Raw genomic sequence first — 57,671 nt, forward strand, 5'->3', positions numbered from 1 at the left:
GATTTAAAGTAAGTTTACCATATTAAAACATTTATTTACCACCCAATTTATGTATATTTGTATAGTAGATATTTTGTTTAAATTTATTCTACTTGGCATATATTTAGTCTTCTAACACCCTAACTAAACAAAATTATGAGAGAGAAAATACTCCAAAAGGTACTGTCAGTTATATTTTTTATTGCGATACTAATCGGATGTCAGAAAGATTATTTCGACCCGGGATATTTTGAAAAAAATTACATCATTCAAAATATTCCGAAAAACTTCGATTGGTCGAACATTTCAACCCTGGATGTGACAGTCATCCCGTATGACACTCATAATAACAAATATTTCTATACTATTGAAATATTTGATGAGAACCCTATATTCGAAAAAGAGAAGGCAGTCCTGTTGGCTAAAGGAGTCTGCAGTCAGAGTCTGACATTCCAAACAAGCGTCGTTTTACCTAAAGGTACACCCGCGATATATGTTCGTCAAACTTCCCCGGAAGGTCAACAAACCGTACAAGAATACACCGTGGAAGGGAATAAACTGACCTGTAACTTCAATCCCACGGCAAACACGAGCGTTTTGGCTAAAATCATGGCCAAAACCAATACTGTTGAAAGTTATAGCATAGAACAAACCGATTTTCCGACCCCGGCCCAGGCTATAGAGATCAACAGTTCATCTCCTCCTCGTTGCACGCTTGAATACGGTAAAAATTACGTGATCAGGGGAAATTATACCGGAGAAATCATATACTCCTGGGGGAACGTCTCCTTATACGTGGAAGGGACATGGCGAAACACCTCTTCCGCACCGATCAAATTAGAAAAAGACGATAACCTGATCATCCAAAACGGGGGAGAGATTATCTTTGATCAACCGGTAAATATCCAGGCGACCAGGGATGAAACAAACATAGTTGTTGCCCCCAACGGGAAATTCAACCCCACGCAAAAAGAGGTAAACCTCACCCTCAGTAACAAATCGAAATTCATCGTACAAGGGGAAGTCAATTTAAACAATCTGGTCTTTGAAAACGGGGCAGAGTTATATAATATCGGAGAGATTTCCGTAACGAATTTTACCGTTAAAAATAACCAAACGATGGTCACAAACGACGGAAAACTCGTTGCCGGCGAAGTGAATCTTATCGGTTCCCTATTTACCAACAACGGACCGTTAAATACCGATAATTTCATAACGGAAGGCAGTACCTTTATCAACAACAGCAAATTTACAGCCAAGATTATAGACTTCAAGAGAGGGGCATACACAAACAATTGTATGACGCTATACGAAGACTTTACGCTAACAGGAACGACATTGTCACTTGCATCAAATACGCTTGTCAGTGGGACATCCATGACCGTCAAAGGGACAAATATTCAAATGGAGGGACACTCTATTCTGTCCATATCCGACAAAATGTCTTTCACAAACGCTTCGAGCACCATCAGCGGTACCGGCAGCGAAGAGTTCGCTTTACTCCGGGTTAAAGAAATTGACGCAAAAAGTTGGAAAATAGTAACCTTCCGCGGAAATCTCGAAATCGAATGTTCCAGTTCTCCGGGAGCTAATTATCACGTACTCCAAGAGCCCGCCCATTGGGTCGCCGAAGGAGAGTCGACCATCAACATTCCGAGCTCGGAATGTACCGATGGAAACATAACGGACCCCGGAAATCCGGAAGATCCGAATTTCCCGATCGAAGGAGACAGCACGCTGATGTATACCTGGATCACGGAAGATATGTTTCCCGATTTGGGAGATTATGACATGAACGACTTAGTGGTCGATTTTGGTGCCATACCGGCTATCAACTCCAATAATATGGCAGAAAGCCTCACCTTAAAAATAGTGATTCGTGCCGTAGGATCTACCCGCACCATCGGAGCGGCCCTGCAATTGGATCAGGTAACCCCCGGAGAAATCCAAAGCGTAACTTACAGTACCAATAATCTGTTCGAAAGGAAAATGTTTTCGGTCAATGCCAAAGGCTTGGAAAATGATCAGACACAGGCTGTCATTCCTTTATTTGAAAATGCCCATAGAATTATGGGAGTATACAACACCGCCATCATGATAAACACGTTTGCCCTCGGCTCCGTAGTTCCGGGAAAAGGCGAACGGAAAGATATACAGAAATTTGAAGTCAAGATACAGTTTAGCCGGCCCGTTGCACTAAATAAAATCAACATGAACCAACTCAACCTTTTTGTGATTAGCGGAAATAAATTTACTCCCCGGAGAACCGAGATCCATCTACCCGGATTCAAACATACGGCTTTGAGTAACATCAGTCGTCCTATCGAAGAGAGTACGAACGGGTTGATGTGGGGTCTGTTGGTACCACGCTCTTTCCGTTATCCGGCCGAAGCGATTTCCATATTAAAAGCCTATCCGGATTTCGAAAAATGGGTAACATCTGGAGGTACAAATTATCTGGAATGGTATAAATCACCCAGCACAAATGACGCGTACATTTACAGATAACGGTAGAAAAACGACTCCTATGAAAATGCTTTTTTTAATTTTTCATGGTTTTGCCGAATACAACGGCATCAGTAAAAAAATATTTTATCAAAAAGACGCCTTGCAGGCCTGCGGATGGGATGTCCGGTTTTGTTATCTGGATACGGATACGGAGGGGAACCATATCCGATGGGCTGAAAAAATAATAATAGATAATTATGGAAAAGGATGGATAGCTAAAATAAAGAAACGAACGGCGTACAACCATCTGTACCGATATATACTGGATAATGATATTCGTTTTGTTTACATACGATACGATCATAACGCCAATCCGTTTCTAATTCATTTTCTAAAAAGATTACATCAAAAAGGAATCAGAACCGTCATGGAGATTCCCACCTATCCCTATGATCAGGAGTACAACGGTTTGGCTCTAAAAGAAAAACTGATGCTGTACACGGATAAGTGTTTCCGGAAATCCATGGCCAAACAACTTTTTCGGATAGTAACTTTCTCCGGCTATACCTCCATTTGGAATGTTCCTACAATCAATATCTCCAATGGAATTGATTTTAGCCGGATAAAATTAAAAACACAAAGCGACCATAATCCCAGAGAGTTCCACTTGACGGGAGTGGCCGACATGCATCGTTGGCACGGTTATGACCGTATCGTGACCGGGATGATTGAATATTACAAGCAACCTCATGACACGGAAGTATATCTTCATCTGGTCGGAGGAGGAATGCCGGATATCTTAAACGAACTCCGTCAAATGGTGACCGACCATCATTTGGAAGAAAAAATATTTTTCCATGGCCCCGTGTTCGGAGAAGAATTAGATAAGATATTCGAACAAACAGACATGGGAGTTGCCAGTCTGGCCAGGCATCGTAGCCAAATTTCTAAAATCAAAACTTTAAAAAACAGAGAATACGCAGCCCGGGGAATTCCATTCATCTACTCCGAAACAGATGAAGACTTCGATCATATGCCCTATATTATGAAAGCCTCAGCCGACGATTCGCCTGTCGACATCCAGTCTCTTGTCGACTTCTGGCAAATACACCGCTTTACCCCGGCAGAAATTCGAAACTCCATAGAACCTGCTCTTTCGTGGACACAACAAATGCAAAAAATAACCGATATCGTAACCTCAAAGTGAAACTGAACCATGAGTCTTAAAATAGCTTACTGTATCCCGTCTCTTTATTACCCGAGCGGTATGGAACGGGTCCTTACTTTAAAGGCAAATTACTTTACAGAAGTCTTCAATTACGAAATTTATATCATTATTACCGACGGGAAAGAAAAGACTCCCTACTATTCACTTTCTCCGAAAGTAAAAATAGTTCAATTGGATATAAACTTTGATCACCTTTACGGCCAACCTCTCCGCAAACGAATTATAGAATACCGGAAAAAACAACAACTATACAAAAAACGGCTGAAAGAAGCTCTTTGTAATATTCGTCCGGATATCACCATATCCATGTTACGGAGGGAGATTAATTTTATCAACTCCATACCGGACGGAAGCATAAAGTTGGGTGAGATCCATTTCAATCGTTCCAATTACCGGGATTTCAGTAATGAAAAGTTACCCCACTGGTTACAAAAAATGGTAGCCAGATTCTGGATGAATCAACTGCTGCGCCAATTGAAAAGATTAAAGAAATTTATCGTTCTTAGTCATGAAGACAAAGGATATTGGAAAGAATTAAATAACGTCGAGGTAATTCATAATCCTCTTTCCTTTTTTCCTGATAAAACCTCTTCTTTAGACCAAAAACAAATTATCGCCGTCGGAAGATATGTTCCGCAAAAAGGATTTGATCGCCTGATTGATGCCTGGCAATACGTGGTCCCTAAGCATCCGGATTGGACATTAAAAATATACGGCGACGGGATGCGTGCCCAATTAGAGGCTCAAATACATCAATTGCAATTGGATAAATCATGTATTTTGGAACACTCCGTCACTAACATCATTGATAAATACTGCGAAAGCTCTATCTTTGTTTTAAGTTCTCGTTTTGAAGGATTCGGTATGGTTATTATCGAGGCTATGGCTTGTGGTGTCCCCCCTGTTTCGTTTACCTGTCCCTGTGGCCCCAGGGATATTATTCAGGACGGACAAGACGGTCTCCTCGTAGAAGATGGTAATATAAAACAGTTAGCCGAAAAAATTTGTTATTTAATCGAAGAGGAAGAGGAAAGAAAAAGAATGGGAAAGGCGGCCCGTATTCACGTGGAAAGATTCAAGATCGAACACATTGCCGAGCAATGGAAAAATCTTTTCGAACAAATACTTCCTCAAAAAATATAAACTAAAATCAGAAACTATGTCTTGGTATTCAAAATATCTATCCGTTTACAATAAAACCTTCGATGAAATTCCCCCCCAAACGCTACAAGAAATAAGGGAAAAATTACAGCAAATCAATCAATCGGAACAACCGTTAGTCTCCGTCGTTGTCATTGCTCATAACGAAGAAAAACATCTGGCAGCCTGCCTCTGGTCTCTTAGTGATTCCCGTTGCCGCTATCCCATGGAAATCATAGGGGTGGACAACAGTTCTACTGATCGTACGGCGGATATTTACAAGGCTTCCGGTATTCCTTATTACAACGAGTCACAAAAAAGTTGCGGCTATGCCCGCCGATGCGGTTTGGAACAAGTCCGAGGTAAATATTATATCTGTATCGATTCCGACACCATGTACCCACCCCGCTACGTGGAGACTCTTGTACAAAAATTGGAACAACCGGGGGTTGTTGCCGTATCCTCTCTCTGGAGTTATATTCCCGATAAAGACCATCCGTGGTTGGGCCTAAAAATATACGAATTCATGAGAGACACTCATCTCTTTCTGCAATCTTTCAAAAGACCGGAATTGAGCGTACGGGGATTGGTGTTCGCCTACAACGTCGAGTACGGGAAAAAAGTCGGTTATCGCGTCGACATCATCCGGGGAGAAGACGGATCCATGGCTCTGGGATTGAAAAAATACGGAAAAATCGCTTTTGTCCGAAAAAGAAAAGCACGAGCTGTAACAGGATACGGAACAGTTAGTGCGGACGGATCTTTTTTCAACAGCTTTAAGATACGAATCATCAAATACCTGAAAGGTATGAAAAGTTATTTTACGTCCAGAACAGATTACAAGGACGAAGATTCAAACCTTATCAAATAAAAATTATGGCAGCACTTCGATTCATGCTTTCATTGCTAATGATTCCAATTACGTTACTTATCGCATTAAGTAGCATCATGGGAGTATTGGCCGTTTATGTTCATCCGGCAACATTCTGGGGCATTGCCGTTCTCGGCTTACTACTTCCTGCCACATTAACCATGAACCTTTTACTTTGTATTTATTGGGCAGTCAAAAAAAAGAGATGGATGTTCGTTCCTATCGTAACAATCCTATTAAGCATCCCCTATCTCTTATCCATATTTCAATTTTCACCTTTTTCCAACTCCGAAAACGATAAAATTCGTATCGCAACCTACAATATTTTAAATTTTAAGAATTTAGAATCCAATCATACCTCTATTCCAGATATCGTAAATTTTGCGGAATCGAATGATGTGGATATTCTCTGCTTGCAAGAATACGGTGAATCCAATCAAGAAAATGCGATCTCTCCGACTTCTCGCTTTTTAACCTTACCTCATTCGGCCAAAAGTTGGTCACGGCAAACCCATACTTCAAATTACGGAATTGCCATACTGAGTCGTTATCCTATCCTCTCCTCCCAAAATATAAATTTTGATTCCCCGACAAACAACGCCATGTGGGCCGATATAAAGATCGGACAAGATACGATTCGTGTTTTCAACGTGCATATGCAAACGACCAATTTCAGCCAGAAAGAGCAACAATTACGTCAACAACTCTTGGAGAATAATCCGACAGGTGGGAAAAAAGCGGCAAAGGAAATCATTTGGGCATTAAAAAATAATTTCAAGATACGGGCTCAACAAGCAGAACAATTACGATCCATCATCGATACTACCCGGTTTCCGGTTATCGTATGCGGAGACTTTAACGATCCCCCTACTTCTTATGTTTATCATAAAATAAAAGGGGATCTGAAAGACAGCTTTATAACAAGCGGAAACGGATACGGATACACCTATCGTAATCTTTGCAAATTATTCAGAATAGATTACGTATTGTATTCACCAGAAATTCAAGGTACATCCTATCGCTCGCCTTCCCTGCCTTGGAGCGATCATAATCCTGTTGTTACGGGAATCGAATTACCAAAATAGTATTATCTTTGCTTAACTACAATTACTCGGATATGGAAAATGATTTACCTCATACGGACCCCCTGAAACAAAAGACTTCTTCAGAGAAAGAGGAGGCTTCTTCTCCGGAAGAAACGGAGGAGATCATTCAGGCCATGGATTCGTCCAATGAAGAGATATATTCACTCCGAACAGACGGATCACTTTATTATGCAAACCATCAAACTAAAATAAGTTACAATTTACATAAACCGATCTCAACTTATTTCATTTGGGATTTTCATTCGGAAATAACTCAAAAGAATTGGCCTGATAAATTAAAATTTTTCCGGGAGAACTCAACGGGATGCAGGTATATTTCCCGGCACAAATACCCGGACGGAAGCAGTAGACCGGTAGAGATATTCTCCAGGATAATAAAGTATCAGGGAGAAGAAAAAATATGGGTATTTTGCAGGGATATCTCTTCAACGATACAACACGAGAATAAGATTAAAGAATTAAACAGCCTGTTTAACTCCGTTTTAAATAATATTCCGGTCTATCTCTTTGTTAAGGATACTAAAGACCTCCGTTATCTATATTGGAATAAAGCTTTCGAAATACATTCACATATACCAACCGACCGTGTTATCGGTAAAACCGATTTTGAAATATTCCCCAATATAAAGGATGCCGAGCACTTTAGAAACGATGACCTTCGCTTATTAAGTACGGGCAAGGATATCGAGTTTATCGAAACTTACCAAAATACTTCAGGAGAACTACGAACCGTAAAAACCCTAAAAACTTTAATCCGGGACGATGGAGGAGAACCTATTTTTTTAGTGGGGATATCATGGGATATCACGGATATGAAAAATTCGGAACAAGAGCTCATCAAAGCCCGGCTAAAAGCAGAACAATCGGATAAATTAAAATCGACTTTTCTGGCAAACATGAGTCACGAGATCAGGACTCCGCTCAACGCCATCATCGGATTTTCCCGGTTAATTTGTGATATCCCGGACCAGGAAGAGAAACATAACTATATGGATATTGTAGAAAACAATTCGGAACTACTTATCCAACTCATCAACGACATCCTCGATTTATCTAAAATCGAAGCCGGCACCCTGGAGTTTAACGACAAACCAACTAATATCCGGGAATTATGCCAAAAGATTTTACAAATGTACCAAAATCGTACGGCAAAAAACGTGACGTTGTTATTAGACATTCCTACGGATTTAATCATACGGATCGACGGTAACCGACTGGCACAAGTCTTATCCAACTTAATCACAAACGCTATAAAATTTACTTCTAATGGACACATCCGTTTCGGATATCACTTGTTAGGAGAAAAAATAGAATTTTACGTGATAGACACGGGATACGGTATTCCGCGTGAAAGATTAAACGACATTTTCAGTCGTTTTACCAAACTCAACTCTTTTTCTCAAGGTACGGGGCTTGGTCTTGCGATCTGTAAAATGATCGTCCAAAAAATGGGAGGAGATATTTCCGTTGAATCGGAATTAAATAAAGGTACCACATTCAGGTTTACAATTCCTTATCATTCTGCTCAAATAGAGAGTGTAGAAGAACCTGTAAATCGAATCAACGTAAAAGAAGAGATGGATACACAACACACGATTCTAATCGCAGAAGACGTAGAAAGTAACTTTTTGCTTTTAAAAGTCCTAATAGGTAAAAATTATAAATTACTCCACGCCTGGAATGGTATTGAAGCAATTAAATTATTCAATGAAGAGAAACCGGATCTTATCCTGATGGATATTAAAATGCCTGAAATGGATGGATTGGAAGCTACCCGTATTATTCGGGAAAAATCCAGGGATATTCCCATCATTGCGTTGACAGCCTTCGCTTTTGACGATGACCGTACCCGGGCACTGGAAGCCGGATGTAACGACTTTTTAACCAAACCGATTTCCTCGGCTCTTTTAAAAGAAACCCTTGAAAAATATTTAAAATAAGATGCTCGGAATAGACTATTTTTTTTGGATAGCCGCCATTATTGTTCTCTATACCTATATAGGCTATGGCATCCTTCTCTATTTACTCGTTAGAATAAAAGAAAAGATACATCCTGCTCAATCGTTATGTCTTCAAGAACCAGCTCCGACGACAACACTCTTGATCGCTGCCTATAACGAGGAAGATATTGTGGATCTGAAAATGGAAAATTGTAATCAGCTCAATTATCCGAAAGATAAACTAAAAATCGTGTGGGTCACGGATGGAAGTAATGACAACACGAATCTAAAATTAGCTCAATATCCGGAGATCACAGTTTTGCATGATCCTGAAAGAAAAGGAAAAACAGCTGCTCTTAACCGGGGAATGCAATATATACATACCCCTTTTACTATATTTACGGACGCCAATACCATGTTAAATAAAGAAGCGATCCGGGAAATTCTCACTCCGTTCTCCGATCCCCTCGTGGGATGTGTCGCCGGAGAAAAGCGAATTGCCGTTGAAGATAAAGATAACGCCGCAGCGGGAGGAGAAGGTTTTTATTGGCGCTACGAATCCAAATTAAAATCGTGGGATTCTCGTTTGTATTCAGCAGTAGGAGCCGCAGGTGAACTTTTTGCTATCCGTACCTCCCTTTTCAAAACGATGCCCGAAGATACGTTATTAGACGATTTCGTTCTATCCATGAAAATTGCTTCCCAAGGTTATAAAATCGCTTACCGAGACTCGGCTTATGCCATAGAATCCGCTTCTGCCGATATAGGGAACGAACAAAAAAGGAAAGTACGTATTGCCGCAGGAGGCCTGCAAGCCATATGGAGATTACTTCCATTACTGAATATCTTCCGTTATGGTATATTAAGTTTTCAATACATCTCCCACCGGGTACTAAGATGGTCGATTACACCCATTCTCCTCTTTCTCCTGTTTCCTTTAAATATCCTACTCGTCAGCCTGAGACCGGAATCGACATGCTATACAATACTCCTCCTCCTTCAAACCCTATTCTATCTCATGGCAATCGGAGGAAGTATTTTGCAACGAAGGCATATTAAAGTAAAGGTATTATTCATCCCTTATTACTTCGTATTCATGAACTTGAATGTCATAAAAGCCTTCTTTTATTTACAGAAACACAAGGGAAAAGGGGCTTGGGAAAAGGCCAAGAGAAAACAAACAGCCTAAGAAAAATCTTAGGCTGCTATATTACATTTTCCGGAAATAATCAATCGTTCGTAATAACCCCTCACGCAACGGAATAACCGGTTTCCAATCCAATACTTTTTCAGCCAAAGCAATATCCGGCTTTCTTTGCTTCGGATCATCCGAAGGCAAAGGCCTGAACACTATTTTCGATTTAGACCCGGTGAGTTCCAGAATCTGATGGGCCAATTCCAAAATAGTGAATTCATTCGGATTACCTATATTTACAGGTCCTGTAAAATCATCATCCGTTTGCATGGTACGAATCATACCTTCGACCAAATCGTCCACATATTGAAAACTACGGGTTTGCGAACCGTCACCATATATTTCTATATCCTTTCCATGCAGAGCGTTAACGATAAAGTTAGATACTACACGACCATCGTTTATCGACATACGAGGCCCATAAGTATTAAAAATACGTACAATTTTTATCCGAATCATCAATTGACGATGGTAATCCATAAACAAGGTCTCCGCACATCGTTTACCCTCATCGTAACAGGAACGAACCCCGATAGGATTCACATTTCCCCAATAGTTTTCGGGTTGCGGGTGTACGATAGGATCCCCGTACACCTCACTCGTAGAAGCCTGCAAAACTTTGGCATTGGACTGTTTTGCCATCCCCAACACATTAGCAGCTCCTATCACGGATGTCTTCAATGTTTTTATCGGATCATATTGATAATGAATGGGAGAAGCCGGACAAGCTAAATTGTAGATCTCATCTGCATCTTTTATAATATACGGAAATACAATATCGTGATTTACCAACTCAAAACGAGGATGATCTAATAAATGGGCAATATTTTCTCTTGCACCGGTAAAAAAATTATCCAAACAAGTAATTTGTGCTCCCGTTTCCAATAAACGGTCGCATAGATGGGAACCCAAAAAACCTGCTCCCCCGGTTATCAATATTTTTTTCATTTTTTAAAATTTAGGAATTATAAATTTTCATTTACACCCCAACAACCTCTTATAGCCCCTATCTATACATCTTCTCCGCTTGTGCTTTTATAGTATCACTCGTAATATAATCATCAAAATCCATACGTTTATCGATAATACCGTTAGGTGTTAGCTCGATAATCCGGTTACAAACCGTTTGAATAAACTCATGATCGTGTGAGTTCATCAATACAATGCCTTTAAACGCGACTAAAGTATTATTAAATGCCTGAATAGATTCCAAATCCAAATGGTTGGCAGGAGAATCCAATACCAATACGTTTGCATTTGTCAACATCATACGGGCTATCATACAACGCATTTTCTCCCCTCCCGATAACACTTTCACCCGTTTATATATATCTTCCCCGGAAAAAAGCATCTTTCCCAAGAAACCGCGTAAAAAAGTCTCACTTGTATCGGTTGAATATTGTCCTAACCATTCCACCAACGTCATATCAGTTTGAAAAAAGGCCGAATTATCCAACGGCAAATAGGCACTGGTAATCGTTACGCCCCAACTATATGATCCCGTATCAGGCTTATCATTTCCAGTAATAACTTCTAATAAAGCCGTCATTGCCCGGGGATCTTTCGACCAAAATACGATCTTATCCCCCTTCTCCACGGTAAACTCTACATTCTGGAATAACCACTTCCCCTCTACTTGCTTACTAAGTCCCCGTACATCCAAAATCCGATCTCCCACCTCCCGTTCCGGGGTAAAAATAATACCCGGGTATTTCCGGGAAGAGGGAAGAATTTCCTCCACGTTTAACTTTTCCAACATCTTCTTTCGGCTTGTCGTTTGCTTCGATTTAGCCACATTAGCGCTAAATCGCTGAATGAACTCCATTAACTCCTTCTTCTTCTCCTCCGCCTTCTTATTTTTAGCCTGAGCCTGACGTAAAGCCAACTGACTCGACTCGTACCAAAAACTATAGTTACCAGCAAATAACTGTACTTTACCGAAATCAATATCTACCGTATGAGTACTTATCGCATCCAAGAAATGTCGGTCATGCGATACAACCAATACGGTATTCTCGTAGTTTGACAAATAATTTTCCAACCACATCACAGTCTCTATATCCAAATCATTCGTCGGCTCGTCCAACAACAAATTATCCGGCTTACCGAACAACGCCTGAGCTAATAATACCCGAACTTTTTGCTTACCACTTAAATCTTTCATTAACGAATAATGCCACTCTTCCTCAATTCCCAGTCCACTTAATAAAGATGCCGCATCACTTTCCGCATTCCAACCGTCCATTTCGGCAAATCTCTCCTCCAGTTCAGCCGCCCTGACACCATCCTCATCCGAAAAATCAGGTTTTGCGTATAATGCATCCTTCTCTTTCATCACATTCCATAAATTCAGATATCCCTGCATTACCGTATCCAACACCGTACACTCATTATAAGCTTGATGGTCCTGTTTCAATACCGACAAGCGCTCCCCCGGCCCAAACATCACACTTCCCCGCGTCGGCTCCAAATCCCCGCTTAACATCCGCAATAAGGTAGATTTTCCAGCACCGTTCGCCCCAATCACACCGTAACAATTTCCCGGAGTAAATTTTAAATTTACATCCCGAAACAAAACCCGTTTTCCAAACTGAATCTCTAAATTTGAAACTGTAATCATTCTATTGTATCTTCTTTTTATTGATAATCAACACTTTTAGCTCCAAAAAAGCGCCTGCAAAGATACGTTTTATTTCCAAATCTCCCAAATAAAGATTTAATACAACACTTTATATCGTTTTTAATCTTAAAAACGTTTCAATTATCCGAAAAGTAATCCCTCCTTCTTCTCCGGCAAATATCTTTTTCTACCCGAATATTACTCTTTAAATCCCTTTCTCATACACCGAATCAAAGCTTCCTTCCATTCCGGAATCTCTATTTCAAATTCCTGTTTAATCTTTGTTGTATCCAATACCGAATAGGTCGGACGCTTTGCCTTTGCCGGATATTGATCCGTAGTAATGGGGTTCACCCGACAACTCTCTCCTGATAAAGAAACGATCTCTCTTGCAAATTCATACCAGGAACAAATCCCCTCATTCGTGTAATGATAGATACCTTCGTGTTCGGGTAATTCATCACTCTCCAGCATCTTTATTATAGCATCCGCCAGATCTCCGGCGTAAGTCGGAGTTCCCCATTGATCATTCACCACATTTATCTCCTCTTTTTCTTTAGCAAGACGACAGATTGTCTTGGCAAAATTATGTCCGAATTCCGAATACAACCAAGCTGTACGAATAATAATATACATACAACCGGAACGTTTGATAGCCTGTTCTCCTTCCAGTTTTGTCCGGCCATAAACGGTTTGCGGATTCGTCGCCTCTTTTTCCGTATAAGGATGATCATGAACCCCGTCAAAAACATAATCCGTAGAGATATGTATCAATAGACAATCTAATTTTACAGCAGCCTTAGCCAGATTGGCGACGGCATCCCGATTGATTAAAGTCGCCTTTTCCTCCTCTTCCTCGGCCCGATCCACCGCCGTATAAGCAGCACAATTAATGATCGTATCGATTTCATGCACCTCTATGAATGAACATATTGCTTTAAAATCCGTTATATCCAACTCCTCCACATCCGTGTAAAACACGTCATCTAACAATGAAAATTTTCTTTCCTGAAATTCCGATCCTAACTGTCCGTTAGCCCCTGTTATCAATATATTGGCCATACTCTAAATACTAAACATGAACTTTATCAAACTTTTCAAATTCCGAATTTTTGCTGATGTATTCCGGTATAATCATTTTCATTTTACAAATCATTTCCGGAATATTTACAGCCGACGACAACTCACAAATATCTTTCAATTTTTCTTTTACCTCATCGTAGTCATACTCCCTAACTTTAGCAATACGAATCTTATCGTGCACCGTTGGGCTTGTATTTTCTTTATTACTCAACAACTCCTCGTACAACTTTTCCCCGGGACGTAGACCGGTATACACGATTTTTATCTCTTTGTCCGGAACAAATCCGGACAATTCGATCATACGCCGGGCCATATCTGCAATCTTCACCGGTTTCCCCATCTCAAATATAAAAATCTCACCGCCATCCCCCATAGTTCCCGCCTCTAATACCAGTCGGCAAGCTTCCGGTATAGTCATAAAATAACGAATAATATCCGGATGGGTTACCGTTACCGGCCCTCCATTTCTAATTTGCTCTCTAAACCGGGGAATTACCGATCCGTTAGATCCCAAAACATTACCGAATCGGGTCGTAATAAATCGGGTTTGTCCCGGATATTTTCCATCCCGGATAGCCACACTTAGGCTCTGGACATAAATTTCCGCTAATCGCTTCGAGGCTCCCATCACATTCGTCGGATTCACAGCCTTATCCGTAGAGATCATTACAAATTGCTCTACGCCATATTTTACGGAATAATCCGCCATATTGCAAGTCCCGCATACATTTACCAACACGGCTTCACAGGGATTCAACTCCATCAAAGGCACATGCTTGTATGCCGCCGCATGAAAAACCACCTGAGGACGGTACTGACGAAAGACAAAATCCACCCGTTCCGGAGAACGAACATCCCCGATAACCGGAACAAAAGATACCTCAGGGTAACGATCTATGAATTCTAACTGTATATTATGCATGGGTGTTTCAGCCGAATCGAAAAGGATTAACTGTTTAATCTTAAAACGTGTCAATTGCCTGCAAAGCTCGCTTCCGATAGAACCTGCAGCCCCGGTAACCATCACGACTTTACCTTCCAACTTAGCCGAAATCTCCCGCATACTGATTCGAATCTCATCGCGCCCCAACAAATCTTCCAAACGAATCGCCTTCACACGGGGACGAGGCAGATTCCCATCGTATATCTCTTCAACTCCAGGAAGTATAAGCATTTCCAAATGCTTTTTTTGACAAAAACGTACCAACCGGTCCTGTTCATCCTGAGCCGTCCAGTAATCCGGAAAAACTATGCCTTTTACCTGCAAACGCCTTATCAAACGATTAAACGAATCTTCTCCCTTTACGGAGTAAACGGAGACTCCGGATAATCTATAATGCTTGTATTGTTTACCTATCGTCAAATATCCCACGACCCGATAATTGGGCAAGAAATTATTAGATAACGTAATATTTAACGAAGCACTTTTACTATCCATTCCATATATTAAAACACGCTCAATCTGCCCGACCGAATGAGTCTTTAAAAATTCGTATACATTAATAAATACGACTCTCAAAGAAACCAATACAACAGCACTAAAATTCAAATCAATAATTCCTCCCAGCAACAAACGATTTATCGAAACTTCCGGAACAATCCAATGAATGGTAAAATACAACAATACTACCTTTAAAATGATGGCAACCCCGATACGCCACGTTTCTTGCAGCGTCGTATGCCGTACAACTCCCCGATAAGCATGCAAACACAGAAAAGCCAACAAACTATATACTGCAGACCACGCTATCAATCCTCCCACATACTCTTTCTTAATCGGTGAAAGTGTCACATACATAATAATAAAGTAAACAAATAAAGTTACGCCAACGGATAAAATCAAATCTATGGCCAATACTATCCATCTACTTAAATATTTTGAATGTACAATTTTAGACGCCAAGCTTCTCAGCCCGAACAATTCATTCATGATTCACTTTAATTTAACCAATGCAACCTATAATCCTGAAGGAATCATATTCCCTTTACATCCTTAAAACAAGGACGATTCCTGTCCTTTTCAGATAAAATAATAACCTCCGCGGGTAATCTCCAGTCAATCCGTAAATCGGGATCATCATAACGGATTCCTGCCTCATACTCCGGAGCATAAAAGTCATCACATTTATACTGAAAAATAACCTCTTCACTTAAAACGACAAAACCATGTGCAAACCCTTTCGGGATAAATAATTGCCGTTTATTCTCTCCGCTTAACTCTATTGCCAAATGTTTTCCATACGTGGAAGATCCGATACGTATATCAACAACAACATCCAAAATCATTCCGCTCACCACACGAACCAATTTTGATTGCGTGTAGGGAGGCAATTGGTAATGCAACCCTCTCAATACTCCATATACAGAGCGAGACTCATTATCCTGTACAAACACCACTTTTCCCACTTGTCGTTCAAATTCCCGCTGAGAAAAACTCTCGAAGAAATAACCCCGTTCATCTCCAAAAACCTGAGGTTCTATGATCACAACACCCTCTATATCCGTTTTTATTACTTTCATCCGATAGGTTATTATACAATAATACGCTAAATAGCAGAGCCGTACATCTTTTCGTAATAGGATTGATAATCGCCACTCGTTACATCATCCAACCACTCCTGATTCTCTAAATACCATCTTACCGTCTTCTCTATCCCTTCTTCAAATTGTAAAGAAGGTTCCCATCCTAATTCTTTATGCAATTTCGTCGAATCGATGGCATACCGCAAATCATGTCCCGCCCGGTCGGTCACGTAAGTGATCAACTTATCGGAAGTTCCTTCCTTCCGGCCCAACAAACGATCCGTTACCCGGATCATCACTTTTATCAAATCGATATTTTTCCATTCGTTGAAACCTCCGATATTGTATGTATCTCCAACTCTTCCTTCGTGGAATATCAAATCTATCGCCCTCGCGTGATCCACCACGTATAACCAATCCCGCACGTTTTCTCCCTTGCCGTATACCGGAAGTGGCTTATCATGACGTATATTATTGATAAACAATGGGATCAACTTCTCTGGAAACTGATAAGGACCATAATTGTTAGAACAATTGGAAATTTTTATCGGCATACCGTAAGTATCGTGAAAAGCCCTCACGAAATGATCCGAAGAAGCTTTAGAAGCAGAATAAGGAGAATGGGGATCGTATTTTGTCGTCTCCACAAAAAAACTTCCGTCGTTTTTCAACGCTCCGTATACCTCATCGGTTGAAACATGATAGAATAACTTATTTTCGAACTCTCCATCCCATGCCAACTTAGCTGCCTGTAACAGGCTCAATGTTCCCATCACGTTGGTTTGAGCAAACGAAAAAGGATCTTTAATAGAACGATCCACATGGCTCTCTGCCGCCAAATGGATCACGCCGTCAATATGATATTGACGAAAGACCTCCTGTATCTTATTAAAATCACAAATATCCGCTCTCACGAATACATAGTTAGGGCAATGTTCAATATCCTTCAAATTGGCCAAATTCCCCGCGTATGTCAACTTATCCAAATTCACAATCCGATAATCAGGATACTTGTTCACCATCCATCTAACCAAATGCGAACCGATAAATCCGGCTCCTCCGGTAATCAATATATTTTTCATCTTATTTCAAATTAAAATATTCTAAGCTAAAAATTTATCGAGGAACAGACGACAGGATGAATTTCCTCGTATTCCCTGACAAACCCTACTGTTCTGCCACACTAAATTATTTCAACAACTTCAAAAGATATTGTCCGTATTGATTTTTAATCATCGGTTGTGCTAACTTCTCTAATTGCTCAGCCGTTATCCACCCTTTCCGGTAAGCAATCTCCTCCAAACAAGCAATTTTTAATCCTTGTCGTTTCTCTATTACTTCCACAAAAGTAGAGGCCTCGGCCAAAGAGTCATGTGTTCCCGTATCCAACCAGGCAAATCCACGTCCCAATAATTGTACTTTTAACTCCTCTTCCTTTAAAAACTCCTGATTTACCGTGGTAATCTCCAACTCTCCCCTGGCAGAAGGCTTTATCCTTTTGGCAATTTCAACAACCTTACTCGGGTAAAAATAGAGACCGACAACCGCATAATTAGATTTAGGTTCTTTCGGTTTCTCCTCTATACTCAAAACATTCCCTTGTGAATCAAATTCAGCAACGCCATAACGCTCCGGATCGCTCACCCAATAACCGAACACCGTCGCTTTTCCTTCCCCCTCCGCCATCTTCACGGCCTCAGACAAGCTACTCGTGAAAGATTGACCATAAAAGATATTATCCCCCAGTACCAAACAAACAGACTCTTTCCCGACGAACTCCTCTCCAATAAGAAACGCCTGAGCCAATCCATCCGGAGACGGCTGTTCTGCATAAGAGAAACAAACACCGTAATCCGACCCGTCTCCCAACAAACGCCTGAACCCAGGCAGATCCTGCGGTGTTGAAATAATTAAAATATCCCGGATTCCTGCCAACATTAGTACGGATATCGGATAATATACCATCGGTTTATCATAGATGGGCAACAATTGCTTGGATACCCCCTTCGTGATTGGATATAAACGAGTACCCGAACCTCCTGCTAATACAATACCTTTCATTCAATACGACTATTTACTTTATGAATCGTACAAACATACAACTTTTTAACTTCAAATCTTAACTTTTAAAACAGAAATCCTTTATTAATTCACAAATTACTATTTCCAACAAATGAAAAGGTATATCGTTTACTTTCTGCAAAAATCACATTTCCATTATATTTTCCTTTTCCAAAGGCGTATAAGGTCCGTCTTTTACCTCAAAAATAACACTACCTCTTTCCAATACCTCCAACGTATGCCATTGTCCGACCGGAATATGAATCCCATGAACTCCCGCTAACGGATTCAGCAACACACTCTCTGTTAATTCTCCCCTTTCATTGTAAAACAGGACCTTTATCTTCCCTCGAAGCAATATATAGGTTTCTGCCGTCGTCGTATGACGATGCACGGGCAAGACTGTCCCCGGCTCCAATGCATTCAACAAACGTTGAGCTTTTGCATCTAATGTTTTATGAAAATTATAATTCATTCGCAATCTCGGACTCTCTTCTGCCTGCCGGGATACTTCATTCAATAAATTCGTATCAATCAAATCCATATATTCCATCTGATTCGTTAAATTAAAAATTAAAAATTTATCTCTCCGTTTCCTGCCAGGCCTGAAATAAAACCTCAACCGGATGCAAGGCAACCCGTCCCGTCCCATCCTTAATCTGTTGACGGCAACTGGTCCCCGGAGCTGAAATACAAACCTCTTCATCCACACTCCTTATCGCCGGAAACAGAATCTGCTCCCCGATTTTCATGGACAGTTCGTAATGTTTTTTCTCGTATCCGAAAGCCCCGGCCATACCGCAACATCCGGAAGGAATCACCTCTACCTCGTAATTCACAGGCAAAGATAACATTATCTTAGAGGGTTCGACCGACGCCAGTGATTTTTGATGGCAATGTCCGTGTAACATAATTTTCAAAGGTTTATTGGTAAATTGCTCCGGCCGGATATTGCCTTTCCGTATCTCCCGCACGATAAATTCATCATACAACAGGCAATTTTTCCCTAAGGAAGAAGCCTCTTCTCTCCAATCATCCCCGACCAAATCGGGATATTCATCCCGAAAAGAGAGAATACAGGAAGGCTCTATTCCCACCAACGGACTCTCTTCCGTCACAATATCTTTTAATAAACCTACATTTTTACGGGCCATTTTCTTTGCCTCCTTCAACATCCCCTTGGACATGGCCGTTCTCCCGCTCTCCACATGTTCGGGGATCACTACCTCGTATCCTAATCCTCCCAGTAACTCGATCATCTGTATACCGACCTTCACATCCATGTAATTGGTAAACTCATCGGCGAACAAGTACACTTTTCCTCGAGTCTTATTCTTGTTACAAGGCATATGGCGGGTCGTCCAATGCCGTAACGTTGTTTTATACAATCTCGGGATACTTCTTTTGGGAGCAAATTGCAAAAGCCTTTTCAACAAACCACCCGTCAAACGATTAGAGACAAACCAGTTATAAAGAGGAGGCAACCACATTCCACAACGTTGTATCCGCCCCAGGTTTGCAATGAGGAAAGCCTTCACCGGAACTCCGCACGTATCGTAATGATGTTGTAGAAATTCTGCCTTGTAACGGGCCATATCCACGTTCGAAGGACACTCCGATTTACACGCCTTACAAGCTACACAGTTATCCAATACTTCCAATACCTCCGGTTGATCGAATACCCGCTCGGTTTTCGGACGGGTTAATAACTCCCGAAGTACGTTCGCCCGGGCCCGCGTCGTATCTTTTTCGTCTCCCGTTGCCCGGAAACTCGGACACATCGTTCCCCCGAACACCATCGCCTTCCGGCAATCCCCGGAACCATTGCATTGCTCGATAGCACATATCCATCCTTTTTGCCGGGAAAAATCAAAATAGGTTTTCAAATCATCACCTCCGGAATAATCCTCTTTTATCCTCAAACCTTTATCCATCGGGGGAGTATCCACAATCTTTCCCCGGTTAAATATCCCCATCGGATCCCAACAACGCTTTACCTCCCGCATCATTTCATACACCTCTTGCCCGAATAATACGGGAATAAACTCTCCTCGCAACCGACCGTCTCCATGTTCCCCGCTCAATGCGCCCTTATGCTTTTTTACCAATAATGCCGTCTCCTCTGCCACCTGCCGAAACAACCTTCGATCCTTCTCTTTTTTCAAATCCAAAACAGGACGTAAATGCAACTCCCCGGTTGCTATATGAGCATGGTAGACACAACTCAATCCCATGCGTTCCAACATCGCTTTAAAATCCTTCATATAAGCCGGCAAACGTTCCGGGGCCACAGCCGTATCTTCAATCACCGAAACCGGCTTCGCACTCCCCGGCATTCCCGACAACAACCCCAACCCGGCTTTTCGTAGATCCCAGACCCGTCTGATATCCGTCCCGTATAACCGAGGATAGTGATAACCGAACCCGTGCTTCTTAAAATCCTCTTCTATTGTATCAGCCAACCAGTCAACCTCTTCACGGGAAGAACAAGCCAACTCCACGATCAAAATAGCAGCCGGGTCTCCCTGAATAAAAAAACGATTCCTATTTTGTGCGATATTCCCTTTACTCAATTCCAGGATGGTCCGATCCATCAACTCGACAGCCATCGGCTTATGTTTCAAAGCCACTAAATTACCCTCGAATGCCTCTTCCAGCGTGGAGCAATGAATACAGATCACAGCCTTCTCTTTCGGAGGCAACACCACCAAACGCAATTTCACCTCCGTGATAAAAGCTAACGTACCCTCGGAACCGGCTATCAACTTACAAAGATTAAAGGAGTCATCGTATTGTTTATCAATATAATCCGAATACAACAACTGATCCAGAGCATATCCTGAATTTCTCCGACGCAAGGCCGGGTCCGGATAATGTTCCAGAATCTCCGTTTTATGTTCCCGCAACAACTTCACTACCTGTCGGTATATTTCCCCCTCCAGCGTATTCAATTCCAATTTTCCTTCCACCTCTCCAACCGTCAATCCCTTTAAAACAGCCTCTGTTCCGTCTCCCAACACGACTTTAGCCTCCAACAAATGATCCCTCACACTACCGTATACCAACGAATGTAACCCGCAGGAGTTATTTCCGACCATTCCCCCCATGCAACACCGGTTGGAAGTCGAAGTCTCCGGTCCGAAAAACAGTCCGTACGGCTTCGTGTAATTATGCAAGGCATCCAACACCACGCCCGGTTCCACTCTTACCCACCCCTCCTCTACATTCAATTCCAGAATCCGATTCATATGACGGGAAATATCCACGACCAACCCATTCCCCACGACCTGTCCGGCCAAAGAGGTTCCGGCCGCTCTCGGAATCAGTCCGACCCCACACTCCCGGGCAAATCGCACGATCTCCTTTACATCCTCCGCATCTTTCGGGTATACTACCCCCAACGGCATCTCCCGATAGGCCGACGCATCCGTCGCGTAAATCACCCGATGGAGCAAATCCGACTCCACTTCACCTTTTATTCTTTTCGATAAACTATTTAAGTCCATTTCAATCTTAACTCCATTACACGCTAACAAGCTACAATATTATATAAAAAAGGCACGTGATAAAAACACATGCCCTAAACTTTTTATTTCTAATCCCCAACTACCTATCCCACCCGAAAGGATGTTTTGCCAAAGGTAATTTGGCTAACGGGTGATAATCTCCTTTTAACCCGACAGGAATCGCATGGCGAATATCATGCACAATATTGATGCAATTCCGAGCCTCCTCTATCCGGAAACCCTCTCCCGCCAATATCTTTTATCACACGCGAACAACGGGGCGTAATATACCTTGCTGCCCCGATCAATGCATTTTTTATATTATCTGATTATTTTATGACAAATACATCCATCTATCAAAGATACGACTCGCTCAATATCTTCATCCGTTAGTGTCGGTCCGGAAGGCAGGCAAAGACCTATATCGAACAGATGCTCGGAAGTGCCGTTCCCATAAAACGGAGCTTCAGCAAATACGGGTTGCAAATGCATCGGTTTCCACAAGGGTCGGCTCTCGATATTATCCGCATCCAGCGCCAGACGGATATTTTCCCGGGTACATCCCGCCACAAGCGGGTCGACGGTAATGCAAGTCAGCCAGAAATTCGAATCGAAATCCGAGGAAGGATTCTGCAATACACTAATTCCGGGAATATCTTTCAGCAAAGAAGTATATAAAGCATGGATTGCCCTTCTGCGAGCCACATGTTCTTCCAATACAAACATCTGGCCCCGGCCGATTCCCGCACAAATATTACTCATCCGGTAATTATAACCGATATGTGAATGCTGGTAATGCGGAGCTGCATCCCGTGCCTGAGTCGCATAAAATTTCACTTGCCCGGCTTCCTCTTCCGAACGACAAACCAAGGCTCCCCCGCCGGAAGTAGTTATCATTTTATTTCCATTGAACGACAAGGCAGCCAATTCACCGAAAGTACCGCATTTCCGTCCCTTAAACTCCGATCCCAAAGCTTCTGCAGCATCTTCTAACACCGGTATTCCGTATCGCCCGGCAATCTCACAAATCCGGTCCAACCGGGCTGGCATTCCGTATAAATGTACCGGTATAATCGCTTTGGGTAATTTGCCGGTTTTGCGCAACCGGTCTTTTATTGCTTCTTCCAACAACACCGGATCCATATTCCAGGTCGAAGCCTCGCTATCCACAAATACAGGTTTAGCCCCCTGATACATAATCGGATTGGCAGAAGCGGAAAAGGTAAAACTCTGGCAAATCACCTCATCTCCGACTCCGGCTCCCAACAAGATCAATCCCAAATGCAAGGCAGCCGTCCCCGCACTCAACGCCACCACATGCTTATCTTCCCGTAAATACGCTGCCAACGCTTTTTCAAAAGCATCCACATTCGGTCCCAGCGGAACCACCCAATTCGTATCGAACGCTTCCCGTATAAACTCCTGCTCCCTTCCCCCCATATGGGCCAAAGAGAGCCAAATTCTTGATTTCATAATTAAATGTATATACAATATTGATAATGAATCTATATTTAAACAATTTATCCCTTGTCATTCACCTGAATTCCCTCTTAATCATTTTAGTAGGATTTCCGACAACAATGCAATGAGAAGAAACTTTTGGAGTTACGACAACTCCGCCTCCGATAATACACTGATCACTAAATAATCACTTCCGACATTATAATAGCATTGATTCCAATTACACAATTTTTACCAATGTATGTATCTGTTTTAATACTGCGACAGTGGCCATGAAACATTATTATTACATTTGTCGAAATCCATGTAGTATCACCTCCAATTTATGCCTTTATTTAATTTTATATAACAACTTCACAACCGATATCTACTCACTTTCAATTTTCCCCATTAAACGGTTCGGTGGTAGCACACCCTTCCTTAACTACACCTTTACGCAATAAAACTGTTTTCACTGTCATCAGAAGAATCTGCATATCCAATTTAAATGAAAGGTGATCCACATACCAAACATCCATTTCAAACTTCTTTTGCCAGGTAATATCATTTCTTCCGTTCACCTGTGCCCATCCCGTGATTCCAGGACGGACCTCATGCCGACGTGCCTGTTCGGAGGTATAAAGAGGCAAGTATTTGGCTAAAAGCGGACGTGGACCAATTAAACTCATATCCCCTTTTAAAATATTAATTAATTGAGGTAATTCATCCAAAGAAACGGCACGGACAAATTTGCCTACTTTTGTTAAACGCTCCACATCCGGTAATAAATTTCCATGATCATCTCGTTTATCCGTCATTGTTTTGAATTTAATCACCTTAAATATTTTTCTTTTTTTTCCAGGACGAGCCTGAAAAAAAAATACTCCGGCTCCCTTATTGGCATATATTAAGATCCCCATAACAATAAGTAATACCGGTGATAAAAAAAGAAGCCCCGATAAAGCAACCCCAAAATCAAAGAAACGTTTTAAACCATTTTTATACATATTTTATATTCACCATTCTATTTTACATAGTTCAAGTCATACGAATTCCAGCTACCATCAAAGTACCCATATAATATCATCTACAATTTAATCACTTCTGGAATAATCATCGGCTTGGTTTTCAACCGCATCGTTCCCCAAGTAAGTCCAAGACCGAAAGAAGACATCAGTAACGTTTTAGGTTCTCTCATCAATTGTTCTCTTAATCGACTAACCATTAATGAAGGCAAAGAAGCTCCCCCCAAATTACCGTATTCCTCCAAATTATAAGGAACTTTAGTTATATCTAATTTGAGCTTCTTTACGACCCTGTCAACAATCATTTTATTTGCCTGATGAATCAGAAAATAATCTATATCTATATCTTTATCAATACCATAATCTTCCATAAAAGAAAGTACCGCTTTCGGAGGACGGGAAATCGCAAAAGAAAATACATCCATCCCGTTAATCAAAGTATGTATAGGAGCTCTTACGATCCCATTACCGAAATCTTCATAGATAAACGATTCGGAAGTTACCGGATGACGAAATCCCCCGTGAGGCGTCATCAATGCCGGGCCTCCTTTTCCCATTGTCCGGAAATCTACAAGTATATCATCCGCCTCCGTATCATATTCCAAGGCGAGAGCCGTACCACAATCACCGAACAGAGGCACTCTGCTTTTATCTTTAAGTGATCCCATTCTCACGGCTGTATCTCCGACTAAAAGAAGTGCCCGTTTCACATTGCCTGATGAAAGCAAATTAGCTCCCACGGTAATAGCATACATACAACCGCAACATCCCATGGGAATATCCATAGCAAAACAAGTTTCAGGCAATTCCATCCGATCTTGCAAAAGTGTCGATGTCGGAGGAGTCTTATAGTCGCCGGTTACAGACTCAAAAAGTAACACGTCAATACTTTCCTTCGCCCATCCTAATTCATTTAAAAGCTTCTCTCCGGCAACCTGACAAAGATCTGATGCACAAACATCTTCTGTTGCTAAATAACGGCTTTTTATACCTACTGTATTATTAAATGTTTCCGCTTCTTCAGACGTAAAAAAATCAAAATCTTCGGTTTTTACAACACGATCAGGTACGCAAAGCGAAACTCCGCGTAAAGCAACATTTTTGATACTCCATCTTGCCATAATAAATTAAACTCTTAATAAAATTAAAGTTCTATATTATATTTTCCCAATATCGTTTTGCCGGCCTGATAGGAGGTCATTGCCATAATATCTTCCGGTTCAAACATAATATCAAACACTTCCTCTAAATTTGCCGTAATATTTAACTGATGAATAGAATCCCAGGACTCTACGTTTTCTTTATTAAAGTTCTCATTCAGGACATTCTTATCCACTGCAAATACTTCTACAAAAACTTCTTCATATTTCTCTAAATTTGTCATAATGATTCTATTTGATTTTTTAGTTTACTGTACAATATTTTACCGGCTTCATTTTTCGGTAATGACTCTACTCGTTTTATCTCAAATGCTGAAGCAACAAGTCTGGTTTTTTCTACCAATTCCTCCTTTACAGCCTGTAATATATTTGATTCGGTAATGCAAACAATCATTTTCTCATCTGTACCGAAACACGCACATTCTGTCGAAAACTTAGACTTAACAATTTGCTCACACTCATCAAGCCCTATGCGCATACCGAATAATTTCAAAAACCTTCCCATTCGCCCCACGATAAAGTAAAAACCGTCTTCATCCCGATAGGCTATATCACCTGTACGCATCCATCCATTACGTTCATCACCCAATAAAAGATCTTCTTTTGTTTGTGCATATCCCATCGTGACATTTTTACCCCGATAACACATTTCTCCTTCTTTATATGGTTCTTCGATCAGTTTTCCCGCATCATCGATCAATGATAATTCACCATTCGGTACTGCCCGTCCGATACTGCCGACCTTACTAATAGCATACTCCGGTGGTAAGTAAGCCATCCGGGCACTGCCTTCTGTTTGTCCGTAAGTCGCAATCCATTTCATTCCATGGTCATGACAATATTCCGCAAATTTCAGATTTAATTTACGTTCCATACGGCCTCCTCCTTGCGTGAGCAATCTAAGGTCAGGAAAACTCATCCGGAAAAATCTCATTAAATTAAGAACTTCAAAACTATACGGCACTCCTGTAAAACTACTCGCCTTTTTATCCTTCATAAAAGACCAAAAGGCAGGATCCGTCATATTCAAACCGGTAATCAAAATTGTTGCTCCGGCATATAAATGACTAAAAATCATGGAAAGCCCCATTGTATAATAAATTGGAAGCACCATTAAAGCTTTATCCTCGGCCTTTATTTCGAAAAATGTAGAAATATTCAAGCCGGCTGCTTCTATATTTCTATAACAATGTCGTACTAATTTAGGACTTCCAGTAGAACCGGAAGTCGGTAATAAATGTGATAAACTATCATGAAGAGCACCGGTTTTTTCACCGGTTTTCAGGATTACATAACCGTATCCGGAAGCAATTTCACCATAATCATATTTTTCTTTCTGCTCTTTCGGTACACAAAGGTATGCAGGTTTATAACGTTCATTCAATTGTGTAAACAACTCATGATCAAGCCGGGCATTAAGTATGAGCGGTACCACACCGGCTCCTAACATTCCCATTGTCCACGCAATTCCACCGACATTATTTTCTACCAGCAGAAAAACCAAAGACCGCCGGGGCAATAATTGCGGCATAGAACCGATAAAATGAACTAAATCACCATAACGGAGCTCTGCACCTGACGAATCTATAGCAGCAACAGCTTTACTATCTTTTTTATCTATATCCAATAACATTTTATGATTCGCTTATATGGTAGCACAACCATCAACACCCAATATCTGTCCGGATATATATGAAGCTCTTTCCGATGCTAAAAAAGCACAGGCATTAGCAATATCGGATGGGGTTCCCAAACGCCCCAACGCAATCTTCTGAATGCGTAAATCAATCTTATCCGCACTTTCCTCGTAAAGTTCTGTGAAACGTTCCGTTTTAATAATGCCCGGAGCAACGGCATTCACACGTATTCCCATCGGGGCCAATTCCTTCGCAGCCGATCTGGTTAATGAAATAACGGCCCCTTTCGTTGCCGAATAGGCAACTTGTCCAGGAGAACCGACAACTGCCGTTACAGAAGCGATATTAACAATAGCCCCCCCTCCTTTACGTCCCATAAGACGCGCAACTAACTGTATCAATTCTATGACAGCAATAACGTTAACCCGGAACATAAATTCAGTCTCGTCCCGCGTAATCATTCCTAGTTTACGATTAAACACTACTCCTGCATTATTGACAAGGGTATCTATACGTCCTTCCGCTTTATAGATATTTGTTATCGCATTTTTTACCGCCAAAGAATCTGTCACATCAAAAGAAACCGGATAAATCTTTCCTTCGTTTTCTTTACTTATACATTCCGCCCAAGAATCCATCAGACCTTCTGTACGATCACAAGCATATACGATCGCTCCGTCTGAAGCAAACTGTTCTGCTATCACTTTACCGATCCCTTGAGCTGCTCCCGTTATAATGCAAACCTTTTTATCTAATAACATAGTATTTTTATCTAATTCAGTAATCGCCCTCCGTCAAGTACCAAATCTTGTCCAGTCATATAAGAGGAGGCATCAGATAACAAAAAAACGCATCCCTGAGCAATTTCTTCCGGTTGGGCATAACGTTTAAAAGGATATTTTTTCTTATCATTCTCTATGTCTTCCTGCGATAAAGACACTGTTTGTAAAAAAGGTGTCTCTACCATAGCTGGACATACAGCATTACATCGAATACCTTTTGCAGCCAATTCCAGGGCAGCGAATTTCACAAATCCATGAAGTGCACTTTTAGACGCTCCATATATCCCGTTTCCTGGTTTAAACGAAAACACGCCTGCTACCGAGACTAAATAAACCAAAGAAGAGACTTTACTGAGTTTTTTCTTCTTAACAAGTAATTTTGTTAATAACACAGGAGCAAAAAAGTTAATATCAAAAACCCGATAAAAATCTTCTCTGGAATAAAAAGGGATTGTTTTAGTTATACCGATACCAGCGCAAAAAACAACCCCATCTAAGATAGACAACGTATCAATCAAAGCTGTTAATCCCTCGTCAGTAGATAAATCCGCTACCCGTATTTCATGGTTCTGAATACAATTTTCTGTTTTCAGTAATGACAATGTTTCTTTTAGGCCTTCTTCATTGATATCTGCCAATATAAGTTTTGCACCTGCCATAGCACAGGCAATAGCCGTACACCGTCCGATACCGGAAGCACTACCTGTAACCATGATTGTTTTATTTCTCAAAGCAAACGGAAGTTCCGGATTCATTACAACTTAGATTTTACGATATTGTACAAATCTTCTATTGTTACAGCCTGACGCATTTCTTCACTTTTTATCGTCACGTTGTACTCCTCATCTATCATTCCGATAATGGATAGTGCAATAATCGAACTATATTCTTCCAGTTCATGGAAAACAGTTCCCGTTTTAAACTCATGACGATCCGTATCGTCAAATTGTTCTGCAAACTTGTCGATGAATTTATTTATCTCCATAATTCATAAGTTATTTAATGTATTTTACTCAATACTTTGCGATATTCTTTCCAGAGTCCTTTATTGTATAATTGCTGGAAATCATGATCAGCATTATCATTGGCTTCTATTAAAGAAAAGTTACCGTTTACTCCTATTACTACATCCCAACCGATATACCTGACTGTTGGTATCATACGCGCAGCTTTTTCTACAAATAATTTACACTCTTCCCAACAAGGTATTTGAAACCCTACAATTTGTTTACCGGTAAGCGGATGACATATATAGGTATTATCGAACATATCATAACCGAGGGAATTTATTACCCCACTTTGAATATCTATATTGGCACCAATCCCTTGAAAATGAAAATTATCTACATTATTTTTATTATTTCCCATACGAATTCTTGCATTCATCAAATAAACTTCATCTGTTTTTTCATTATAAACAGTAACAATTCTGATTGTATTGATGGACCAGGGATGAAATGAAGCCAATTCATCATTTTCAATTATCGGTTCTTCCAATATATAATTCGCCTCTTTTTTAGTCTGTAATTGCTGATAAAGTTTCTCTACATTAACATCTGAAGATTGAAGTTTTTTTATACCGATACCTCTAAAAGAAGAAATATCCTTAAGAAAAACAACCTCATAATTTTTAAAAAAATTGCAGAATTCCTGAAAGGTACAAGTAGATACATCTAACCAATTACGTCCCAAATAAGCCGAAAAATGACGATTAAAACGAGCTTTGTCTCTGCATAATTCTCTATCCGTCAATGTAGGATTACATATTGCTTGTATCTTTTTATGCCGGCGAAAGGTGATAAACTCTTTTCTTCCTGAATGCCTCAGATAAAAGAAACGATAAGCGAAATAGTCATTTATTGATGCTCCATGGATAAAAAAAGCAATCATCCAATCCACAAAAAATACACCTTTCCACCATAAACTTCTTTTTTCTTTTTCAAATCGATTCTGACATTCTTTAAATCTTGAAAAGACATACAACATACTCGCTCAATATTTAAATTTATTCTATAAAATTTTTGCAGGTACACCAAAAACCGTTGTACCGGGTTTTACTTTTCGCATCACGAAAGAACAAGCTCCGACTTTGGCTCCTTGTCCTACAATAACATTATGACTGATAACAGCATGAGTGTGAATCGAAACCTCATCTTCAACAATTATACCTCCTACACAAACAACCTGCGTATCAATTCTAACTTCGTTACCTATCCGGGCATCATGACCAATTACAGTATAAGATTGTATCATATTGTAATTACCAATACAAACATCGGCTCCAATAGAAACAAAAGCCCCGATAAGATTGCCATGTCCCATTTTCACATTCGTTCCGATACGGGCCGTTTTATGAATGATATTCACAAATTTTCCACCCTTGGCTTCAATAGTTTCAGTACATCCGACACGACAATTTCCCCCAATAGAACTAATGAAAACATCATTTTGCTGAGGTATATATTCACAAATTCTACCCAATAAAGGAGGATAATGCTCAAATCCATCGAGCACCTGAAGGTTATCATCCAAAAATCCTTTAATACTGAAATCCTCCCCATATCCTACGGATTCATTAGCTAAATCATATACCGTACGTCCCATTCCACCGGCACCTATGATAATTAAATTTTTCATTTTCAGTTTTTATCTAATTATTTAAAACAACTCATCTATTTTTTTACCGTCAAATTCTGAATAGATAGACAAAGACCGTCGTGTAGCTATACTTTCAGATACATACTTTTCAAAATCTTCCTGAGAAGCGATTTCCCAAACAGCCTCTTTATCTGTTGGATTAAGATACTTGGGTCGAAAAGCCGGATAACACAATTTACCAACCTTTTTCCCCATAGCAAGAGCCTCATAAAGTACTGTCGAATTTTCACCTATAATATGTATAAAGCTATTGAGTACAACATTGGAATTGATCTTATTATCCTGTAAAAGGATGTTCTTCCGACAATCTATAACAATCCGATGTTTTCTTTGCAATATTTCCATCGGATGAGGACGTATATGAAAAGTATAGGCAGGATTAGCTTCTGCTAAAATTTCAACGATATTCACAATTTTATCTGTTATTTCCGGATCTGAAATAATCAGAATATCTTTATCTGAAAATGGGAGTATTGTACTTAATTTCTTTAGCAACAAAGGAAATGCCCATCCAATGTTTATTATCCGGTTTTCATCAATGCCATACACATTTCGAGGAGGCATATTACCAAAGGCAAAAAAATAATCCGGGGTGAACAAAGATTCACGCCGACCGGAATATACTGATGTCTCCCCATAAGTAATACCATGCTGAAACTCTATTGTTGTTATTCCCCTTTTTTTGGCTTCAACCATTTGAGGTAAAAATGCGACTCTGGGAACAACCAAAACCCGTTTAGGCGATAGCTTCCTATAAACATTCCTGTAAAAATAAGCCAAGGCTCGATATTCCATTATTTTACGGATTGCACATTTTCTATCATTCTCAGAATAGGGAACTAAATGGTTCACAATTTCAAAAAGCCGGTTAAATTGATTTTTATATTTTTTACCGAATCTACGTGAAAATAAAATGGCATAGAGTCGGGCAAAAACATCGAAAACATCTGTAAATACTACCATTTTCGCATGAATACGTGGAGTACAGTGAACACCGGCTCTACTTCGTTCAAAAATCAGACAATTATTTTTTAACGAGCTAAATTCTATAACTGGGTCTGTAAATTTATCAATATAAAGGTTATCTACTTTTTCGACCCGATGAAAAGGAAAAATAATGTTATCGATATGACCACGTTTTATGCTTAATTTTAACAGGTGCCAAAATGATATAAAAAAAGACAGAATAGCCTTTCTTTTCTGTAATGGAGAAGTAAAAGGCATTATTTCTAATCCATTCGTTTTTATATAAAGTCTTCTGATATCCGCCCGTATAATATTATACACATAATCACCGGCCACATAACAAGTATAACAACCACTCTCTTCTTCTTTTTTCACAAATTCCTTAAGGAGAACTTCTTCGTCCATATATATCCCTTATATTTAGTATTATTTGTACAGAGAAAATTCAAATCGATAAAACATTTCTACTTCAAATCGATAATTTCCGGTCTTTTCACCAGTTGTACAATCATGGCAGCTGTTTTACCAAGTGACGTACGATTCATTAAAAGAAATACAATCAAGGGAAGCAATAACCATATAAAATGCCCTCTCTCTGAAAAAAAGTATGTTGCCACTAAAGTAAATAGATATGGGACACTTATTCTTACTGGAAAAGCCATTTCTAAAACTTTCAAAAATTTGAATGGCTCTCCCATTACTTTTAATGTATACAGAGCACATTGATACGTAAATAAAACATAACTTACAAGAGTAGCCACAAGTATTAAATCATAAGAAAAATTGAATACACGAATAAATAAAAATAAAAGACCTATATTCACAATTAAAGAAATACAGGAAATACAAGAAATTCTTCTTTCTTTATTTTGTGCCATTAAAAAAGTATTTAATCCAAAAGCATTAGCATAAGGCAATATCGTTAAGGCTGCAACGCAAAGCATACGTTGTATATCCCCATATTTCGGCATAAGCAAACAAAGCAAGTAAAAAGCTGGAAAAGCCAGATATACCAAGCCGTGTACAACCATAAGATAACTGTTGCGTATCATTAAAATAACTGACTTACATTCTTCAAAATTATTTCCTTTCAATTTTTGTATGATTTTAGGAAATACAATGTATCCGAAAGCTTCCAGAAATAGGAGAATGGCATGAGCTAGTGTATATGCAAAACTGAATTTTCCATAATCGGAAACAGAATAATAGGCACTAACAAAAGAAGAGGTCGAAAACATAATAAGATAAAAAGCTCCATTGTAGAGAAATAACCAAAATCCTTTAAAAAAAACGGTATTCATACTGCTACAGGAAATAGCCCCTTTTATCGTTATTTGTTTCCTAAGTATAAATACGGCGAAAGCCAAACTCTGGCCTAACATATAAGCCCCCAATAAATACCACAATGTGTTGACCGGAGAGAAAATGACGGCTAAAAAGAAAAGTAGCGGAATTATCGATTGAAAAAAAGCCAGTTCCAACAGACGATTCTTTACCCGGTATATAGAAGAAAAAACTTTATTGAAATTCCAAACAATAATTGTATACAATATAGCCGGAAGATATATTCCAATATCATATTTTAACAAAAAACCGAAATGGGCATACTTAATAATAATAAAACTGAGGATCACCAAAATATTTAAACCGATAGTTATAATAATAGATGATAATATATGACTGGAGCTACGTTCTTCGACCTCCCTATCCTGTACCAAAAGAATATTAATTGAATTAGAAATTCCAAAATCAATAATATTATAAAAATTGATCAGAAGTAAAATAAAACTCCAGACTCCGAAACCAACCGGTCCTAATTTAAGTGCAATATAAAAAGAGGCTATGAATTGGAAAGCATAGGTAACATACCGTGTACCTACATAAAGAAAAATCTTATTTCTTAATATTGTGGATAAAAACTTAAACATAATGACATTCTATGCACTGTTCATCGTTCAGTTTTGCCACTCGTGACATAAGAAATATCACAAACATTAACATGGTTAACGAATAGCTCACCATTGCCACTTTCGTAGAATGAATAAAAAAATAAGCTGCAAATAAAAAAACAGCCATTTTATATGGATTCTTCGAAAGGAATAATCTCAACATATAATAACCGCAAATAAGTAAAAAAACGATATTAACAACAAAATTAATATATCCTATATCTCTATTTCCTGTAACAGTAAAACTACTTCTATCCAAATAACTTAGATTAAAAAATGAAGATCCGATTAAAGTTTTAGGTGTAACTGCAAATTCCAAAGTTGCCTGGGTATAGTCCATCGAACCGGACCCCAACTTAGCAAAAATGAAAAACAAATCGTCAATATTAAGTAAGGAATAAATGAAAAACGAACCGGTCAATATCAAAATTATAATTGCAAAATTTTTTAAGAATGTTTTCTTATTTATAAAAAACATATTGTGGATAAGATAAAAAATCACACATAACAATACAGCTAAAATATTCGTTGTAGATCCAGCTAAAAGTAATATCAATAAGAAAACCAACAGAGTAACTATTATATATTTGTTTTTTTTAATATAATACAATGATAAAAACAGGGCCGGAAATAACATAAATGTTAGAATATGCGGTTCATGATAAATACCTAACACGAATCCCTGATCTTGAAAAAAAGGAATTCTTATATCAGAGGAGACAAGGAAAACCGAGAGATAATATGGTAAATAATAATCCGCACCCAAATTGTTATAATTATCACTAAACAAATCATATCTTGTATTTACAGAATTCATCTGAGGATTTATACCTGTTTTTATCAATAAATACATAAATACGCAACTAAAAATACACAAACCGACAAGCCATAAATATCCGCGAGATATAAACCATAAGGATTTTGCTGTTGTATAATATCTTCGATAATCTTTAAACAGATTATGTAATATCAGATAAAAAACCGTATTCAAAGTTAAATAAATCAATGCTGACTTCCATCCTGTATCGGTCAAAATAGCCGAAAAAAAATTGCATACATTTAAAATCAAATAAATATAAAAAAGAGCATCTTTTCGAGGAATAGTAAATGGTTTGTTAAATCGTACGGATACATATAAAATATTGAATCCCAGAAACAGGAGCATATTGACGTAACGATCGTACTGTCCGAATAATAAATAAGGTATAATCGAATAACTTGTTGACAGATTCAGTAACACCATAAATGAATCTATAAACAAGAGCGATTTGGAAAGACCTTTAAAAGAATGAATCATAAAAAAGGTTAACGAACAGAAATAGCCGTGTAACACGGCCGCAATTTCAAATGGCGATGAATACTAAAACCATCTTTATTAACTCCGTCTATATCATGATATTTACCTACATATATCCTGTCCCCGTTATGATCTAAATCGCTACACCATACAAAATCAGTTTCCCAAAGATTTTTTCCGTAAGCTAACCTATAAGCGAAAAATGTATAGGCACAGAGCATTGCAGAAGGAAACGTGATATTATTTTCTGAAGCAAGAATTACGTCGGGCATAACGGCTCTCGTAGAGTCCGGAGGATTTTTTTGAAGTAAATACCAACCGGGAGCTACTACAAAGTCAATAAAATCTTCATTCAGATACCAATCTTGATTATAAAAACAAGGAACCTCTTTATCCGGATCTATGCCGAAGCATGAGCGCAATGAACGTATTGAAAAAAGACCTTCCTTAACATCAGGAATAACCAGGATAAGAAGAAAACCATCTTTCGCTGCTTTATACAAATCCCGATCTTCAAAAAGAATTGGAATATCAATATCATTTAAATCAATTTCACAGTCTAATTTTCGAAGCAAAGGTTTTAACTCCTGAATCCCGATAAAATTATCAGCGAACAATTGTTTCGCTTCATTACAATTCATAATTGTTTTACTTTGTAGATATTTTTGCAATATAAATGCCGGCATTATCCTCTCCGGCAATGTAATAAGAAGTAAGTATGCTTTTTCCATTATCAACCAATATAGAGCTACCATAGCCCATATCATAATAGCTACCTTCGAAAATATTCAAAGATTTTATCAATTTTAATTCCATGGTATCTAACATGGAAAAAGTGAAATTTACGATACCGCCGTTACCATAAAGACGATAGGTAAGAAAAAGTTGATAATGGGAATTTACAAGCAGATTCGGTGAACCTATCCATATTCCCATAGGCTCTATTTTCCAATTCAGGTAAGGAGGCATAGCACGCCCGATCACAGCCCGACCGTTATCATTTCTAACGACGACAATCATTTCTTCCTTATCAATAAAAGCGAGATCAACTTCTGATGGAATATTCTCCGTTTGAACAGGAAGAGAGCATATTTTTGTCCAATGTTTCGCATCTGTCGATTTCATAAGGAGTGGAGTAAGACCTTCTTTATAGGCGAATCCCCAGGCAGTCTTTCCACACCACCGTATTTTCCATAACCAGGGCCGGGTATTATCATCCATGATAACATCTGAGAATTTACGAAACTTATTTACTTTTTTATCAAAGGAACTCAATACTGTTTTATCATGAATGATTTTACCGTTTTCCATTTGATTAACTCCACACAACATTAAAAGTTCATTTTGAGGTGAAATAGAAAAAAAAGGATCTCTCAAATCTCCGTTATATGTTAATGAGTCTATTGAATTCCACTGAGATAAATTGTCTGACACCAAAACACGGATATATCCGTTTTCAATTTCACCACTACTTACATGTTTTTCTCCGACTCTGAAAGCAACGAAATATTTATTATTAAATTTTATCAGAGAAGTAAAAGCTGCATGCTTCTCCTTCCAGATAAGCTTTATATCCTCTAAACCAAAACTGTCAGACCATTCTATATCTTCGCTCATACCTTCTTCCTTATGAGCACATGAATGAAAAAACAAAATCGCTAATATAAAATTCAATATCAGTACGATACTATACTTTCTTTCCATTTTTGATAAGTAATTGCTTCAAAATAAGTTGCTAAATGTCCCAAGACCGAGTACTTTTCAATCCGATCAAACTCCTGTTGTAAACAGGAATACCGATCACCCCAGGGCTGTGGAGTAAACCACTCCAACTGGTCGACCGGAGCATTATAAATCACGATTTCAGCTTCTGCCTCCTGAACCGATTTTAGAAAGGTCAGATAGGCCCGGTATTGATGATAAGGAGACGCGACAAGTATAATCTTCTTCCAATCCCATTGCAAACAAAGTTTTATAATCTCTTCCGCCTGTTCCCTGGTATTTAAAGATCGGACTTCATGATACAGATTTTCCTCGGGAATGCCCGCTTGTAAAAGCAATGGTTTTATTTCCGCATAGGGGAAACTCCCATAAGCATAATCTGTAATCCCTCCACTGAATACAATCAACGGAGCCCATTTTTCCTGAAAAAGCTTTACCGCATGCCGATAACGATTGAATCCGTCACCCTCCAGTAGAATAATGGCATCAGACGCCCGGATCAAATCGTTATCGACCAAAGTTATGAAAATCTCTCTTTCCGTGAGCATCAGAAATTTTCCCAAAATAAAGGTTGTCCTTTTTCTATATTTTCTTTACAGGTTTTTCCAATGATAACGGACTTATATTTAGGAGGAATCCCTAAAGCCGGACGCAATACATCAATATCTTCTTCAGTCATAATATGTCCTTTCGGTAAGTTCCGTTTGGCATATAAACAACGACGTTGTACATAAACCGTTTCCCCTTCTTCGGCAACCACTTCTTTCCGGGTACTTCCCATGGCTCGTTCTACTTCCCGAACGTAATCGACCATCTGTCTAAAATCCTGTGGTTCCATGGAATGAGGATGATCAGGCCCCTTGTCTTTTTTATTCAATGTAAAATGTTTCTCAATCACACATCCTCCCAATACCACCGAAGCCAAAGCAACTACCGGTCCCGGTGCATGGTCCGAATATCCAGTCAATACATCGAAAGCCGACTGATAGGTTTTCAACACATTAACATTGGCACTCTCTATTTTAGATGGATAATTGGTAATACATTGCATCAAAATAAGATTCCGGTTTCCTGTAGCTTCTATCGTTCTGACAGCCTCGTCTATCTCCGACAATGTAGCATCACCTGTTGCCAACATCAACGGTTTCCCCGTACGGGCAATATAATCCAGCATTTCCAACCAGGTAATATCACCGGAACCGATTTTAATAAAAGGCACATCCAATTCAACACATAAATCAACAGCCTCTTTAAAATAAGGAGAAGTGGAAAAATCAATTCCAACTTGCTTACAGTAATCTGCGATCTCTTGATGCCATTCCATCGGAAATTCTACATCTTTAAACACTTCACTAACGGTTCTCCCCCAAGAACCGTGAACCCCTTTCAGTTGCATCCTGGAAAATCCCCCTTCCGAAACAATTGTCGGAGCTGTGAATGTCTGAAACTTTGCACAATCTGCACCGGACTCTTTCGCTGCATCGATCAAACGTTTCGCTTTATCGATACTACCGTCGAAATTACCTCCGATCTCTGCAATTATATACGTAGGGAGCCCTTGCCCAACAAGCCGGCTTCCGATTTTAATTTCTTTATTGAATGGTCCCATAACTTTCTATTTAAATTGATTAATTGTTTGTCGTAATACTTTAGCTTGTTGCCTGGCTTCATCCAAATTCCAGTAATTCGTCTTTAATTGTATCATTCTGCTTTGTAAGTATTCTGAAATAGGACACAAATCAGCATTATATTTTTGCCATACACCTTTCATATTTTGAACAATATTTTGAAAAAAAGGCTCATTATAGGAAAGTTTCCAAGCAGCATAATACCCATCACCTCCATTTTTCTGAAATAGATCACGAAATTTATACCAATCCGTATCTGGTTTACTCGTATTCAGCACTAAACTATATGACCAATAAGAATTAACTATACCTTCAGGCTCTGCCTGACGCTTCAATAAAGTCGTATCTCCAATAGCTTCATCAAAGATTTCAGCAATTTTCAAACGGTTATCAACCAATTCTTCAATACGCTCCAATTGTCCTAAAGCGACTGCAGCTTGTAGTTCAGACATACGATAATTAAACCCCATAGCAATATGTCTACTGTATTTGGGATCCTGAATGTCATTGCGGGTAATCTTACCTTTTTTAGCACTAACTCCTGCATATCCGAGGCAACTGAAACGACGCGCATTATCCGCATATGTTTCATTATTTGTAATAAGCATTCCACCTTCACCAGTTGTCAAATGCTTACTCGCTTGAAAACTGAAACTCGAAAAATCACCAAATTCCCCCACAATTTTTCCTTTATATTTACCCAGAAAACATTCTGCATTATCTTCTATTAAAAAAAGATTATGTTTTCGACAAACACTTAAGATAGAATCATAATCAGGTGATAATCCATAAAGTGATACAGTAATAACAGCTCTCGTTTTGTCAGTTATCACTCGCTCAATACTCTCGGCTGTTATAAGAAAAGTATCAGGATCTACATCTGCAAACACCGGAATAGAACCATTGTGCAATACAGCTAAAGAAGTACTGGTCATTGTCAACGCCGGAACAATCACTTCATCTCCAGCCAAAACACCTAAGGCTGCTAGTGCAGTATGCATTGTTTCCGTACCATTACAGTGTCCGATTGCATAAGCCGTATGAAATCGCTCGGCAAAAGCCGATTCCAATCTATTAGTAAAAACAGAATTTAAAGAAGTTGCAAAAGCATTATCTAAAACCTGATTGACATAATCACGCTCTAATTGGGAAATACGTTCCATAATTATTTATTTTTATACATTTCACTACGGGTAACATTTGAATTCATCTGAGCTATATCGGGATATTGTTTGATCAATTGAAGAATATCATCCATATGAAAGATCTCATCAGTTTCTCTATATAGAAATGAATATACCCTTTCAACCATAAAGAAATCTTTTTCTGTATCAATCGTCCATCTTAAATTTGAAATATTTTCAGTATGAGCAATATTTATAATCTTAAAATCTGACGGATTACGATAGAAATATTGTGTAACATGTTCACGTTCGAAAGAACTGACCGATTTTGATTCAGCTACTTCCAAAGCTTTCCTGGTAAATACTTCCACATCTAATCCTTCAGGAAAAGTAGGTGGATAATTATTACAAACAAAATCTGCCTTTTCTTCCTGGAGAACACGAACAGCACGATCAATAATTAATGGTTCCTTAAAAGGATCATCTGCAGTTATGCGTATAATAATATCAGCCTTACAGGTAATTGCTGAATTATAATATCGATTCAAAACATCATTTTCACTTCCTCTGAATACAGTTATATGATTAAGAATAGCCCATTCGTACAATTTATCATCTAAAGAATTTGTTGTAGTCGCTAATACGATCTCATCTATAGTGTAAGCAAATTTTAATCGATTTATAACATGCCAAATTAACGGTTTTCCACAGATGTCAGCAAAAACCTTATTCGGAAACCGAGTCGATCCGCAACGGGCTTGAATAATGGCGACAACTTTCATTCAATTTCAAAATTAGGATCTACAAATTTTTTTATTTTTTCACGCATGGATTCTACTGTTTCCCACTCGGTATTTTTATCAGAACTATAATGGAAATTTTCCGGGACAGGTGTTGCGTTATGATATTTAATAAAATCTTCTCTCGTATAACGATCTGATACAGAAGGAAGAATTGCATAATAAGCTCCCAGATCGATCGTATTCATGGCATCCGTCGGAGTGATCATTTCTTCATGCAATTTTTCCCCCGGACGTATCCCGACAATTTCAATTTTTGCATCCGGAGCTATGGCTTTAGCTACATCTACAATTTTGTATGAAGGTATTTTTGGTATAAAAATTTCTCCGCCTAAGTGATGTCCGATGGCAAACATCACTAAATCGACTCCCGCTTGTAATGAAATATTAAATCGAGTCATTTCCTCATGAGTAATAGGAAGTACTCCCGTTGACCTTCGGTTCATGAAAAAAGGAATGACCGATCCTCTGGATCCCATTACATTTCCATAACGCACAACCGAAAAACGCAAATCTCGACTTCCTTTTATATTATTCGCTGCAACAAATAATTTGTCAGAACATAACTTTGTAGCACCATACAGGTTTATCGGTGCACATGCTTTATCAGTCGATAATGCCACAACATGCTTCACATTCGTTGCCAATGCTGCATTAATCACATTTTGGGCTCCATGTATATTGGTTTTTACACATTCATCCGGATTATACTCCGCTGTATCTACTTGCTTTATGGCCGCAGCATGAATAATTACATCAATACCTTCACAAGCCCGCTTTAAACGCTCTCCATCCCGTACATCTCCGATAAAAAAACGTAACTGAGGATATTCTTTTTCCGGATATTTTTGTTTCAACTCAAACTGTTTCAATTCATCCCGAGAATAAATAACAATTCTTCGAACTGCAGGATAATCTCGCAATATAGTCTCTACAAATTTTTTTCCAAAAGAGCCTGTCCCGCCCGTTATTAAGACAGATTTTTCGTTTAACATAATAATGATGATTTTAATTTAATAGTCCCTCAAAAGAAATATTGACATATTTAAATACTAATACAGTAAACACCCATACCTAAAACAAAAAATGAAAGAATATTCATGAGATAAAACAACTTGCTTTTTTCACAAAAAAAATGTAATGTCATGAATTTGATATTTTTCTATACCTACTTATTCCAAAACTATTGAAATAACTAATGCTGACACTTTCTGTAAAAAGTAAAATCAAATAATTTATAGTCTTTTTCCTACTGCAAAATTTCCTCATATCTTTGAATATATTTTAGATTTTATTTTCTCCCTTATTTTGTCGTATTGACCTTTCAGGTCAACCATTTGAAGTTTCATCATATAAATAAATGATTATTTAATCATTAGAATAGATTAATTAAAGTAGAATAGAGATTCCTAAACAGCCTCTATTTCGAGATCAAATATCGACCGATTAATGACATTTCTAATCATTTTTTAGAATGTAATAATGTGTGTATTTATATTAATTTACACATGTAGTGGGTATATCGGAATTATTCGTTTTATAAAGAAGTCGTTTATATAAAAAATAAATGTCGGCAACAAAAAAAATAAAATCAATAATAAAATGGTAGTGAAGAACATGATCGATAAAAAAGCTTGCTAAATGCGAGATAAAAGAGTCGTTTATTTTGTATGTAGTATTATTTTTTTACTTTTGCACTCGTTATAATGTGGCCGAAAATGTATCATATATGATACAAAACTAAAAATTCTGATTAGATCCCCCATGGGATTGACCGGGCGAAGCTGTAAAATAATTTATAGGTCTTAGAGATTCTAATATAATATATATTAATCTTTTTTCTGATTTATTTGCATGTAAAAATGACTATCATTAATCGGTCGTTTATTGAAAGATTTCTTATACCATAAAAAAGCATTTAATGAAATGGTGTAATATATTAATAAATAACAATATATCACCGTGAAATATATTATAACAAACAATTAACATTCATTCTATAATTAAAATATTAAATCTTTATCTGTTGAAAATTAAAATACAGTTATAGATTAGTATCTTATGGAATGATACAACAAGAGAAAATTCGCTTGGCAGGATAGTGCTCTGTAATCCATTAACCGATGGCATTCAATCTTTTAGGTTTTTATAAAAATTATAAAAGTAGTCCTTTTGCAAGAAATGCACTGACCTTAACTATAGGTACAACCATTGCTCAATTTTTGCCACTATTAATTTATCCTATCCTTGCGCGAATTTATAGTCCTGAGCAGTTCGGCATTTTGGCATCATTAACATCGGTCATTTCGATCCTAACCGTCATCTCCACGGGAAAGTATGAATTTGCTATTCTTGTAGCAAAAGATGATAAAGATGCCGCTAATATTACTTGTTTGTCATTGGTGATTAGTTTGTTGTTCTTATTAATAATTTTATTACCGTTGTATTTTTTTCGGAATGAAGTCGGGAGATTATGCGGCAATAATCTGGAATATTGGATATTGATCTGTCCATTTGCCGCTTTTTTTATCAATATTTTTAATTGTTATAATGAATGGTGTGTCAGAAAAAAATATTATTTCAATTTATCTTTAAATAAAATCACGAATTCTGTATCTGTAACAATTGGAAAATTAGTATTTGGGTTTACAAAATTTCAAAATTCAGGTTTAATCATTGGAGATATTATAGGACGGTTTATCACCGCATTATGTTGTGTTTTTCGTGTAATAAATAAAGATTGGGTAACTTTTAAAAAGGTCTCTTGTAAAGGAATGAAAAATATGGCTATTAAGTTTATCGAATTCCCTAAATTTACAATGCCGGCTCAATTACTAAACACAGTAGGAGGAGCAGTTCCTGTATTAATACTCGGAGCCTATTACAACAACACTGATGTTGGTTATTTTTCTATGGCAATAACAATACTTAGCGTACCAATTAGCGTAATCAGTATATCAATACGAGATACTTTTAGACAAAAAGCAAATGAAATATATCTGGAGCAAGGAAATTTCAGAAGATTATTCGTGAAATTATTTAAAATTCTGCTTGTACTAACTTTAGTGGCTTCTCTTGCCGTTATCTATTTTTTACCCGATCTCTTTGCTTTCGTATTAGGTAAAACATGGTCAGTAGCAGGAAAATACGCTCAGATATTGCTCCCCATGATTGCCATTGATTTTATTGCAATATCTTTATCCGGGGTATTAATCATAACCAATAAACTAAAACAAAATTTAATATGGCAATTATACTACACGTTTGCTTCTATTGCTCCCCTAATTATTGCTTATCTATGGGATTTCAACATTTATTGGGCGTTGATATTGTTTAGTACGTTCAGAGCTTCAGCCTATATATATTTGTTATTTTTATCGTTCTATTATTCAAAAGGAGAAAAATAGATAATAATTCGTTATCAAAATTTGAGAAAAAAACTAATTAAGATTGCAAAAAAGATTTTGGGAATACCTCAAAATCAAACACTAACCCTCAGAAGCTTTCAGAAGTATTTCAGGTTAAGGTATGGCCCCTGGATATATAAAAAGAAAATCATGACTGAAGACATTATAGAAGAGATGAAAAAAATGGGGATGAAAAGAGGAAGCAATGTTTTTATTCACTCTTCTTGGGATGAAATGTATAATTATAACGGTTCTGAAGAAAATCTGATTGACGCAATTTTAGAAGTAATCGGACCTGAAGGAACATTAATCATGCCTGCTTTTCCCCTATTACGTAAAGGGAAAATTTTTGATGTAAAAAAGAGTATCACGGGAGCAGGAACATTAGCTGAAACTTTTAGAAGATATCCCGGTGTAAAAAGAAGCATCAATGTCCAACATTCCGTTTGTGCTTTAGGTCCTCAAAGTGATTTCTTACTCGCGGAACACCATTTAGGTGAGTCTTGTTGGGACGAGAAATCTCCTTATTACAGGCTATCTCAAATCGATGCATTAGTTTTTACTCTCGGTCTAAGAAGATATTATATAGGAACAATGCTACACTGTGTGGAATCTGTATTAAGGAAAGAGTATCCTTATTATTCTTCTTTTTATACTCGAGAGCCAGTCAAACATGAATACATAGATATGGATGGTGAGCATAAATGTTATTACTGTTATGATAACAGCTATGTTAGATATAAGCTTTTTGCGACAAAAAAAATGACAAAAAAATATTTTAATGAAGATTGGTACACCTGTTCGCAAGTATCAAACTTAATTATCGGAGTATATCACGCACAAGAGATAATACCTCATTTAATCAACTTGGGGAAAAGAGGAATTGACGTGTATCAAAATTCGACAAAAAGAGGTTATAAATTTGATAAGCAGTTAAAATGAAGAAAGCATTTATATTCCCGGGGCAAGGTTGTCAACGCCAAGGCATGGGTAAGGAACTTTATGATCATTTCCCCCGGGCCAAGGAACTTTTTGAACGAGCCAATGATTACTTCGGCAGACGTATAACCGATGTTATGTTCCATGGAGATGAACTGGAATTAATGGAAACAAAAAATACGCAGCCTGCCGTGTTTGTGTATGAGGTCGCCACGGCTTTAACACAGAATGAAATTCGACCGGATGTCGTTGCCGGACATTCACTGGGAGAATTCGCTGCTTTGGTTGTAAACGGTTGTTTATCCTATGAAGACGGTTTAAATCTTGTGTTGAACAGGGCCTTAATCGGTCAAAAAGTATGCGAAAAATTTGATACCGCCATGGGAGCCGTTATCGGTTTTCCGGATGAATATATTCAAAAGAGATTAAAAGAGATCTCTGAAGAATCCGGTGAACCCATCTATTTTGCGAACTATAACGGCCCCGGTCAGGTAGTCATTACAGGATCGAAGGCAGGGGTAAAAATAGCTTGCAAAACATTCAAAAAGGAAGGAGCCAAAAAAGCTGTTCCTTTAGCCATCGGGGGATCATTCCATTCCCCGTTCATGATTGAAGCGGAAAAAGAATTAGGTAAAATAATCAGAGACACGGAATTTAAGAAACCACGTTGTCCCATTTATCAGTGCGTGGACGGAAAAGCCCACGTTAACCCGAAAGAAATTCAAGATAATCTTATTATTCATATTACTCATTCCGTGTTGTGGACAGATATGGTAAATAACATGGTAAAAGACGGAGTAACGGAATTCTATGAAGTCGGCACGGACGATACGTTACAAAAGATTGTTACCCGCATGTATCCTGATAAAAAAGTAACTTCTCTTTGGGAAATAGAAGAGTATAATAGTATAAATCCATTTAAAGAAAAAGAATTATGAAACTAGAAGAATTTGTACAGTCATTTGCAGAACAATTTGACGACACCCCGGTTGAAAAATTCACACCTGCAACAATCTATAAAGATCTGGGTGAATGGGGTTCATTGGTAGCATTGTCTATTATCGCGATGGTTGATGATGAAATGGGAAAACGCGTTTCCGGGGGAGATTTAAGATCTTGCAAGACCATAGAAGATTTGTATAATTTGATTGAATCCAAGTAATGTCATTTCTTGAGGTCAAAAAAGTAAAAATAGCGGGAATTTCAGCGTGTGTTCCTTCCGATGTAGAAGAGACATTTGATTATGATCTTTTACCGCGAGAGACGCTGGAAAAATATGTAGAATCAGTAGGTGTATTAAAGAGACATCGGGTAAAAGAAAATCAATGTACCTCTGATCTCTGCTGTGAAGCGGCAGAAAAATTGATAACGGATCTGCATTGGGATAAATCAGAAATCGATTTACTGGTATTTGCCTCGCATACAGGAGACTATAAACTTCCGTCCACGTCTTGTACTCTCCAGCATCGTTTGGGTCTACCAACAAATATCATGGCATTTGATATAAACCATGGTTGTTCCGGGTATCTATACGGGTTGAGCATTATCGGTAACCTGATGTCTACCGGATCTTTTAAAAAAGGTCTGCTTCTGGTCGGAAATACGCAATCAAAAAATGTCAGTTATTATGACCAAAGTACTTATTTGATTTTCGGAGACGCGGGAACGGTTACCGCTTTGGAATATCAACCGGACAATTACGACTTAATGAAATTTCATTTCCTCACGGACGGTTCCGAATTCAGCTCCGTGTATATTCCCGACGGAGGATATCGAAATCCTATCACTCCGGACTCTTTTATTATGGAAGAAGACGAAGAGGGAATAAAACGGAACAGAACACATCTAAAAATGAACGGAACAGATGTTTTTTCTTTTGCCAATTCTTACATGCCTAAATCTGTCGGTGCCTTGATGAGTCATTTCGATATAAATAAAGATGATATTGATTTTCTGGTCATGCATCAGGCCAATAAATTTTTATGCGAAAAAATTCGCAAAAAAATAAAGATCCCGTCAGAAAAGGCCCCTTACACGTTTCCCGATTATGGAAACACGAGCGGAGGTTCCATTCCGTTAACAATGACTTTAAAATTAAACCAGCAATTGGCAAAAGAGAACTTAAAATTACTGATGTCGACCATTGGAGGTGGATTTTCCGTGGCATCTGCATACATTGAAACCCAGGGTGATATACATTGTTCTGATCTTGTATATTTATAAATTTACATGAATAACACGTAAACATGAATCCCTTCAATTTACAAAACAAAACAATACTTGTCACGGGGGCCTCGTCGGGAATAGGCAGGGCAACCGCCATAGAGTGTTCGAAAATGGGAGCGTCTCTGATCATTACGGGACGCAATGAATCGCGTCTACGGGAAACAATGAATTTATTAGAGGGGAAAAATCATCAATCCGTGAAGATCGATTTAACTTCCGATGAAGGAATTGAAGCATTATGTAATCATATTGACAAAATAGACGGAGTGGTTTTATGTGCCGGTATTAATGATAAATCGTTAATCAAACATATCAATCGGGATAAAATAAATCAAATGATGAACATTAATTTATTTGCACCGATATTATTAATTCGCTCTCTACTGAAATCAAAGAAATTAAACAAATTTGCTTCCATTGTCATTTTATCATCCATATCCGCTTATTATCCGGCAGTTTCCAACGGATTGTATGCAGCTTCGAAAGGAGCGTTAAATTCGTTTTCTAAAATATTAGCGTTAGAATTGCTACCTCTAAAAGGTAGGGTTAATTGCATCCAACCCGCTTTTGTTGAAACCGAGATGCTAAAAAAATACACACTCCAAGAAGAGATAGAAAAAATCAAAGAAGATTATCCGCTCGGGAGATTCGCCCAACCGGAAGAGATCGCTTATGCCGCCATTTATTTTTTGTCCGATGCGTCTCAATGGGTAACGGGAAATTTCTTTATCATGGACGGTGGATTTACTTTAAGATAAAGGATTTATGAAAAATTTGATCATAATCGGCATAGGAAACTTCAGCAAAATCGTTGAAGAATATGCACGTAAAAGTACAGCGTACAACAAGGAGTGGGTGATAAAAGGATATTTAAAATCAGAATTCGATAAACTGAATGACACTCCAACTCTCGCTTCAACGGTAGAGGAATATGTCATAGAAACAGAAGATGTTTTTATCTGTTCGTACGTGAATGGACAAGAACGGGAGATTGTAACGCAAAAAATAGAGGCGAAAGGCGGACATTTCATCAATATTATTCATCCTTTAGCCAACATTTGTTCTTCCGTCAAATTAGGAAAAGGAAATATCGTGGGAGCCTTTACAACACTATCGGTCAATACGACAATCGGGAATCACACGATTGTACAGGATCACTGTAACGTCGGCCATGACTCTGTGATCGGAAACTACTCGCATCTTTATGTAGGTACACTTGTTAGTGGTAAAAATAGTATCGGAAACGGGGTATCCGTATTCACTGGATCAGTCATTTATCCCGGCTTACAAATCGGGAATAAAGCAACCGTGGGAGCGGGAAGTGTCGTGATGAGAAAAGTAAAAGACAATTCAACCGTACTGGGCAATCCGGCAAAAACAATGGATTAAAGGTGTGATTCAGGTAAAAAGAATAATAAACTCACCCGTCACTTCCAATTGCTATATCGTGTCTCTCCCGAATCTGGATTACTGCATAATAGTGGATCCGGGAACACCCGATCCTGTTTCAATCGTTTCTTTTTGCCGGGAAAATACTTTAAAACCGGAATATGTCATACTGACGCATGAACATTATGACCATTGTATCGGGTATAACGAGTTAAAAAAATATTACCCGAGCATTAAGTTAATGTGCTCGTCGGCATGCGCTAAAAACATTCGGTTACCGGAATGGAATCTTTCCAAGTATGCGGAAAATGTCGTACCGACAAGTCTTCATCAGGCAGATATTCATATTGAAGATACAAATAATCGATTAAATTGGAATAACCATATCATTCGATTCTTTTTGACCAAGGGGCACAGTAAAGGAAGTATCTGTTTTAGTATCGACGATAAATTTTTATTCACGGGAGACACTATCCTACCGGGCTATAAAACGATCACCAAATTAAAAGGCGGTTCAAAAGAAGAGTTATCGGAATCTTTGAACAGGTTATTAAATTACTTCAAGGGTAATGAAAGTGAAATAAAAATTTACCCGGGACACGGAGAGGCTGTTTCGTTCAGAGAAATTAATCATAAAGATTGAACCTTATCATAAATCGAGAAATGTTTGAAAACAAATATAGCAATCTTTGGATTATTCTTTCAATTATTTTATATAGGATAGCGTTAGATTATTCTTATGAACTGGTCATATCAGACACTTTTGCTTACACGGGATTGGGTAATAATTTCAATACAGGTAATTACATTATATCATGGTGTTTTTTATTAACATTTGTGCCGTTTATCATAAACATGAATAAAAACATCACGTATTCTAATTGTGTATTATTATTACTTTCTGCAATATCACTTATCCCTTCCACAACTTTAATAGCTTATTTGAATTTCGATGCGAAGTTTGTTATACTATTATACATTTATTGGTTATGCTTTTTTTCTTATAACGCACTTTTTCCCAAATTTCAAATCAAAACTAATAGCAATAAAAAATTATTTGTCCTGATAAGCCTGCTACTATGCATGAGTGTATTGTATATTTCGTGGAAATACACCGGATTCAGATTCCATTTCGGGCTTAAAGATGTTTATGACCTGAGATTAGAGGCGAGGGAATACAATGTCGGAGCTATAGTTGGTTATTTAGCAACAGCAGCCAATAAATTACTGCCTATTATTTTAATTTATTGTATTTTAAAAAGAAAGAAAATTGCATCAATAGCATTGATTGTTGTTATTCTTCTTAATTTTGGTATAGAAGGTAGTAAAGGTGTTTTATTTTCATTGTTTTTGTGTGTATTAGGTTTCTATTTTTTCAGATATAGACGAACAATATTTGTATTCGGAATGCTTGGTTTAATGAGTGCTTGGAGTATAGTGGAATTCATTTTCCTGAAAAAATTCTTTTTCGGTTTTATCATTTATAGAATGCTGTTAATTCCAAGTCAATTGAATTATTGCTATTATGATTTTTTCAAGGATAATGAACTCGATTTTTTTAGACAAGGTTTCTTAAGACACTTGGGATTCGAGTCTCCATACGAGGGAGGAATTGAATTTTTAATTGGTTCCAGATATTTTAATGATTATGAGACACGGGCAAATAACGGATTATTTACCGATGCCTATTATAATTGTGGTATCATAGGAATATTATTGTTTCCACTGATATTGGTTTTTTTATTAAAATTAATAGAATCCGTATCGAACGGAGTAGATGAAAGATTAATATTTGTTCCTATTTATATGGTCGCATTGGCATTTTTAAGTACGACATTCACAACAGCACTATTGACCCATGGCCTTTTATTGTTGATGTTAATGTTATACTATATTCCCCGGAATAAAGAAAGTTATCGATAATCGATCTCTACCGAATCATTACTGTCGTCTGGATGGTTTAAATTTATATATAAATAATTTATGAAAGCATGTTTTATGGGGTTAGGCTATATTGGCTTACCTACAGCTATTATTGCCGCCAAAAATGGTGTACAAGTAACCGGTGTAGACATCAATCCTCAAGTTGTGGAACTCACCAATAAAGGAAGACTTCATATTATTGAACCCGGACTGGAAGAATACCTTCAAGAAGTCGTTCAAAAAAGACATCTACGAGCTTCTTTGAATCCCGAAGTAAGTGATGCTTACTTTATAGTTGTTCCCACTCCTTTCAAAGGAAATCATGAACCGGATATCTCTTACGTGGAAGCAGCAACCCATGCCGTATTACCTTTCCTAAAAAAAGGAGATTTATATGTTATTGAATCCACTTCTCCGATCGGGACCACAGATAAAATGAAAGAACTAATATTTTCTAAACGTCCGGAATTAAAAGACAACATCTATATTGCCTACTGTCCTGAGCGGGTCCTACCGGGAAACGTGATTTATGAGTTGGTTCACAATGATCGGGTAATCGGGGGTATCAATCCTGAATCTACCGAGAAAGCCTCTGCTTTTTACGATCAATTTGTTCAAGGAAGTTTACATAAAACCAACGCACGTACGGCTGAGATGTGCAAACTAACTGAAAATTCCTCACGAGACGTTCAAATCGCTTTCGCCAACGAGTTATCCTTGATTTGTGATAAAGCCGGGATCAATGTGTGGGAATTAATAGAACTGGCGAATAAACATCCGAGAGTAAACATCCTTCAACCGGGCTGTGGAGTCGGTGGACATTGTATAGCGGTAGATCCTTATTTTATCACGGCTGATTTTCCCATGGAATCCAAAATCATTGCCGATGCACGGGATATCAATAACTATAAATCATTCTGGTGTGCGGAAAAAGTACAAAATGAGATGCTAAAATTCGAATTGAGAAACCATCGTAAACCGGTTGTAGCTATGATGGGACTTGCATTCAAACCTAATATCGACGATCTCAGAGAATCTCCTGCCAAATATATAACCAGCAAAGTAATGCAAAGCTGTAATAACGCCGATATTTTAGTAGTTGAACCTAATGTTCAGGATCATAAAGTATTCAAATTGACTAACTATAAAGAGGCTTACAACAAAGCCGACATTGTTGTTATGCTTGTCGCACACAACGAATTTAAAGAACTGCCTTGGACTGCTCAAAAAGTAATTCTCGATTTTTGCGGAATCTATAAAAAATAAGGATGAAAAAAATAATGCTCGTTTTTGGAACGCGTCCGGAAGCGATTAAAATGGCTCCCTTAGTAAAGAAGTTTCAAAAGTATCCGGAACAGTTCCAGACAATTATTTGTGTTACAGGTCAGCATCGGGAGATGCTGGATCAGGTATTACAAATTTTTGACATAAAGCCGGATTATGATCTGAATATCATGAAACAGGGACAAGACCTGTATGACATAACAGCTCGGGTTCTAACAGGCATGAGGGAAGTATTAAAAGAAGTACAACCGGACGTCGTACTTGTTCACGGAGATACCACAACCTCAACTGCAACAGCCTTGGCTACTTTCTACCAACAAATTGCAGTAGGACATGTTGAAGCAGGATTACGAACACATAATATTTACAGTCCTTGGCCGGAAGAGATAAATCGGCAGATCACGGGAAGAATCGCAACCTATCATTTTGCTCCGACTTCATTGAGTAGACAAAATCTATTATTGGAAGGGATACAAGAAAAAGCAATCACTGTAACGGGTAATACTGTGATCGATGCCTTATACATGGTAGTTGAAAAAATAAAAAAAGATACAGCTCTAAGCTCTCAATTAAAATTGTCTCTACAAAATAGTGGTTATGATGTGGAACGGTTAAAAGACAATCGTCGTCTGGTTTTAATAACCGGCCATCGTCGGGAGAATTTCGGGGAAGGTTTCATTCATATGTGCAACGCAATAAAAACTTTGACGGAAAAATACCCTCAGATAGATTTTGTCTATCCCATGCACCTGAACCCGAATGTACGTAAACCCATTCACGATATTTTCGGTTCAGAGCAATTATCCAACATGTTTTTTATCGAACCGTTGGAATACCTGTCTTTTGTTTACCTCATGGAAAAAAGTACTGTCGTACTCACGGATAGCGGTGGCATACAGGAGGAGGCTCCAGGGTTGGGAAAACCCGTTTTGGTAATGCGGGACACGACAGAAAGACCTGAAGCAGTAGATGCAGGAACTGTAAAATTAGTTGGGACTGATTATGAAAAAATTATTTATGAAGTATCCAGACTATTAGACGACCCGACCTACTATAATCAAATGAGTAAAGCTGTAAATCCTTACGGGGATGGAGAAGCATGCGAGCGAATTATAGATAAATTAAAGTAAAAATAATTATCATTAAACAATAATGAGAATTTGTCATTTGACCGTAGCGCATGGACGTTATGATGCACGTATATTAAAAAGAGAGTGTTACAGCCTAAATAAAGCCGGTCATGAGGTAATATTACTATGCGCGGACGACAAACCGGATGAGGTTTTAAACGGTGTTAAAATTGTCTCGTGGGGTAAAAAAGTTTTATCTAAATTTCAACGTGCAAAATTATTATTATTCCCGAGAGATTTTGCGAAAGATGCATTAAAGCAAAATGCTGACATTTACCAATTTCATGATTTGGAATTAATCGCATTGGGATTGTATTTAAAAAAAAGAGGGAAAAAAGTAATTTTCGATGCTCATGAAAACTGGGAAGCTTACATAACAGAGATAAATTTTTTACCGAAATTTCTTTCTGAAATTTTATCAAAGAAGTTGACCTTTTTCTATAAAAAGCATTTGAATGATTTTGATGCGGTCTTTACAGTCTCTCCCAATATGGTAACCAATCTGAAGCAATATTCAGATCATGTATATTTTGTTCCTAACTATCCGATAATAACTCATTTGCACGAGATAAACCGTAAGAAAGATCAGATTTTTATATATGCCGGAACAGTATACGGAATGAGTAATCAGAAACAAATTCTGCAAGCCCTTGATTATGTACCGGAAGCTATGTATACAATCGTGGGTAAAATCAATCCTGAGTTAAAAAAACAACTTCAAACCATGCCTGCCTCCGACCGCGTTTCATTCATAGACTGGGTCTCCAAAACAGAATTGGATCAATATTATTCTAAAGCAATTGCAGGAGTTGTCGTTTTTGATTATGTCGGAATATGTTGCTATACCGAAGGACAGTTGGGATCAAATAAGATTTTCGAATACATGGCCATGGGATTACCTGTAATTTGTACCGATTTTAGATTGTGGAAAGAGTTGATTATCGACAAATATCACTGTGGAATATGTGTACCACCAGGAAATAGTGAGACTATTGTCCAAGCCATGCAATATATTCTAGATCATAAAGATGAAGCCTATCAAATGGGAAAAAACGGACAAAAAGCAATTTTGGAAGAGTTTAATTGGGGAAAATACGAGAAAGAATTTTTGCTAAGATACAACGATTAAGTAATGATTTTATATTATGCCGTTAAATAACGTAGAGATCATACATCTCCCTCAATTTTTAGATAATAGAGGGAATTTATCTTTTATAGAACAAAGGAAACATATTCCTTTTGATATAAAACGTTCCTATTGGATATACGATGTCCCAGGGGGACAGATTCGAGGAGGACATGCTTATCGTAAAAACGAGGAATTTATTGTGGCATTATCTGGAAGTTTTGATGTCGTTTTAGATGACGGATGCGAAAGAAAGACCTTCTCCTTAAATCGTTCCTATTTCGGATTATATGTTCCCAAATGTATTTGGAGACAAATGCAAAACTTTTCAACAAACTCCTTAGCGTTGGTATTAGCGTCAACTCCATTTGATGTGAATGATTATATCTATGATTACGAATTATTTAAATCATTATCAGATGAAGAAAGAGAGTAGAGTTTACGACTGTACGATTATCGAGCTGGATAAACATCATCAGGAGAGGGGAAACATTTCCGTTGTTGAGAATAACAAAACTATTCCCTTTGCAATTAAACGAGCTTACTATTTATATGATATTCCGGGAGGAGAGTCGAGAGGAGGACACGCTCATAAAAATTTGTATCAGTTGATTATTGCGGCAAGCGGTAGTTTTAATGTTACGCTTGATGACGGGGATGTTAAGCGCACGTTCACTTTGAACCGCCCCTATCAAGGGTTATTAATCGTTCCGGGAATCTGGAGAACGTTGGATGACTTTTCCTCTGGTTCAGTCTGTTTGGTCTTGGCTTCAATGGAATATGACGAAATGGATTACATAAGGAACTATCAAGAATTTTTAAATCTTAAGAAATGAGCTTTATTCACCATTTATCCGATGTACAGTCCAAAAGAATAGGAGAGGGAACAAAAATATGGCAATACTGTGTCGTGCTTCCCAATTCGATTATCGGAGAAAATTGTAATATTTGCGCGCACGTGCTAATCGAAAATGAAGTACAAATAGGAAATAATGTTACAATAAAATCGGGTGTACAACTTTGGGACGGAGTAATCGTGGAAGATCACGTTTTCATTGGCCCTAATGTTACATTTACAAATGATTTATTTCCTCGTTCCAAAATTTATCCTCCTGTGTTTATAAAAACATACTTAAAAAAAGGATGCAGTATTGGGGCCAATACCACTATTATAGCAGGGGTAGTGATCGGTGAATATGCATTTGTTGGAGCGGGAAGTGTTGTTACAAAAGATATTCCCGCTAATACGGTCTGGTATGGGAATCCTGCAAGACAAAAAGGATACATGACAAATGACGGAATTCTTTTAGATATGAAGATGAAGGATAAAAACGGGAAACAATACAAAATATGATTAAGTTTTTAGATTTACAAAAAATAACGGCTAAGTATCAGGGAGAAATTCAGGAAGCTGTTAATCGAGTGATAGATTCCGGTTGGTATTTGCAGGGAAAGGAAAACGAAGAATTTGAAACAAATTACGCCCGATACATAGGAACGAAATATTGTGTCGGTTGTGCGAATGGATTAGATGCATTGATTTGGATATTTCGGGCTTACATAGAAATGGGAATCATGCATTCCGGCGATGAAATTATTGTTCCTGCAAATACTTATATCGCTTCCATGTTAGCGATTACGGAAAACGGTTTAAAACCGGTATTGGTAGAACCTGATATCGAAACTTACCAAATAGACGATACAAAAATAGAAGCCGCAATCACGAAAAAGACAAAAGCGATTCTGATCGTTCACCTGTATGGCCAATGTGCCTATTCCGAGCGAATCGGAGACCTTTGTAAAAAATATAGGCTGAAATTAATTGAAGATAACGCCCAAGCTCATGGATGCCGGTTTAACGGTAGAAAAACAGGTTCGTTAGGAGATGCCAGCGGTCATAGTTTTTACCCGGGTAAAAACTTAGGGGCATTAGGAGATGCAGGTGCTATTACGACAAATGATAAGGAATTAGCTGAAGTCGTCAGAGCTTTGGCCAATTACGGATCAAGTCAAAAATACATCTTCAAATATACAGGACGGAATAGCCGGTTGGACGAAATTCAAGCTGCCGTACTAAATGTAAAATTAAAATACCTGGATCAAGATGTTGCAACCCGAAAACAAGTAGCCCGAAATTATATTGAGAATATTAAAAATCAGAGAATTATTCTTCCGATCATAAAAGATTGGGATGCCCATGTGTTTCATTTATTTCCAGTCCGTTGTAAACACAGGGACGAACTTCAACAATATCTTACTCGAGAAAGAATTCAAACTATCATCCATTATCCTATCCCTCCACACAAACAGGAGTGTTATAAAGAATGGAATAATTTATCATTTCCCGTAACCGAACAAATTCATAGGGAAGAACTAAGCCTACCGATAAGTCCTATTATAACTGAACAAGAAATACATACGGTTGTTAAAACTGTGAACTCTTTCAAGTAATGGAACAGAAAAAAACTGTTTGGTTAGTTTGCGTAAACGCCCAGCCCCCAGAGTCGGATACTCATTTAAGACACCAAAAATTCGCAGAAATGTTAATAAAAAAAGGGTATCATGTTATCATTTTTGCAGGTAGTTTTTTACATTACAATAAATCAAACTCAATCAATAATTCTCAAAAATATATCCTATCAAAATACGGGGACAAACAATACATTTTCATAAAAACCCCCTCTTACACTTCCAATGGACTAAAACGAATATTTTCTATTTTTTTATTTGCATGGAGATTATTATGTTACAGGAAGAAGTTTCCCCAACCTGATATTGTAATACATAACTTAAGAGTCCCTTTCGATTTTCCCGTATATGTTGCTGCCCGAAAGTTAAAAGCCAAATATGTGACAGAAGTATGGGATTTATGGCCAGAAGATTTTGTTGCTACCGGACTGATGAAACAGAGTCATCCATTTATAAAGATAGCGTATCAAATAGAAAGATTTCTTTACGAGAAAGCTGATCGATTGATATTTACCATGGAGGGAGGGAAAGATTATATATTAAGCAAGGGTTGGGATACGGAACACGGTGGAAAAGTAAATATCGATAAATACAATTACATCAATAACGGCATTGATTTAGATGAATTCGAATATAACAAAAAGAACTACATCATAAAAGATCATGATTTATCCGATAACTCTTATTTTAAAGTCGTTTATTTAGGTTCAATACGATTAGCCAATAATGTACAACAGTTAATAGATGCCGCTGCCTTTCTCCGGGATAATTCTAAAATCAAATTTCTGATATACGGAGACGGAGACGAAAGAGAAAGGTTAATAGAACATTGTAAAAAGCATAAAATAAATAACGTCATTTTCAAAGAAAAGTGGGTCGACATAAAATATGTCCCCTATATTTTATCGTGCAGTTCCCTTAACTTAATGAATTATAAAAAAGTAGAATCTCAAAAATACGGGGGAAGTCAAGGTAAATTATTTCAGTATTTGGCGAGTGGTAAACCGATTCTATCCAATAACGTGATGGGATACGATATCGTAAATAAATATAAAGCGGGAATATCTAAAAATATAAGTAACGCCCAAGAATATGCGGAAATTATTAATGAATTTGCATTGTTAGATAAAGAAGAGTACAATGTGTTATGTAACAATGCACTTAATGCCGCTCAGTTTTTTGATTACAAATATTTATTCAAAGATTATTTTAAACTTATAAATGAATTATCATAAAGATACTCTCTATGGAATATCAAATCAAGCGATTACTTTTTGATGACGGCATAGAATCATTACAAAAAGTGGTCGATTTACAGAATATTGTTTATGCCGGTTCCAATCACGAGTTCTCGGTTGACGGCTTTAAGCATTTGTACGTGGATAATCCTTCAGGAAAGGTGATCTCTTTTAACGCTTTTCATGGCAACGATCTTGTCGCTCATTACGCTTGTATCCCTATAAAAATGAATATCGCCGATAAGCTCGTTCTCGGTTTATTGGATATTGCGACGGTAACACATCCTGATCATCGAGGGAAAGGCCTTTTCAAAACTTTGGCTCAAACGACATTTGATTACGCGAAAGAAAACAGTTACGGATTTATTTTAGGTGTTGCTAACGCGAATAGCATACACGGCTACATGAAATATTTCAATTTCACGTTGGTCTCTAAACTAATGGTAAAATATGGCTGGGGAACAGACATAAAATCTGCTTCGGACAAGACTTATAGCGTTTACTGGGACGAAGAGTTGTTAAACTGGAGGTTGAGTAAGCAGGAATACGCTATCAATAAAACCTCTATCGTCGGAAAAACAAATTTCTACAAATTCCGAAATGTCCTGGGGATAAAAACATTCATGGGTGTTTTCCCGGAGAAATTGCTGGC

At 38.1% G+C, this 57,671-nt stretch carries 55 protein-coding genes and 1 pseudogene (2 of these 56 cut by a window edge); 26 read left to right on the top strand and 30 right to left on the bottom strand.

Annotated elements, in window-relative coordinates; genetic code table 11:
• The 8 genes from QZR76_RS01565 to QZR76_RS01600 form a co-directional block, all read left to right on the top strand.
• Positions 1-2, top strand: a 2-nt sliver of a protein-coding gene (locus QZR76_RS01565) for a glycosyltransferase family 2 protein (protein WP_294139773.1). 1,045 nt of this gene lie to the left of the window's left edge; just 2 of its 1,047 coding nucleotides fall inside the window; the start codon falls outside the window, past its left edge; its stop codon straddles the left edge of the window (only 2 of its three bases are visible, at positions 1-2).
• A gap of 133 nt (positions 3-135) precedes the next feature.
• Positions 136-2,487 (top strand): LruC domain-containing protein, encoded by a 2,352-nt coding sequence (locus QZR76_RS01570; protein WP_294139775.1) that lies wholly within the window; start codon positions 136-138, stop codon positions 2,485-2,487.
• A 19-nt stretch (positions 2,488-2,506) separates the two neighbouring features.
• A complete protein-coding gene (locus tag QZR76_RS01575; protein WP_294139776.1) occupies positions 2,507-3,634 on the top strand; it encodes a glycosyltransferase family 1 protein in 1,128 nt (375 codons plus the stop codon).
• 9 nt (positions 3,635-3,643) lie between these two features.
• Positions 3,644-4,798 carry a glycosyltransferase family 4 protein gene (locus tag QZR76_RS01580; RefSeq protein WP_294139778.1) on the top strand — a complete coding sequence of 385 codons (1,155 nt, stop codon included), beginning with the start codon at positions 3,644-3,646 and terminating at the stop codon, positions 4,796-4,798.
• Between the two features lie 16 nt (positions 4,799-4,814).
• Positions 4,815-5,666: a glycosyltransferase family 2 protein gene (locus QZR76_RS01585; protein ID WP_294139780.1), complete on the top strand. Its 852-nt coding sequence runs from the start codon at positions 4,815-4,817 to the stop codon at positions 5,664-5,666.
• Positions 5,667-5,671: 5 nt separating this feature from the next.
• On the top strand, positions 5,672-6,751 hold the full coding sequence (locus QZR76_RS01590) for an endonuclease/exonuclease/phosphatase family protein (RefSeq protein ID WP_294139782.1): 1,080 nt from the start codon (positions 5,672-5,674) through the stop codon (positions 6,749-6,751).
• Positions 6,752-6,783: 32 nt separating this feature from the next.
• Positions 6,784-8,712 carry an ATP-binding protein gene (locus tag QZR76_RS01595; RefSeq protein ID WP_294139784.1) on the top strand — a complete coding sequence of 643 codons (1,929 nt, stop codon included), beginning with the start codon at positions 6,784-6,786 and terminating at the stop codon, positions 8,710-8,712.
• A 1-nt stretch (position 8,713) separates the two neighbouring features.
• The gene (locus tag QZR76_RS01600; protein ID WP_294139786.1) at positions 8,714-9,901 is read left to right on the top strand and encodes a glycosyltransferase family 2 protein; all 1,188 of its coding nucleotides are present in this window, start codon (positions 8,714-8,716) and stop codon (positions 9,899-9,901) included.
• A gap of 21 nt (positions 9,902-9,922) precedes the next feature.
• Here QZR76_RS01600 and QZR76_RS01605 read toward each other — a convergent pair whose 3' ends face one another.
• The 30 genes and pseudogenes from QZR76_RS01605 to pseB all read right to left on the bottom strand — a co-directional run bounded on the left by QZR76_RS01605 (position 9,923) and on the right by pseB (position 40,883).
• Complete coding sequence (locus QZR76_RS01605) at positions 9,923-10,855, bottom strand: UDP-glucuronic acid decarboxylase family protein (protein ID WP_294139789.1); 933 nt, start codon at positions 10,853-10,855, stop codon at positions 9,923-9,925.
• Positions 10,856-10,913: 58 nt separating this feature from the next.
• Positions 10,914-12,527 (bottom strand): ATP-binding cassette domain-containing protein, encoded by a 1,614-nt coding sequence (locus QZR76_RS01610; RefSeq protein WP_294139791.1) that lies wholly within the window; start codon positions 12,525-12,527, stop codon positions 10,914-10,916.
• A gap of 198 nt (positions 12,528-12,725) precedes the next feature.
• Entirely contained in the window at positions 12,726-13,589 is an 864-nt protein-coding gene (gene rfbD, locus QZR76_RS01615) for a dTDP-4-dehydrorhamnose reductase (RefSeq protein ID WP_294139793.1), read from the bottom strand.
• Between the two features lie 10 nt (positions 13,590-13,599).
• Positions 13,600-15,540 (bottom strand): nucleoside-diphosphate sugar epimerase/dehydratase, encoded by a 1,941-nt coding sequence (locus QZR76_RS01620; RefSeq protein ID WP_294139795.1) that lies wholly within the window; start codon positions 15,538-15,540, stop codon positions 13,600-13,602.
• Between the two features lie 44 nt (positions 15,541-15,584).
• Positions 15,585-16,130 carry a dTDP-4-dehydrorhamnose 3,5-epimerase gene (gene rfbC, locus QZR76_RS01625; protein ID WP_294139797.1) on the bottom strand — a complete coding sequence of 182 codons (546 nt, stop codon included), beginning with the start codon at positions 16,128-16,130 and terminating at the stop codon, positions 15,585-15,587.
• 26 nt (positions 16,131-16,156) lie between these two features.
• Positions 16,157-17,215 carry a dTDP-glucose 4,6-dehydratase gene (rfbB, locus tag QZR76_RS01630; protein ID WP_294139799.1) on the bottom strand — a complete coding sequence of 353 codons (1,059 nt, stop codon included), beginning with the start codon at positions 17,213-17,215 and terminating at the stop codon, positions 16,157-16,159.
• Between the two features lie 106 nt (positions 17,216-17,321).
• Positions 17,322-18,194 carry a glucose-1-phosphate thymidylyltransferase RfbA gene (gene rfbA / locus QZR76_RS01635; protein ID WP_294139802.1) on the bottom strand — a complete coding sequence of 291 codons (873 nt, stop codon included), beginning with the start codon at positions 18,192-18,194 and terminating at the stop codon, positions 17,322-17,324.
• 145 nt (positions 18,195-18,339) lie between these two features.
• A complete protein-coding gene (locus QZR76_RS01640) occupies positions 18,340-18,738 on the bottom strand; it encodes a WbuC family cupin fold metalloprotein (RefSeq protein ID WP_294139916.1) in 399 nt (132 codons plus the stop codon).
• A 37-nt stretch (positions 18,739-18,775) separates the two neighbouring features.
• On the bottom strand, positions 18,776-21,700 hold the full coding sequence (locus tag QZR76_RS01645; RefSeq protein ID WP_294139804.1) for an FAD-binding and (Fe-S)-binding domain-containing protein: 2,925 nt from the start codon (positions 21,698-21,700) through the stop codon (positions 18,776-18,778).
• Between the two features lie 100 nt (positions 21,701-21,800).
• A pseudogene (locus QZR76_RS01650) lies at positions 21,801-21,956 on the bottom strand (oxidoreductase); the annotation flags it as partial.
• 65 nt (positions 21,957-22,021) lie between these two features.
• On the bottom strand, positions 22,022-23,173 hold the full coding sequence (locus QZR76_RS01655) for an aminotransferase class I/II-fold pyridoxal phosphate-dependent enzyme (protein ID WP_294139808.1): 1,152 nt from the start codon (positions 23,171-23,173) through the stop codon (positions 22,022-22,024).
• A gap of 365 nt (positions 23,174-23,538) precedes the next feature.
• Entirely contained in the window at positions 23,539-24,147 is a 609-nt protein-coding gene (locus QZR76_RS01660; RefSeq protein WP_294139811.1) for a sugar transferase, read from the bottom strand.
• Positions 24,148-24,227: 80 nt separating this feature from the next.
• Complete coding sequence (locus tag QZR76_RS01665; RefSeq protein ID WP_294139813.1) at positions 24,228-25,286, bottom strand: ketoacyl-ACP synthase III; 1,059 nt, start codon at positions 25,284-25,286, stop codon at positions 24,228-24,230.
• Between the two features lie 23 nt (positions 25,287-25,309).
• Positions 25,310-25,549 (bottom strand): acyl carrier protein, encoded by a 240-nt coding sequence (locus QZR76_RS01670; RefSeq protein ID WP_294139815.1) that lies wholly within the window; start codon positions 25,547-25,549, stop codon positions 25,310-25,312.
• Positions 25,546-26,958, bottom strand: coding sequence for an AMP-binding protein (locus QZR76_RS01675; RefSeq protein WP_068689875.1), 1,413 nt, complete (start codon positions 26,956-26,958; stop codon positions 25,546-25,548). The genes QZR76_RS01670 and QZR76_RS01675 overlap by 4 nt, the downstream gene beginning before the upstream one ends.
• A 12-nt stretch (positions 26,959-26,970) precedes the next feature.
• Positions 26,971-27,723, bottom strand: coding sequence for an SDR family NAD(P)-dependent oxidoreductase (locus tag QZR76_RS01680; RefSeq protein WP_068689877.1), 753 nt, complete (start codon positions 27,721-27,723; stop codon positions 26,971-26,973).
• Positions 27,724-27,734: 11 nt separating this feature from the next.
• Positions 27,735-28,499, bottom strand: coding sequence for an SDR family oxidoreductase (locus QZR76_RS01685; protein WP_068689879.1), 765 nt, complete (start codon positions 28,497-28,499; stop codon positions 27,735-27,737).
• Positions 28,499-28,729 carry a phosphopantetheine-binding protein gene (locus QZR76_RS01690; RefSeq protein WP_068689881.1) on the bottom strand — a complete coding sequence of 77 codons (231 nt, stop codon included), beginning with the start codon at positions 28,727-28,729 and terminating at the stop codon, positions 28,499-28,501. The genes QZR76_RS01685 and QZR76_RS01690 overlap by 1 nt, the downstream gene beginning before the upstream one ends.
• Positions 28,730-28,743: 14 nt before the next feature.
• Positions 28,744-29,730 (bottom strand): sugar-transfer associated ATP-grasp domain-containing protein, encoded by a 987-nt coding sequence (locus QZR76_RS01695; RefSeq protein ID WP_294139816.1) that lies wholly within the window; start codon positions 29,728-29,730, stop codon positions 28,744-28,746.
• Positions 29,731-29,754: 24 nt separating this feature from the next.
• A complete protein-coding gene (locus tag QZR76_RS01700; protein WP_294139817.1) occupies positions 29,755-30,381 on the bottom strand; it encodes a sialic acid O-acetyltransferase in 627 nt (208 codons plus the stop codon).
• A 21-nt stretch (positions 30,382-30,402) separates the two neighbouring features.
• Positions 30,403-31,773 carry a hypothetical protein gene (locus tag QZR76_RS01705; protein WP_294139819.1) on the bottom strand — a complete coding sequence of 457 codons (1,371 nt, stop codon included), beginning with the start codon at positions 31,771-31,773 and terminating at the stop codon, positions 30,403-30,405.
• 59 nt (positions 31,774-31,832) lie between these two features.
• Complete coding sequence (locus QZR76_RS01710; RefSeq protein ID WP_294139821.1) at positions 31,833-33,296, bottom strand: oligosaccharide flippase family protein; 1,464 nt, start codon at positions 33,294-33,296, stop codon at positions 31,833-31,835.
• A complete protein-coding gene (locus QZR76_RS01715) occupies positions 33,289-34,170 on the bottom strand; it encodes a hypothetical protein (RefSeq protein ID WP_148453235.1) in 882 nt (293 codons plus the stop codon). The genes QZR76_RS01710 and QZR76_RS01715 overlap by 8 nt, the downstream gene beginning before the upstream one ends.
• A gap of 452 nt (positions 34,171-34,622) precedes the next feature.
• Positions 34,623-35,255, bottom strand: coding sequence for a hypothetical protein (locus tag QZR76_RS01720; RefSeq protein ID WP_294139823.1), 633 nt, complete (start codon positions 35,253-35,255; stop codon positions 34,623-34,625).
• Positions 35,256-35,262: 7 nt separating this feature from the next.
• The gene (locus QZR76_RS01725; RefSeq protein WP_068689896.1) at positions 35,263-36,318 is read right to left on the bottom strand and encodes a hypothetical protein; all 1,056 of its coding nucleotides are present in this window, start codon (positions 36,316-36,318) and stop codon (positions 35,263-35,265) included.
• Positions 36,291-36,899 carry a YdcF family protein gene (locus QZR76_RS01730; RefSeq protein WP_294139824.1) on the bottom strand — a complete coding sequence of 203 codons (609 nt, stop codon included), beginning with the start codon at positions 36,897-36,899 and terminating at the stop codon, positions 36,291-36,293. The genes QZR76_RS01725 and QZR76_RS01730 overlap by 28 nt, the downstream gene beginning before the upstream one ends.
• Entirely contained in the window at positions 36,884-37,945 is a 1,062-nt protein-coding gene (locus QZR76_RS01735; protein ID WP_068689900.1) for an N-acetylneuraminate synthase family protein, read from the bottom strand. Before QZR76_RS01735 ends, QZR76_RS01730 begins: the two co-directional genes overlap by 16 nt.
• Positions 37,946-37,951: 6 nt before the next feature.
• Positions 37,952-39,127, bottom strand: a complete 1,176-nt coding sequence (locus QZR76_RS01740; protein ID WP_068689902.1) for a DegT/DnrJ/EryC1/StrS family aminotransferase — start codon at positions 39,125-39,127, stop codon at positions 37,952-37,954.
• A 2-nt stretch (positions 39,128-39,129) separates the two neighbouring features.
• A complete protein-coding gene (locus QZR76_RS01745; protein WP_068689904.1) occupies positions 39,130-39,870 on the bottom strand; it encodes a glycosyltransferase family protein in 741 nt (246 codons plus the stop codon).
• A complete protein-coding gene (gene pseB, locus QZR76_RS01750) occupies positions 39,867-40,883 on the bottom strand; it encodes a UDP-N-acetylglucosamine 4,6-dehydratase (inverting) (RefSeq protein ID WP_294139825.1) in 1,017 nt (338 codons plus the stop codon). Before pseB ends, QZR76_RS01745 begins: the two co-directional genes overlap by 4 nt.
• Positions 40,884-42,011: 1,128 nt before the next feature.
• Here pseB and QZR76_RS01755 point away from each other — a divergent pair.
• The 18 genes from QZR76_RS01755 to QZR76_RS01840 all read left to right on the top strand — a co-directional run.
• Positions 42,012-43,295 (top strand): oligosaccharide flippase family protein, encoded by a 1,284-nt coding sequence (locus QZR76_RS01755; RefSeq protein WP_294139827.1) that lies wholly within the window; start codon positions 42,012-42,014, stop codon positions 43,293-43,295.
• Positions 43,296-43,445: 150 nt separating this feature from the next.
• Positions 43,446-44,237 (top strand): AAC(3) family N-acetyltransferase, encoded by a 792-nt coding sequence (locus QZR76_RS01760; protein WP_294139829.1) that lies wholly within the window; start codon positions 43,446-43,448, stop codon positions 44,235-44,237.
• Positions 44,234-45,172: an ACP S-malonyltransferase gene (gene fabD / locus QZR76_RS01765; protein ID WP_294139830.1), complete on the top strand. Its 939-nt coding sequence runs from the start codon at positions 44,234-44,236 to the stop codon at positions 45,170-45,172. The genes QZR76_RS01760 and fabD overlap by 4 nt, the downstream gene beginning before the upstream one ends.
• Positions 45,169-45,396: a phosphopantetheine-binding protein gene (locus tag QZR76_RS01770; protein WP_294139831.1), complete on the top strand. Its 228-nt coding sequence runs from the start codon at positions 45,169-45,171 to the stop codon at positions 45,394-45,396. The genes fabD and QZR76_RS01770 overlap by 4 nt, the downstream gene beginning before the upstream one ends.
• Complete coding sequence (locus QZR76_RS01775; RefSeq protein ID WP_294139832.1) at positions 45,396-46,457, top strand: ketoacyl-ACP synthase III; 1,062 nt, start codon at positions 45,396-45,398, stop codon at positions 46,455-46,457. Before QZR76_RS01770 ends, QZR76_RS01775 begins: the two co-directional genes overlap by 1 nt.
• 23 nt (positions 46,458-46,480) lie before the next feature.
• Positions 46,481-47,218 carry an SDR family oxidoreductase gene (locus QZR76_RS01780; protein ID WP_294139833.1) on the top strand — a complete coding sequence of 246 codons (738 nt, stop codon included), beginning with the start codon at positions 46,481-46,483 and terminating at the stop codon, positions 47,216-47,218.
• A 7-nt stretch (positions 47,219-47,225) separates the two neighbouring features.
• Positions 47,226-47,849 (top strand): sialic acid O-acetyltransferase, encoded by a 624-nt coding sequence (locus QZR76_RS01785; protein ID WP_294139837.1) that lies wholly within the window; start codon positions 47,226-47,228, stop codon positions 47,847-47,849.
• Between the two features lie 4 nt (positions 47,850-47,853).
• The gene (locus QZR76_RS01790; RefSeq protein ID WP_294139838.1) at positions 47,854-48,492 is read left to right on the top strand and encodes an MBL fold metallo-hydrolase; all 639 of its coding nucleotides are present in this window, start codon (positions 47,854-47,856) and stop codon (positions 48,490-48,492) included.
• 440 nt (positions 48,493-48,932) lie between these two features.
• Positions 48,933-49,772: a hypothetical protein gene (locus QZR76_RS01795; RefSeq protein ID WP_294139839.1), complete on the top strand. Its 840-nt coding sequence runs from the start codon at positions 48,933-48,935 to the stop codon at positions 49,770-49,772.
• A 60-nt stretch (positions 49,773-49,832) separates the two neighbouring features.
• On the top strand, positions 49,833-51,038 hold the full coding sequence (gene wecC / locus QZR76_RS01800; RefSeq protein WP_294139842.1) for a UDP-N-acetyl-D-mannosamine dehydrogenase: 1,206 nt from the start codon (positions 49,833-49,835) through the stop codon (positions 51,036-51,038).
• 2 nt (positions 51,039-51,040) lie between these two features.
• On the top strand, positions 51,041-52,186 hold the full coding sequence (gene wecB, locus QZR76_RS01805; protein WP_294139844.1) for a UDP-N-acetylglucosamine 2-epimerase (non-hydrolyzing): 1,146 nt from the start codon (positions 51,041-51,043) through the stop codon (positions 52,184-52,186).
• A gap of 22 nt (positions 52,187-52,208) precedes the next feature.
• Positions 52,209-53,315, top strand: coding sequence for a glycosyltransferase (locus tag QZR76_RS01810; protein ID WP_294139846.1), 1,107 nt, complete (start codon positions 52,209-52,211; stop codon positions 53,313-53,315).
• Positions 53,316-53,331: 16 nt separating this feature from the next.
• The gene (locus tag QZR76_RS01815) at positions 53,332-53,748 is read left to right on the top strand and encodes an FdtA/QdtA family cupin domain-containing protein (RefSeq protein WP_294139847.1); all 417 of its coding nucleotides are present in this window, start codon (positions 53,332-53,334) and stop codon (positions 53,746-53,748) included.
• The gene (locus tag QZR76_RS01820; RefSeq protein WP_294139849.1) at positions 53,732-54,148 is read left to right on the top strand and encodes an FdtA/QdtA family cupin domain-containing protein; all 417 of its coding nucleotides are present in this window, start codon (positions 53,732-53,734) and stop codon (positions 54,146-54,148) included. Before QZR76_RS01815 ends, QZR76_RS01820 begins: the two co-directional genes overlap by 17 nt.
• Positions 54,145-54,666 (top strand): acyltransferase, encoded by a 522-nt coding sequence (locus QZR76_RS01825; RefSeq protein WP_294139850.1) that lies wholly within the window; start codon positions 54,145-54,147, stop codon positions 54,664-54,666. Before QZR76_RS01820 ends, QZR76_RS01825 begins: the two co-directional genes overlap by 4 nt.
• The gene (locus QZR76_RS01830) at positions 54,663-55,763 is read left to right on the top strand and encodes a DegT/DnrJ/EryC1/StrS family aminotransferase (RefSeq protein WP_294139853.1); all 1,101 of its coding nucleotides are present in this window, start codon (positions 54,663-54,665) and stop codon (positions 55,761-55,763) included. Before QZR76_RS01825 ends, QZR76_RS01830 begins: the two co-directional genes overlap by 4 nt.
• 89 nt (positions 55,764-55,852) lie before the next feature.
• Positions 55,853-57,016, top strand: coding sequence for a glycosyltransferase family 4 protein (locus QZR76_RS01835; protein ID WP_294139856.1), 1,164 nt, complete (start codon positions 55,853-55,855; stop codon positions 57,014-57,016).
• 11 nt (positions 57,017-57,027) lie between these two features.
• On the top strand, positions 57,028-57,671 hold the 5' portion of the coding sequence (locus QZR76_RS01840; protein WP_294139858.1) for a GNAT family N-acetyltransferase. It continues 214 nt past the right edge of the window; the window shows 644 of its 858 coding nt (coding positions 1-644); the start codon lies at positions 57,028-57,030; its stop codon lies beyond the right edge, outside the window.

The sequence above is a fragment of the uncultured Sanguibacteroides sp. genome (genome assembly GCF_900543425.1).
GTDB lineage: Bacteria > Bacteroidota > Bacteroidia > Bacteroidales > Marinifilaceae > Gabonibacter.

What these genes read in the sequence shown, in the direction of transcription:
- QZR76_RS01690 (WP_068689881.1), bottom strand. Translation starts at nt 28,729, where the DNA reads ATGGAGATAAATAAATTCATCGACAAGTTTGCAGAACAATTTGACGAT.
- QZR76_RS01660 (WP_294139811.1), bottom strand. Translation starts at nt 24,147, where the DNA reads ATGTATAAAAATGGTTTAAAACGTTTCTTTGATTTTGGGGTTGCTTTA.
- QZR76_RS01775 (WP_294139832.1), top strand. Translation starts at nt 45,396, where the DNA reads ATGTCATTTCTTGAGGTCAAAAAAGTAAAAATAGCGGGAATTTCAGCG.
- QZR76_RS01700 (WP_294139817.1), bottom strand. Translation starts at nt 30,381, where the DNA reads ATGAAAAATTTAATTATCATAGGTGCCGGTGGAATGGGACGTACGGTA.
- QZR76_RS01610 (WP_294139791.1), bottom strand. Translation starts at nt 12,527, where the DNA reads ATGATTACAGTTTCAAATTTAGAGATTCAGTTTGGAAAACGGGTTTTG.
- QZR76_RS01595 (WP_294139784.1), top strand. Translation starts at nt 6,784, where the DNA reads ATGGAAAATGATTTACCTCATACGGACCCCCTGAAACAAAAGACTTCT.
- QZR76_RS01820 (WP_294139849.1), top strand. Translation starts at nt 53,732, where the DNA reads ATGAAGAAAGAGAGTAGAGTTTACGACTGTACGATTATCGAGCTGGAT.
- fabD (WP_294139830.1), top strand. Translation starts at nt 44,234, where the DNA reads ATGAAGAAAGCATTTATATTCCCGGGGCAAGGTTGTCAACGCCAAGGC.
- rfbD (WP_294139793.1), bottom strand. Translation starts at nt 13,589, where the DNA reads ATGGCCAATATATTGATAACAGGGGCTAACGGACAGTTAGGATCGGAA.
- QZR76_RS01825 (WP_294139850.1), top strand. Translation starts at nt 54,145, where the DNA reads ATGAGCTTTATTCACCATTTATCCGATGTACAGTCCAAAAGAATAGGA.
- rfbB (WP_294139799.1), bottom strand. Translation starts at nt 17,215, where the DNA reads ATGAAAAATATATTGATTACCGGAGGAGCCGGATTTATCGGTTCGCAT.
- QZR76_RS01735 (WP_068689900.1), bottom strand. Translation starts at nt 37,945, where the DNA reads ATGGGACCATTCAATAAAGAAATTAAAATCGGAAGCCGGCTTGTTGGG.
- QZR76_RS01675 (WP_068689875.1), bottom strand. Translation starts at nt 26,958, where the DNA reads ATGTTATTGGATATAGATAAAAAAGATAGTAAAGCTGTTGCTGCTATA.
- QZR76_RS01580 (WP_294139778.1), top strand. Translation starts at nt 3,644, where the DNA reads ATGAGTCTTAAAATAGCTTACTGTATCCCGTCTCTTTATTACCCGAGC.
- QZR76_RS01670 (WP_294139815.1), bottom strand. Translation starts at nt 25,549, where the DNA reads ATGACAAATTTAGAGAAATATGAAGAAGTTTTTGTAGAAGTATTTGCA.
- QZR76_RS01780 (WP_294139833.1), top strand. Translation starts at nt 46,481, where the DNA reads ATGAATCCCTTCAATTTACAAAACAAAACAATACTTGTCACGGGGGCC.
- wecC (WP_294139842.1), top strand. Translation starts at nt 49,833, where the DNA reads ATGAAAGCATGTTTTATGGGGTTAGGCTATATTGGCTTACCTACAGCT.
- QZR76_RS01785 (WP_294139837.1), top strand. Translation starts at nt 47,226, where the DNA reads ATGAAAAATTTGATCATAATCGGCATAGGAAACTTCAGCAAAATCGTT.
- QZR76_RS01645 (WP_294139804.1), bottom strand. Translation starts at nt 21,700, where the DNA reads ATGGACTTAAATAGTTTATCGAAAAGAATAAAAGGTGAAGTGGAGTCG.
- QZR76_RS01810 (WP_294139846.1), top strand. Translation starts at nt 52,209, where the DNA reads ATGAGAATTTGTCATTTGACCGTAGCGCATGGACGTTATGATGCACGT.
- QZR76_RS01570 (WP_294139775.1), top strand. Translation starts at nt 136, where the DNA reads ATGAGAGAGAAAATACTCCAAAAGGTACTGTCAGTTATATTTTTTATT.
- rfbA (WP_294139802.1), bottom strand. Translation starts at nt 18,194, where the DNA reads ATGAAAGGTATTGTATTAGCAGGAGGTTCGGGTACTCGTTTATATCCA.
- QZR76_RS01680 (WP_068689877.1), bottom strand. Translation starts at nt 27,723, where the DNA reads ATGTTATTAGATAAAAAGGTTTGCATTATAACGGGAGCAGCTCAAGGG.
- QZR76_RS01835 (WP_294139856.1), top strand. Translation starts at nt 55,853, where the DNA reads ATGTTAATAAAAAAAGGGTATCATGTTATCATTTTTGCAGGTAGTTTT.
- rfbC (WP_294139797.1), bottom strand. Translation starts at nt 16,130, where the DNA reads ATGAAAGTAATAAAAACGGATATAGAGGGTGTTGTGATCATAGAACCT.
- QZR76_RS01830 (WP_294139853.1), top strand. Translation starts at nt 54,663, where the DNA reads ATGATTAAGTTTTTAGATTTACAAAAAATAACGGCTAAGTATCAGGGA.
- QZR76_RS01585 (WP_294139780.1), top strand. Translation starts at nt 4,815, where the DNA reads ATGTCTTGGTATTCAAAATATCTATCCGTTTACAATAAAACCTTCGAT.
- QZR76_RS01600 (WP_294139786.1), top strand. Translation starts at nt 8,714, where the DNA reads ATGCTCGGAATAGACTATTTTTTTTGGATAGCCGCCATTATTGTTCTC.
- pseB (WP_294139825.1), bottom strand. Translation starts at nt 40,883, where the DNA reads ATGTTAAACGAAAAATCTGTCTTAATAACGGGCGGGACAGGCTCTTTT.
- QZR76_RS01740 (WP_068689902.1), bottom strand. Translation starts at nt 39,127, where the DNA reads ATGGAACGTATTTCCCAATTAGAGCGTGATTATGTCAATCAGGTTTTA.
- QZR76_RS01725 (WP_068689896.1), bottom strand. Translation starts at nt 36,318, where the DNA reads ATGGAAAGAAAGTATAGTATCGTACTGATATTGAATTTTATATTAGCG.
- QZR76_RS01590 (WP_294139782.1), top strand. Translation starts at nt 5,672, where the DNA reads ATGGCAGCACTTCGATTCATGCTTTCATTGCTAATGATTCCAATTACG.
- QZR76_RS01665 (WP_294139813.1), bottom strand. Translation starts at nt 25,286, where the DNA reads ATGGCAAGATGGAGTATCAAAAATGTTGCTTTACGCGGAGTTTCGCTT.
- QZR76_RS01710 (WP_294139821.1), bottom strand. Translation starts at nt 33,296, where the DNA reads ATGTTTAAGTTTTTATCCACAATATTAAGAAATAAGATTTTTCTTTAT.
- QZR76_RS01705 (WP_294139819.1), bottom strand. Translation starts at nt 31,773, where the DNA reads ATGGACGAAGAAGTTCTCCTTAAGGAATTTGTGAAAAAAGAAGAAGAG.
- QZR76_RS01575 (WP_294139776.1), top strand. Translation starts at nt 2,507, where the DNA reads ATGAAAATGCTTTTTTTAATTTTTCATGGTTTTGCCGAATACAACGGC.
- QZR76_RS01685 (WP_068689879.1), bottom strand. Translation starts at nt 28,499, where the DNA reads ATGAATCCGGAACTTCCGTTTGCTTTGAGAAATAAAACAATCATGGTT.
- QZR76_RS01815 (WP_294139847.1), top strand. Translation starts at nt 53,332, where the DNA reads ATGCCGTTAAATAACGTAGAGATCATACATCTCCCTCAATTTTTAGAT.
- QZR76_RS01640 (WP_294139916.1), bottom strand. Translation starts at nt 18,738, where the DNA reads ATGGATTTGATTGATACGAATTTATTGAATGAAGTATCCCGGCAGGCA.
- QZR76_RS01720 (WP_294139823.1), bottom strand. Translation starts at nt 35,255, where the DNA reads ATGAATTGTAATGAAGCGAAACAATTGTTCGCTGATAATTTTATCGGG.
- QZR76_RS01695 (WP_294139816.1), bottom strand. Translation starts at nt 29,730, where the DNA reads ATGTTGTATGTCTTTTCAAGATTTAAAGAATGTCAGAATCGATTTGAA.
- QZR76_RS01605 (WP_294139789.1), bottom strand. Translation starts at nt 10,855, where the DNA reads ATGAAAAAAATATTGATAACCGGGGGAGCAGGTTTTTTGGGTTCCCAT.
- QZR76_RS01770 (WP_294139831.1), top strand. Translation starts at nt 45,169, where the DNA reads ATGAAACTAGAAGAATTTGTACAGTCATTTGCAGAACAATTTGACGAC.
- QZR76_RS01620 (WP_294139795.1), bottom strand. Translation starts at nt 15,540, where the DNA reads ATGAATGAATTGTTCGGGCTGAGAAGCTTGGCGTCTAAAATTGTACAT.
- QZR76_RS01745 (WP_068689904.1), bottom strand. Translation starts at nt 39,870, where the DNA reads ATGAAAGTTGTCGCCATTATTCAAGCCCGTTGCGGATCGACTCGGTTT.
- QZR76_RS01760 (WP_294139829.1), top strand. Translation starts at nt 43,446, where the DNA reads ATGACTGAAGACATTATAGAAGAGATGAAAAAAATGGGGATGAAAAGA.
- QZR76_RS01715 (WP_148453235.1), bottom strand. Translation starts at nt 34,170, where the DNA reads ATGTATTTATTGATAAAAACAGGTATAAATCCTCAGATGAATTCTGTA.
- wecB (WP_294139844.1), top strand. Translation starts at nt 51,041, where the DNA reads ATGAAAAAAATAATGCTCGTTTTTGGAACGCGTCCGGAAGCGATTAAA.
- QZR76_RS01755 (WP_294139827.1), top strand. Translation starts at nt 42,012, where the DNA reads ATGGCATTCAATCTTTTAGGTTTTTATAAAAATTATAAAAGTAGTCCT.
- QZR76_RS01655 (WP_294139808.1), bottom strand. Translation starts at nt 23,173, where the DNA reads ATGAAATCAAGAATTTGGCTCTCTTTGGCCCATATGGGGGGAAGGGAG.
- QZR76_RS01795 (WP_294139839.1), top strand. Translation starts at nt 48,933, where the DNA reads ATGAGTGTATTGTATATTTCGTGGAAATACACCGGATTCAGATTCCAT.